Here is a 57,671-nt window from a genome sequence, read left to right as displayed (position 1 = left end):
GCATTAATACTATTAGACATTACAACCCAATTAAGCAATCGGAGGATCAAGACCCGAGCGGTGAATTTATAAAAAAATGGTGCCCAGAGCTTGAAAAGCTGCCTGTAGAATACTTGCATGAACCTTGGGAGCAAACACCCATGGAAGCATTATTTAACGACTTTAAACTAGGTGAAGACTACCCAGAGCCGATGCTTGATTTAACCAAAGCGTCTAAAGAAGCCAGAGAACGGCTTTGGCAATATCGTGAACGTATTGAGGTTAAGCGCGCTATTCCTGCGATTTTAAAAAAGCATGTAAGCATCGCCCCTAGCTCAAAAAGTACCAAGACAAACCATCACAATGGCTCATAAAAAACTAACTTTACCGCAAAAAACCTGCCCCACTTGCAAACGTGATTTTGCTTGGCGTAAAAAATGGCAGCGCGACTGGGATAACGTTATTTACTGCTCAGAGCGTTGTAAACGCAGTAAAAACGAAGAGTCAACGCGCTAGCTAAAATTTGCGGCTAAAAAAAGTGGGACTCGCTGTATCGAGTCCTTTTATCACACAATACCCCTGTGTCTTTGTAGTTGTTTAATTTTCTTATTGCTGTGTTAAGCGCATACGCCACTGTTTTACTGTTATACTCAAACGCTAATACGCAGAAGCCAATCGCGGCTATGCCATATTTACTTTCAACTTGTCATTCTATGCAAGTTAACCACCTGATTTAAAACTGCTTTATATTAAAAACACTAATTTAGTAAATAACAAAACCCTTTACTGAGCACCATTGTTTACAGTCAAGTGTTGCGCTTGCCTGTGAAACAGCCCACAGTTTGTTGGCGAAGTAGCATCATTCGTTTATGAACTCAGCATACTTTAAACAAGGCGATAGCATGAGTGAATTAACTATTGGCGTAATTGGTACGTCACGTAAGACAGATGAGCGACGTTACCCCATCCACCCAGACCACCTTAAGCGCATTCCAGAACAACTTAGAAAACAACTGATCTTTGAACAAGGCTACGGCAAAGCTTTTAATGTGAGCGATGCGCAAATAGCCGCATTAACCGGGGGTGTTGCAAGTCGCAGTGATATTTTAACCAAAATAGGCAGCGTGATCATCGCCAAACCGGTGCTTGCTGATTTACAAGAACTACGTGAAGGTGGCACCCTTTGGGGCTACGTACATTGCGTACAACAACGCGAAATAACCCAAGCTGCAGTTGATCGAAAACTCACTCTCATTGCGTTTGAAGATATGTTTGTATGGTCGCCACAAGGCAATGTTGGCCGTCATACTTTTTATAAAAATAACGAAATGGCCGGCTACTGTGCGGTGTTACACGCACTGCAGCTCAAAGGTATTGATGGACATTATGGTGATCAGCGTAAAACCATCATCTTTAGTTTTGGTGCTGTTAGTCGCGGTGCAATTTATGCACTCAAAGCCCATGGTTTTAGAGATATTACGATTTGCATCCAGCGCCCCGATCACGAAGTACGCGAAGAGATCCTCGACTGCCATTACGTTAAAGTTCGCCAAGGTATTGAAGGCGAAGCCCGCATGATGGTGGTTGAACACGATGGTACGCAACGGCCACTAACGGAGCTCATTAGCGAAGCCGATATTATCGTCAATGGCACTTTTCAAGAAACTGCAAACCCAGTTAATTTTGTTATTGGATCTGAAGCGGACTGCCTAAAAGCAAACAGTTTAATTATAGATGTAAGCTGTGACGAAGGTATGGGGTTCTTTTTTGCTAAACCCACCACATTTGCAAATCCGATGTTTCGCTATGAAACCGTTGATTATTACGCGGTTGATCATACACCTAGTTATTTATGGGAAAGCGCAACACGTTCAATCTCAGCCGCCATGATTGTATACTTACCTACAGTATTAGCAGGCAAGGCACAATGGCAACAAGATGAAACCATCCGTCGCGCGATTAATATTGAAGACGGTATAATCAAAAATACTGCGATTCTAGCGTTTCAAAAGCGCCAATTAAACCCGCCTTATAATGCACTTTAGTTATTAAACATAATTAGTTTTTCAAACATCAATAAACACGCCGAGCAGCTAATCCTGCTCGACGAGTTCAACTGTAAGAGTCATTGCTCTGATGTTGTTTGCTCAGCAACGGCTATTTCTCTAAGTTGCATCACCACTTGATCTGATATAGCTAAATCTCCTTGCTTGGCACTAAAGCTATGAACAACCCCGGCAGAAGCAGCAACCACTTCCAACACCACTTTATCAAAATCAACATCAAATAAAGTTTGGTCTCGTACTACGGTATCCCCCTCATTAACATAAATTGCCGAAATCGTAGCCTTACCCATCACTCCTTTTAGTTCAGGTACTTTGATATCCATATTGCTTCCTTGGTGATTAATTTAAATGCTATTTCGCGCCCCATGCAGCAATCAATTTTTCAAACTGAGCCTGCACATTGTTACTGTTGATACCTTGAGTTTGTTGGTTAATCGCATTAACAAGCTCAGTAAATGACGTTTGGTTATTATTACTGGTAACCGCTGCAGTGAGCGCATTCACAGCCTCGTTATTATCAAGGGCTGCAAGTTGCTCTGTTAACGCCTGCAACTGTGACTGACAGTTATTACCAGCAATAGCACGGCTTAATTGCTCTAAACTTGCCATATAAGGTGTTTGCACAAAACCATTATCAAGCGATTGCGCTATGCTGCTCATTGCTTGTTTATTATCTAAACTTTGTATATTCACACCAAGGCTTTGTAGTAACTCACTGTAATCGTGGCTTAGGTTGTTTTTACTGAGTTTACCGGCGATCTCTTCCAGTGATTGATGCAAATAACCCATTTGCTCCACCGCCATCATCACCGGACTGCCAGCGCCATCAAGTTTATTTAAACGTACAAAGTCACCTTTAATTTGACTAAAGCGCTGCTGCTGTTCGGCGCTTAAGGTGCCACGCAGTTCACCGAGTTTAAGTAGGTTCTCTTCAGAGCCTTTGCTGAGCGTTTGCGCTTCACCGCGATAATGGTCACAAATCAAGTTTTCTAGTTCTTCGTCATTCATGGCAGCGACTACTTTTTCTGCCATTTTATTCATATTACGGTAGCTGCCTTGCAGTTTAAATGGCGGCTCTGTACGGTAATTATTATCTTGCGCGGCTGAGGCAATATACTGAGCGTTCACTTTTAGTACGGTATTACGAATAGTGATTAATCGCATCAGTACCGCTTTAACTTCGTTAACTTCCGCTTGTGAATAGCCGTGTTCAAGCTCATTTAATGAAATATCTTCGCCTTGACACATCCGCACTAACTTATATAAATCTTCCATATTGCGATTAGCCAATGGCGCTAATACTGCATTAGAGGTTAGCGCATTTTCTATAAAGCTCATGGCAAACTCTTGCTCACAGCCGGCTAGTGTGTCGCCAAGATTATAAATATCGGCGCGGTTTGCCAACATATCAGGAATTTTAAAACTCTCGCCAGACTCCGTATACGGGTTACCAGCCATCACTACCGCAAACTTTTTACCGCGTAAATCATAGGTTTTACTTTTACCGTTCCACACCCCATCAATACGTCTTGAGCCATCACACAAAGAAATAAACTTTTGTAAAAACTCAGGGTTAGTATGCTGAATATCATCCAAGTAGAGCATCACGTTATTGCCCATTTCAAAGCTCTGATTGATTTTTGCAATCTCTTTTTCAGCAGTAGCATTAATGGCTTGAGCAGGATCGAGTGACACCTGATCGTGCCCTATCGACGGGCAATTTACTTTTACAAAAGTCAGCCCTAAACGGTTAGCAACGTATTCAACTAAGGTGGTTTTACCGTAACCTGGCGGCGAGATCAGTAATAACATGCCCATTAAATCAGTGCGTTTGTTTTTACCTGCTGAGCCAATTTGTTTTGCTAAGTTATCACCAATAATTGGGAAGTACACTTTATTGATCAGCTGATTACGTACAAATGAGCTAAGTGGTCTGGCTTTAAATTCATCAAGTTGCAGACGCTCTTTTTGCGCCGCTAAAATATCACTGCGCAGTGCATGATACTGCTCAAAAGCCGGTACTTGCTCAGTGATGTATTTCCGAGTTCTGGCATAAAACTCTGAATAATCAACATGTAAAGTTTGCTCTTGCACGCGTTTATGTTGCCCCATTAAACGCTCAACGTGGGTGTTTGGGATGACGTCCAACACAGTGTATTGTAATGATGTGGTGGCACTGAGATGCAAGTAGTTAGCCGCTTCGGCCTGTACCATTGCCGACACTTTCGGACTTTGCATGCAGTACGCATTAAGCCAACTTAAAAATAATAATGCCCGCTCATCAGTTTGCTTGACGTTCTCACAGGCCTGAGCAAGCTCGTTGCTATAACCTTTGGCTTTGGCGTCACTACTAAACTGTTCAGCCAAATTTTTAGCTTGCTGAGAAACGATAAATAACTGTTGCTCCGCGGTTTTTTGTTGCGCTAGTTGTTGCACTAAATAAGCCGCGGCCAAGTCAGTGGATAAATCAGCAAAACGTGCAGATAATTTGCTAATTTGCGGCAAAAAGTCGTTGATCTGTTCACTTAACTGCGCGGTTAACGTGCCGATAAAACTGCTCGCTGCAAAGTGTTTGTCCATCAAAATAGCATTGCTCGCTTGATGGAAATATTCGTTCAGTTGTGCAGATGACAATTGCGCACTAAATAACTGCGCAATAATACGACAACTAGCCGGATAAATAAGTAAGTCCAGACTATTTTTTTGCGTCAGTAAGGTGTCAATAATTGCCCATGCATCGTGGTCATGAATGCCTTTTTCATAGCCTTCTTGATAGCGTGGTTCAGCAAATTTTTGCACCAGCTGCAATAACTGTTTATCTCGTTGTGCCTGCTCTAATTGTGCAAAAGTCAGCGAATGCTCACTGTTTTCACAAGCGAGTAATATTTGTGCAGCTAAATACTCACCACGATAAACCAGCTCACTTTCCGAAACTAATGTTTGTTGCCACAAATGACGGCTTTGCTGTAATGTTTGTAAGCTTTTCTCATCTGTTATTGGCTCAAAATAATCAGTACCCGTTAAGTGCAGCATCAGCTGCTCGTCACGCGGCAATAAGGTTAAATCGAGTAATTGCTTATTAACACTAAAGGCGTGCTTACCAATACTGACTGTATTACCGCCATCAGTGAAAATATCTTGTTTATCACGTAACGAACGTATGCCCTGATCTTTACTGGCTTTTAGCTTTGCTTGGATATCATCGGCACGAATTTCATCGCCTAACTCTTTAAGCTCGCTAGTCAATGCGCGCAGTTTGCTGATCATAGGATCGGCAGCAAAATAAGTATTTAATGCATCAAGCTCAGTAAAGCTTTGTGCACGGCGGTTAACGCCTTGCAATATCCGCTCGGCGGCATTGGCTAAATTCAATGCGCGGCGCTGGCGGGTATCAATTAAGCTTTGTTTATGCGCTTCAAAGCTTTCGTATACGTCATCCCTTTTGGCAATGATCTCTGTCAGGTATTCGTCAAAATCACTAAATTGCGATTCCAGCTCTTCAAGCTGAATAAGCAAACGTGAAAGTTGCTCGTCACACGCCTCTGGGGTTTTAGCATTATTTAGTGCGTTGGTAATACTTTGCGAAAACAGTTTAAAGCGTGCGGCAAATTCAGCTTTAGCTTCAACACTGCCAAGGCTCTTTTGGCGGATTTCAATACTCGCTTTAGCACGATTAACCAACGCATAAACAGCACTGATATCTTCGAGGATTTGCGTGCGCACACGGCTGTCGTCGATGTCTAGATCCAGCATCGTGTGGTTAAGTAAGTCCAGCTCGACACTTTGCGTATCTAACTGGGCGATATAGGTTTTCAGCTCGCTAACGCTTTCGCTTTTACTGCTTAGCTGTTCAAGCTCGTTCAGTTTTTCGTGGTACGGCGCCAAGGCGCTATCTTGTTGTAAAAACGCAGCAGTTGCTTGGCTTACTTCCACTAGCCGTGCATCAATCTCAGTTTGTAAGTTATGCAGTGCCGCAATATCTATATATTTAATATCTTCAAGGCTTATTACTTGGCCTTTGAGCATTTTTAAGGCATCAATACCTTGCACAAACTGTGGTGCGACTTTAAAGCTATCAGGACGTACTTCGCGGGTTACATCAGTGTATTGCTTATTAATATCCAGCAAGGCTTGTTTGGCTTTGTTTTGGATCTCGGTGACTTTTTCAAACTCATCAAGCACTTGCTCAGCGGTTTCATTAATGCTGTGAAGATTTTGTGCGATTTCTGCAAATTCGCCTTCGTTAAGCCAATGATAGCGGTCAAAGATATTCCGGCTAAGGGCAATTAAATCTTCGTAATGAAATAAGGTCGGGCTTTGCTCGCTAATGGCTTTGCAGACACTGTATAAATCAGAAATACCGCGCACTAAATCGGGGTTGCCTATTTTACCAAAAAAGCTAGTAAGTGGCGGCGCATTGGCTGCAAACTCGGCCGATACAAATGGGCTTTGCCAGATTTGAATTGGGTGTACTCGCTCCGCTTGGTCTTTATCGGCCTTAAAGGTCAGCGTTATACCATCGTTGTAAATAGCATAGCCGTGGCAATAAATCGGGTTTTGCAGGTTTTTATCAATAATATTATAGGCAAATAGTGCGTAACGCCCTTCACTTGGCTCGTAAAACACGTATAAAACATCTTCGCCATTGGGTGACTTTATATATCGGTGAAATTCTAAATCTTCTATTTGCTCTTCAAACGAGCGTGCTTGTCCTGATTGTAAGTAGTAACCGCCAGGGAAAATAATGCCGTGATCTTCAGGCAAAGTAACACATGCACTACCGATTGCATCTTGGCGCATCACCTGCTGAGTGCGGGTGTTATAAATAAAATAACGCCATGTTTTTTCACGGTATGGGAGAATTTTTAGCAGCACTAAGTCGCCTACCAGCGCGTACTCAACCTCGCTGTCAGCAAGGGATTGATTTTTATCATCAACAGCTTCTTGATAAATCCCTTCACCGGTATCAGTGCTGTTTTCTATTTTAATAGTCAGTGAGCCGCCAATGGTTTCAACAAACACTTGATCGGCGATGTTGATATGCGCGTGGCGCCCTTCTATGTGGTTACTGCGGTCGGTTTTGAGCCATTCAAAATCATAGTCATGGGCGTGTTGAATATCACGCTCACCGCGGTTATCGATATAATTAATGGTGTTGTCTGGGTGAATTTCCCAGCGAAAAACCCGCACATCCGATAACTTGTCACCGATTTGGAATAGCGCAAACAGCTTGCCATTTTGTTGATATAAATGCTGTAGGCTGGTTTGTTTGTAGTAGGTATACAGTTCTTCAAAATCACGAATAAAACGACTATCGGTTAAAAAACGCGTTGTCTCTGGGTAAGGCTCAATTTCGTAATGGTCGTCTTGCTGCACCAGCTTTTGTACACTAAATACGTCACTGATTGCGGTTGCTTTTTTTAATCCCAAAAATACGTTGTAAGCAAAAATAACTTTATCGCCAATAATCACGATATCGCGCGGGGTACAATTTTGCTCAGTGCGAACGCGAACACGCCCTTTTACCTGTAGTTCAGTGCTGCCAAACTCGTTAATACGCTGTGTATTTACGTTATCTATTTGCGTTTTTAAACTAGCACCAAAATTATTTAAGCGGCGTTTAATTAAATCGTACGAGCCTTGCTCTAGCGCTTGTTGAGTTGCGTCCGTCATGAAACCTATCCTGAAATTTAATAGAAGTTAGCCGCAATAGTTAAACTATTGCGGCTAAGGGTATAAGCTAGTCTTTTGGATCTAGTTTAATTTTCTCATCTAACCCACCACCTAAGTTACCGCCTAACATGCTTAGTAATTGGCTTTTTTCAGCCGCAGAGGTATTACTTAACTGCTTTAATAACTTACTCATGTTGAAGTTTTTAAGTGTTTCTGCTGAGCCATTCGCCCCAGCTAACACCCCTTTTAGGTCTTCAATTAAATTACGATCACCGTTTAAATGATCTTTAAATACGGTTTGTACGGTTTTACTTTCATCAACTAAGCCATCAATTGATTTACCTAAACTGATCGCACTCATAAATTGATTAAAGAACTGGCCATCGCCGCCCATAATATTGATATCAGCATTACCTAAGGCTTTCGCCATAATGTGTGCTTGGTGCTCGGCGATGTCTTTGCTGGCTGAAATTTTTGCCAATACCAGCTCTTTTTGTTGGTTAAGCTGCAGCGTAAAGCTTTCGTAATCGCGAGCATCTTGATCCATCGCATTCAAGGCTTGTAGCTTCTCTTCTAGGCCTTTTGCTTCTGCACGCATCTTACGCTCAAGGTTAATCGCCTCAACTTCACCTTGTTTTTCATTTGCATCAGCCATCGCTGTTTGTACTTGCGCCTGAGATAACCCTATTTCACGGTTACCTTGTGCTTCGGCTTCCAGTTTTTGACGCATTACTTTAGCATCAGTTTCACCTTGAATTGCATTTGCTTCGGCTTTCGCTTTAATAACATCCGCTTCAGCAAGCCCTTTAGCAGCGGTTTCAACTTGCTGCGCATGGGCCAGAATCTTTTTCGACTCAGCTTGTTGATTAGCAATTCTAAGCTCGGCATTGGCCATTGTTTCAAGCTCACGGGCTTTATATTCTGCGGCTTGCTCTTGCGCTTTTGCAGCTTCGATGTCTTTTACTAATGACTGCTCGGCTTCGGCTTTGGCACGAATGATCATCGCACTCTTCTCGCGCTCTGCACCTGCGAGTACTTTCACATCTTTAATGCGCTCTTCTTCTTCGGCCACTGATTTTTCAACAATCACGCGATCACGCACTACATCGGCAATTTCTTTACGTTCTACTTCCAGTGCTTTTTCTTTATTGATGCGCAGGATTTCGGTTTCTCTTTCACGTTCGATCACTTCAATTTCACGTGAACGAGCAACTTTCTCTTCTTCAATACCCAAAACGCGTAAGCGGTTTTGTTCGGCAATATCAAGCTCACGTTGCTTATTTTGCTCGCTAATGCCAATCGCTTCTTCGGTTTGAATACGGGCTTGCTCTGATTTTAAGCGCTCTTCTTGGCGTACTTTTTCAGCTTCGGCGTATTCGCGGGCTTTTACAGTTTCAATTTCGCGCACTTGACGTGACATAGCGTCTTGCTTTTGACGCTCAATTTCCAGTGACTTTTCAGTGGCTTCTTGATTTTGGATCTCAATCTTAGCGCGTTCATCACACTTCAATTGATTGGTCGATACATTTTGTACTGCGGTCATTTCAGTGATCCGGCGAATACCTTCGGCATCAAGAATATTTTGCGGATCGAGCTTATCAATCGAGGTTTGTTCAAGGTAATCAATAGCCACATCTTCAAGGGTATAACCCGATAAATCTTGGCCAATCACTTCTTTGATGTTATCGCGAAATTCATTTCGGTGAGTAAATAACTCAACAAAATCCATGCGTTTACCAACAGTTTTTAGCGCTTCTGAGAACTTCGCTTCAAACAGCTCTTGCAGTGTGTCGTGCTCTGATGCACGGGCGCAACCAACTTGCTTAGCAACGCGTAAAATATCTTCTTTATTTTCGTTAACACGAATATAAAAAGTAATGGCGATATCAGCGCGAATATTATCTTTACAGATCAAACCGCCCTTATCTTTACGCTCCAGCACCATGCGTTTAGTTGAAATGTCCATCACTTCCATTTTATGGATCACTGGGTAGACAATTCCGCCCGTGGTGGTGACATCCGGCTCGCTTTTCATTTTATTAATGATCAGCGCTTGGCCTTGCTCTACCTTGCGATAAAACTTGCCAATGATCAGCAAAATAGCAAAAATAACAGCGATTGCTATACCTACAAAAGTCAATATAGGTATGAGGTTATCTAAAAATTCCATGTTATGTCCTAACGTGATTATCGATTTATTATCTGTTACGTATACCTAAATTATTTAGGCCATTACCAAGGTTTGGCGGTAATTATGTAACAGTGTTGCTCTTTGAGGTGTTCAAGCAACACTGCGGTGTCGCCTGATGTAAACTGCTCGTTATTCTCGGCTCTAACTTCAATTAACTGCTCTGTGCCTTGAAATTTAACCCGTGCTTGGCCAAATGTATTGGTTACTTTGCCAGTGGCAACAACACATTCTAAACCGAGTAAATCTGAACTTTGCGAGGTTTGTGTGCTGCTAAAAAAGCGCTGTAACGGGCGTGAAATAATGGCCGCAACGGGTATCGCGATTAATAAGCAAGCGACTAGCATTAACACGCCAAAAATATAAAACCAAATACCGTCGCCTAGCAGATAGGCAAAAAACTTGTGGGCATAGATGCTGAGCAACCAGCTACTCATCACTACGAGACTAATAGATACAGTAATTGGAATACCGCCAAAACCCATACTAAACCATGAGCTCAATCCTGAACTTTGCGACGCATCGGCTTCAATTTCAAGATCTGACTCAAACATATCAATGTCAGCAAAGCCAATAAGGGTTATTAGCCAAAACAACATCACAACTAACAACAGGGCTGAAAAAATCACAGTGGGGAAAGTAAGCGCTAAGTTTAAAAATTCCATCATTACAACTATCCATTTATTTTAAACGCAGTAGGCGGTAAAACTTTTTATCATTTAGTCGCGTAAATGTTAAGCGTTTTATGGAAAATCAAGGTTGTTAATATAAAAAATTGTAAACGAGCTACTACTTTTTGATGTTAACTTAGCTTAATTAAAGACTTAAGGGCTAAATTAATAGTGAAGTAGAACTAGCAATCAACATTAATTGGCTATAACATTCGCGCTTTATTTTTGTACCCGCAGCAACGAAACTATATTTAAATCGCCAAGAAAGGACACAAATGCGTTATTTTCTGCCTATTTCATTACTTGCATTATCTTGCTCTGCCACTGTTAATGCGCAGCAGTCTGAAACTCGTCAATGGTTTAACTCAATTCAATACACAACCTTAGAAAATACAGGTTATGACTATGACACTATGTACTTATCGAGCCATTACTATTTTGCGCCGCAGCAAAACTCTGGCGTATGGGATGATTACGGCTACTTAGACACTGATTCAAATATCAAATTAGATTATTCCAATAGTGATTTAGCCAACAGCTTTGGCGTATTTGGCGAAGGCTTTTACGGTAACTGGTTTGCAAACTTAGAATTTTCTGATTTGAGTGAAACAGATGATTACTCTGTAGGTGTTGGTTATTTATTTGCTGACGATCTAAAAGTATCTGTGCAAATGCAAGAGTTTGAAAATACCGACACAATCTATCGGTTTACAGCGCAATATAACTATCAACTTAATGATAGCGATTACCTAGGCCTTACAGCTAACACTGACGATGAATTAGAAATATGGAGCTTATCAACTCGCTATTTTGCACATCTTTATGCTGATAGTTATTTAGCTGTAGATGTTGCTTATCACTATAATAACTTTAATCCTTATATAACTAGCCTTGCAAATTATTATTTTAATCGCCATGTTGCGGTTGGTGCAGGTGTTGCTGATTCTAAATTATTACTTGAAGCTAAGTACTTCATTGATAGTCAATATTACTTCACTGCTAACTTTTTCGACAGAGCGGACGGTGAGGCATATAGCATTAAATTTGTAGCTCAGTTTTAATGAGTGAAAAATCAAAAACGCCGCTATTTAGCGGCGTTTTACTTTATGGGTATAACCGGCCTAAGTTACATATTACCCAGCTTTATCATCATTGCTGTATACATTTTAAGGTTTAACTTAAGTTGCTCTAAGGTAATAAACTCATGCTCTGAGTGGCCGGTGTAGCGCTTACCTGGCATTGATGGCCCAAACGATACTGCATTATCAAATAACTTTGCATTGGTACCGCCGCCAATTGATACAAATCCAGCCTCTTGATCACCGGTAAAGTGTTTAAAAATATCTAATAATGCTTGTGCATGAGGTGCGCTGTCGAGCAACATTGGCGTGCCAATCACCACATCAACACCAGATAACGTTACGTTATTACGCAGTTGCCAATTACTCAGTGCGGTATCAATTTGCGTACGTAATAGCGCTTCATCTTTACCCATTGGACGACGTAAATTCACGGCCAGTGTGAGTTCATTACCATCACGTTCAATAAGCGTTGGTGCTACTGTCATAGGTCCCATAAAGTCATGTTCATAAGCAATATCACCAAACTGTTTGCCATGTATATCAAGACCAATTAGCTGATTAATAAACGCAATAGTTTGACCATCACTGTTATTCTCAAGCTCAACACCTTTAAAAACTTCCGCTAAGTAAGCAATGGCGTTAACCCCTGATTCTGGCTCTGATGAATGGGCAGACAACCCTTTTACGCTGATAACAACACCATCAGCTTGCTCGCTAAAGTTAAATTCCACAGCGTTAAGCGCACTCGCTGCATGTTTAAGTTTGCTGACTAACGCAGTATCGGCGTTATGTAATACCACACTCGCATCTTCTGGTATTTGGCTTTTAAAAGCGCCGCCGCTAAGTTCACTTACATACACCCCTGTTTGTGCTGAGGTAGCATTAAACGTTGGTGCAATTAAGCTCCAACCTTTTTCCGCGACAACCACTGGGTATGACGCATCAATAGTGACCGCATATTTAGGCTGCTGATAACTTTTCATAAACTCTTCAAGCGGCCCCCAATCAGACTCTTCCGCTAAGTAAATCATCAGCTCAATACGGTTATCAAGCGTTATACCTTGGTCTTTAATCGCTTTCATCGCATAAAGTGCGGTGGCAATGGCACCTTTGTCGTCTTCTGTTCCACGGGCAATTAATTTACCAGGCTCTGAGGTACTATCTATTTCAAACGGGCTTTTTTTCCACTTACTTGCGTTGGCAGGTTGCACATCGCCATGGGTTACTATGGTTACTTTATCTGTTTGCTGACCCATACCAATTAACACTGTGTAACCTAAATCTTGGTAATCAAAACCAAGCTCTGCAGCTTTCATTTTTAAAAGCGCTTTAAAGCCAATAAAGTCGGGATTATCGGGCGTATTGATGCCGTCTTTATTAACCGTCGGGAATGATACTAAATTAGCTAAGGTATGAATTTGCGCATCTTGATATGTTTTGACTGCGTAGTCGGCAGCAGCATCGCTGTGGTTATTAATATTGGCATTAGCATTAAGTGCTAATAATGCAAAACTTGCTAAAAAAAACTGTTTCAAAGCGAGATCCTATTTAAATTGAAAGACCAAATTAAGCCCTAAGTGTAACGCTGTTGGTGATCATGATGCCAGCTTTGTCACTGCCATCGCGGCTATTTTCTAACCAGTAAATAATTCGATAGCTTATAGTACTTATTACGCTGTATACTATGCCACCATTTTTAAGCGTATAAGCCACCCCGATGAATCGCAGAAAGAAAATCGTTACAAAGTTTAATAACAAAGATAAGCGCGCAAATGCAAAATTACATAAAAGTAATAAGCCTGCTTATGTGTCTAAAGCTGAACGTGAAAGATTGGCACTACTGGCTCAAGAACAGCAAATAGACACTTTAAACCATGAAGCGTGTTGATAAATCAATAAAAACAAAAACTTGAGATTAAAGTGAAATAAAAGTTAATAAATAGTTGCAAATAAAACCTCTGAATGTAATATTTAGTATTCAGCAATAATGCTGAAACACACCAATAATCACTTAGGAGGCATAAATGAACAAACTATTTATTATCGCTCCTAGTGCTCCTCAAGAATGTTCTGTCAACTATCATTTAAGTGAATGGTTCGACGAATAAAAAAACCTGAATAATTTAAAAACAATAATGCCTCGTAGTAGGAAGGCTTCTATGTAATTAAAATTCAGGTAACAATAATGAAAAGAAAACTCTCAATTCTTAATGGATCACTAGCCGCGTGCATGTTTTTTTCGTTTCCAAGCAATGCTTGCTTAACAAACGAAGTTGAAGCAAACGACACTGAAAGCAATGCAAATACCCCACTTTGTAGTAATACCACCGTTGCAGGCTCGTTGAGTCGCAATGATACTGATTGGTTTAGCTTTGAAGTAACTCAAGTCGGGCCTATTGAGGTCAACCTTGACCACAACGCTAACGACGATTTTGACTGGGCATTATACCAAGAAACAGGAGCTGCTGTTGCCGAAGGGGCAACTAGCAATGTACCAGAAACAGGCAGTTATACTGCACAAGCAACGAGTACTTATTATGTAAAAGTAACGCGTTACTCGGGTACGGGCTGGTACGATTTAACGGTCAATTTTGGTGAAGGTAGTAACACCGGTGGAGGAAGTGGCAGCGGTGATTGTGGCTATAGCTCTCGCCCTGCAAAGCCAGGTTCATTACAAGCATATTTACAAGGTGGCAGTGCTGATTCATGCAACACATTAACAGCTGATCAAGGTGCTGTATTACTGATGGGCGGTGGTAGTGATGTTGATCAAGCATTTAGTAATCGCGTTGCCAACCATGTTGGCAGCGGTGCCGATGTTGTTGTGCTTAGAACCTCAGGTACTGACGCCTACAACGATTATTTATTGAACTTAATGAATGCCGACTCAGTAGAAACACTGATCATTGATACTCGCAACAAAGCGAATGATGACTATGTTGACTGGGCTATCCGCAGCGCCGAGTTTGTCTGGATTGCAGGCGGTGACCAATCAGATTATCTTAATCAATGGCAAGGCACAAAAGTACAAACCGCTGTGCAACATGTTTTTGATAAAGGTGGTGTCGTTGGCGGAACGTCTGCCGGCATGGCATTAATGGCAAACAGTGTGTACGACCCAGATGGCGTTGCCGGCGCAGTGTCCGATGAAGTGGTTACTGATTTTTGTCATGAAACACTTAACTTCAGCAGTCGCTTTATCGACGTTCCTGTATTAGATAACAGCTTAACCGATACGCACTTCCAAGAACGTGACAGAATGGGGCGCGCCATCGTGTCTTTAGGCCATCACAGCAATCAGTACTTTTCTATTGCAGCCAGTGAAGCCACCTCACTGTTCATCGATGCCTCTGGTGCAGGTGTTGTTGACGGCAGCAATGAAGTTTACATCTTTAAAGAAACAGCTAATACGCAAAGAGTGACATTGCAATGCGGTAGCCCCGTTAACTATCAAGATGTTAATAGAATAAAACTACTGACTGGCGATAACTACAATGTGGTTAACCACGCTCATAATAGTGTGCAACTAGACGTGAGCATTAATGGTAACAACGGCAATTTCTATTCACCCACCAATCCTTATTAATTCCCCCAGTTAAGAGCCCTTTGGGCTCTTTTTAACTGTCGCTAAAATAATAATTAACCGCAGAGGCAAAATCTAATTATTGCCTCTTCGTTCTATATTCCACCTATTATAATTTCCTTTCCTCTAGCCGCTTTAAAGCCAAGGGGCTAAAATAATGCATATAACGGATCGCGACATAGCTCACCACAGCGCTTGCTACTAGCAATTCAACGACCGCTAAATGATGTATTTGCTTGATAAACTGCACATCAACATTCATAGTTAGCATCCAATCCGCGAGTTTAAATAACGCCGTAGCACCAATAACCATGGGAAAAGTAAATGCAGCAAATCCTGGGCAAAACGTGCGTCGTAGTAATTTAAAAAATGCCGTATAAATAATTAATGTCATTAGTATGGCAATACCAAATAACCCCCCTATTATCACGGGCGACGGCTGGGTCACTACAGTGAAATACCCCGCCAATGATAAGCTTGCCGGCGCCGCTAAGATAGCCAATGTGGGCTGTGCAGCATCAGGAATGTGCTCAGCAAATATTATCCGGTAAATCATTAACGGCAACATGACTGCGTACATTAACATGCCAAAATAAAGTGCCCCTTGTGCTAAAAAAAGCAGTGCTGGGTTACCCGAGAACGCTACATCGGCAACAATAATCCCCACCGGTGGTACAAACCAACTTGGCACCATGTGCTCAATTTTAAATTCACCAACACGATGAAGGATAAAGCTCAGTAAAAATCCCAAGTGCAATAAAAATGCGCCTACCCAAAGCACATCCCCTGCTAAGGAGTTAAAATGCCCTAACGAATTAGATACCACCAAAGTTGCCATAGCAAAAGTAGGCACCACACTACCTACAACCGGGTGCGCTAAATCGGCTTTTAGTAATTGCGGGTGCAGTAAAAATTTTAAGCCAAGTATTAACAATAATACGCTCGCAATTGCCGCCCCTGTGTATTGCGCTGCGCCATTTACATTAAACATATTTTCCCAAGCCCAACCAAGGCTGGCTATGCCTAATGCTAATCCCCCCATTGGGGTGGGTGCAGTTATTACTTTGGCTTTTATACACTTAAACATTCTCTACTCCACATTCACTGTTTGTCTTATAAAGAAGTTTAATCTTGCATTTTGTTTAGTTAAATCTAATTATATAGAACACATGTTCATAAAAACTAAACGTCAAGCTCATGAATATTTCTCTTAAACAACTTAAAGTGTTTGTAGGTATTACCCAGCATGCAACGCTTAGCGCAGCCTCAGAGCGGCTTTACTTGTCTAAAGCAGCACTCAGTATGGCGCTTAGCGAGCTTGAAAAGCAATTAGGCCATCCACTGTTTGACCGGGTTAATCATCGCTTAATTTTAAATCAAGAAGGGCAAAAATTACTGCCTCTTGCCGATGAGTTACTACACAGAGCAAATGATATTAAGGTGCTTTTTTCGCCCCAAGCAAAAGCCAGCGGCACGTTAAAAATAGGTGCCAGCGATACCATTGGTAATCATGTTTTGCCCTCTATACTCAGTGGATTTCGCCAACAACAGCAGCATTATTCTCAGCAGGTTTTTATTTCAAATTCTGAGCTTATTTGTCAAAAACTGCGCGATTTTGAGCTCGATATTGCGCTAATAGAAGGCCAAGCCCAGCAGAGCGACTTAGTCTCAACCGTGTTTAGCCAAGACTCTATGTGTATTATTGCACCGCTATCCCACCCTTTAGCTGCAAAATCACAGCTTAGTTTTAATGATTTAACAAACAGCGAATGGGTATTGAGGGAAGCTGGCTCTGGTTCACGCTCATTCTTTTTACAAAACCTCGCTACGCATATCGATAATTGGAGTCAAAGTTTTGAACTCAACACAACAGAGGCACTGATCAATTGCGTTGCTGAAGGGTTAGGGCTGGGGTGTTTATCCTCATTAGCCGCTCACTACGCTTTAAAAGATGGCCGCGTTACAAAACTTAATTTAAACCACTCCATGCAAAGGCAATTTTGGTTAGTAATGCATAAAGACAAATATAAAACCCCGTTGCTGGCGCAGTTTATAAATTTTTGTCATCAGCAGTAAGGTAGCCATGGTGAGCATCATGGCTAACTTTAGGTAAATTACTTAAAACGCATAGCTGATACCGGCATTAACCGATCGCCCTTGTCCTGCTAATTGGCTGAAGCCTTGGCTCATATCAGTTTTAAAATCAGCAATACTGACTCCGCCTAACGGCTGTTGATAGTATTGATCAAGTAAGTTAGTAATTGCCAACCTAATGGTTAGCTTATCCCATGTCGCCTTGGTTGTTAGATTCACTAAGCTATAGTTGCCTGTTAGATTTTCAATACGACGCGGATCAACGCGCGTTTTGCTATCTACCCACTGCCAGCTTAATGAGTTTTGCCATTTACCGAGTTGTTGCTCAAGGGCTATTTTGCTGTGCAATGGCATTATTTGATATAACGGATCATCACTGTCATCACGCTCGCCACGGGTGCTAGTAAGCGCGGCTGTTAGATCCCATGTACCTGCATTTTTACTATCAACAACACGGATAATACCTTCAAGCTTAGTACCATAAAGTGTGGCGTCTAAATTGGTAAATTGTAAGGTATTACGTTGTGTTACTGACATATCAGTACGGTTAGTGCTGCCAACAACAGTAACATCAATATAATCATTTACTTGGGTATACCAAGCATTGGCTGTGAGTTGCCACTGACCATCTTTTGCCGATTTAGTGTAACTGGTGCTGATGGTATGCGCGGTTTCGGCTGCTAAGTCTGGGTTACCAATATAACCATTACCATCACCAAACCAACCAATCATATTGGTCGACATGGTGCTGACACCCCAGCTATAACGTTCATATAAATTAGGCGCGCGATTTTTACGTGCTAAGCCAAATTGTAGTTCATCTTCATTACTAATTTGGTAGCGTAATAATAGGCTGGCATCCACAAGCGTGTCACTGCGCGCGCGATCCATGGCATTAAATTCTTTTGCCGCATCTTGGTTTGGATCTGTCATATTCATTGCTGGCATATTACCCATACCTGACATGCCATTCATGCCATCGCCCATGGTCATGTCTGAATATGGCTGCACTTCGCCTGCATTAGTTTGCACATATTCAATACGCGTACCAGCAGAGACCCACCAGTTGTTATTTAGCTGCTTTTGCAGCTCAACAAAACCAGTGTAGCGGTCGCGTTCACCGTCATTAATATTTACATAGTCGTTAGGCCCCATCATCATTGAGCCTTCAAGGGCAGGCCACCAATCATCAATGCGGTAACCATAGTATTCTTGGCCAAGCAGTAATACTGTGTCAGCATCAAGGTTTAAACGCCAATTAAGTTGATAGCTGATATCTTGTGCGTCGGTATTCATCGGCATCATGCCGGTTTTTTCAGCGCTGAAAAAACCCATTTCGTGCTTTACATCGTTAAAGTTTATTTGCGCTTGAAACTCACCGCTGTCAAGCTGGCGTTTATACTGAGTGACTAAACCATAACTAGTATTATCCGTCATATCCATATATTGATTAGCAAAGCCCTGAAACGGTATTTTTTGATGCATTAATTTAACCACTAACTGTTGTTTTTCATCTCGTAGCGCTGCAGTTAATGCATGATTTTGCACACGATATAGAGTATCTAATACTAAATCACCGTTACCATCATCATAACTATCAGCGTCTTCAAAGGCACCTTGATAATTTAAACTAAAGCTGTCACTGGCAAGTCGTGCGCCAACACCTACCGCTTGCGCATTGCTTACACTGCGATACTGCGCCGACACATAACCAGAATGCCACGCTAACTTATCACTTTCACCATATTGCGGGGCAATGGTGTTTACTACAATGACGCCGGCAATGTTATCGCCACCAGCGCTTACTGGCGAAATACCTGCAACCACTTGATAAGACGATAGCTGATTAGCTGAAATATACGACAAAGGCGGATTCATTTGATTGCCACAGGCCGCGGTAATATCTGCACCATCGACCAGTACTTTAACTCTATCGCCCATCATGCCATTTAATATAGGTAAACTAGAGACGCCACCTGCCGCAGAAAAATCTACCCCCAACTCAGTTAAAAGCTGTTCAGCAGAACCTAAATTTGCATGACTGTTAACGTTTTGGCCTTGAACTTCAATCACTTCAATTGAATCATCAGCAAGTACATAAGGAGAGACTAAACTCGCTATGCAAAGTGCTAACGGAGAAAGTGCATAACGTGAATTGATAACTGAATTGTGGTTGCTCATTTTATTCTTTAATTACAACAGGTTTAAGATGAGCAAAGTATATAACTTGACGACAGCACTGAACACGCGACAAATTGTCGCACCCCAAGCCCTTACTCGATGTTTATTGCCCTTATCTTAAACACGCTTATAACTTTAAAAGGCTGTTAAAACACTAAAAACACAAAATAGCCACGACCACTGCAAATTTATTTTTCATCAGCATATCGCTTAATAACCAAAGTGTTCATATCAAGTCATTGAAAATTAGAACGTTCCTATTCAGCCAAAAACGCTGTAAGCTAAAATTGTATTTTCTGCCCTAAATACACTGCTTTTAGTGCAAGACGCTGACTTATTTTTATCATACAATTGCGGTTTAATTCATTCTTCAAAATTGCAGTTTCCTGCTTTTTATTAAATAAATCATTCATATTTTGTCGTCAGTCTTTTTACAAGGGTTATCTATGTCACCTGAACCTAGCGTCGTGAACAATACGCTAAGCACTACCGCTATTTTGTTAGTACTTGCACTGGGTACTTTTATTTTAGGGTTATCGGAATTTTCGATGATGCCGATGCTGCCATTATTCAGCGAAACATTTGCCTCAACACCAGCACAAAGCGGTTATACCATTAGCGCCTATGCGATTGGCGTAGTGATCGGTGCACCGTTTTTTATGATCACCACAGCAAACATGCGCAAACGTAATGCTTTGCTATTATTTGTGTCGATGATGTTTATATTTAACGGCTTAAGCGCATTTGCTAATTCATTAGAGCAGCTTATATTATTTCGCTTTTTAAGTGGCTTACCCCACGGCGCTTATTTTGCTGTTGCCATTTTATTAGCTGCAGATATAGCACCTGCCAATAAACGCGCCAGCTTTATGTCTAAAGTATTTATGGGCCTTACCATTGCAACGATTGTTGGCGTGCCTATGGTTACTTTAGTCGGTCAAAATTTTAGCTGGCGTTATTGTTTAGCGGGCACCGCAGTGCTGGCACTTGTCGCGTTAATTCTAATTGTAAAGTTCATACCAAACACCAAAAATTCAGCCCCTTCGTCGTTATTAAGCGAGTTAAGCGTACTGAAAAACAAGCTGGTTTGGTCAATTTTAGGCATCATTATTGTTGGCTTTGGCGGGGTATTTTGCATTTATACTTATATTGCCGATACAATTTTAGTGGTCACCCACACACCAGCCTACACCATATCTATTGCGATGGTTATGTTCGGTATTGGTTGTACGCTGGGCAACTATATTTTAGGTAAGGCGGCAGATCATTCGCCCCTTAAAACCACCGGTATAGCACTTGTCGGCGCAATCGTTTTTGCTGCAACTTATGTCATGGCAAGCCATAACATTTGGTTACTTTATGCGGTTATATTTTTTATCGGTTTTAGTGTCGGACTTGGCACCGTTATCCAAACTATGTTGATGGATGTCTCGCCCCATGGGCACGCAATGATTGGCGCACTTGTACAATGCGCATTCAATACTGCCAATGCAATTGGTCCTTGGGTTGGCGGCTTAGCCATTGCACAAGGCGCGCAACCAAATCAAACCGGCTATGTCGCCGCAGTATTATTTGCTGGTGGATTTATTATGTGGTTACTGAGTGCATTGCAAATGAGTAAACAAAAACCGCAACTAGTTACCCCATAAACAACACGACTCTCTGTGCACTTTAAGTGCACAGAGAGTCAAATTTATACTTGTTCATCTTGAAAAATATCTTCAATTTTTAATTTAAATAACCGAGCAGCTTTAAACGCTAAAGGCAAACTAGGATCAAACTTGCCTTTTTCGATAGCATTCACCGTTTGCCTTGATACATCAAGTAGCTCCGCTAATTTTGCCTGAGTAAGGTCATGCTCCGCGCGCAATACTTTAAGGCGGTTTTTCATTCTTCGTCCTCAGCGCCAAGTTGTTTATTCATCACTACGACACACACTAAATAAGTTATCCCCATAAACATCACTAAATGGGAAATCCCTTGTCGAAACGAAATTACCCCGCTGGTTTGTAATACCGAGTATGCTAAACCAAATACTAAACTCCCTCCTAAGGTAATCGCCATCGCATTTAAATGTAACCGTTGCTGCAATTCATCTAAGCCAGCTAAATGGCGTTTATTTGCCATAATCATCATAATACCTGCGCAAACATTGACCATAATTGCCACTATACTAAGTAGCGTATTCTGCTCGCCCCACAGCAACAATGGCCCGAATGACGCAAGCGCCAAAGTTAAAACCCATGCCAGAGTCCACTTTGCTAAATAAACTGTGTTTAGTTTGTTACGTTGTTTGAATGTTAATCCTGTTTGTTGTTTCATGCTCTCGCCTTTTTAGTCAAGTAAACTTGACTAAGTATTATTGAGGCTCACAATAAAGTCAAGCAAGCTTTACATAAAGTAACGTAAATAAGACACCGCTTGTACTGTAACTGTTTAATGAAGCTTTTTAACATTTAACTCAGAATATTGTATTAATTTATTGCTTGCAGTAGGATAAAAAAACCTGTTGAAGTAATCTCAATTTTAACAATAACAATGATGAGCCCTGCATGAGTAAACCTGTTTTCTTTGTCGGTGAATGGCAAGTAACACCTGCCACCAATAGCTTACGACGAGGCACGCAAGTCAAACAACTTGAGCCCAAAGCGATGGATGTTTTATTGTTATTATGCGAAAAACAAGGAGAGTTAGTTAGCAGTGAAGAGATCCTTAACCACTGTTGGCGCACTGTTGCAGTGGGCGATAATCCCCTACACAAAGTCATCACGCAATTACGTAAAGCATTTGACGACAAAGCCAGTGATCCGCAATACATAGAGACAATCCGCAAGCGCGGCTACCGCGTTATCGCCAACATAGCGCTCCCTCTCGATGACGAACAAAAAGCCAGCCATAGTAAGTGGCAAGGTGATTCGCCATTTGTTGGCTTAAGCGCGTTTTCCGCCAATGAAGCTGCGGTGTTTTTTGGCCGCAGCAAACAAATAAACACACTATTACAACGCGTATCTGCGCAAATTAATTATGGCCGCGCATTTTGCTTATTGCTCGGCTCCAGTGGCTCTGGTAAGTCATCACTGGTCAATGCTGGTGTATTACCTGCACTAATGAGTGAAGCAGGCTTTGATGGTTTTCGCGCTGAGTCTTACTGCTTGCTCGACTTTGCAGACGTAAGTAAAGAACGGTTAATACTCGATCTAGCCTCTACTTTGCTTGATTTAGAAATCAACGATGCGCCAGTTTTAACGAATATCAGTGCCGACTCCCTCAGTGAGTTATTACTCTCAGCGCCTGAGCAAGTTATTGAGCGTTGCCAAACCGCTTTAAAGCAAAGCCAAACAACCCATATAAAAGCGTATTTATTTTTATTTATCGACCGCCTTGAAGTATTACTGTCGTCGCCGGTATTTAGCGAGCAAGAGCGCAGCAACTTTTTAACGGTTATTGAGCAACTCGCTACCAGCGGCTGCATGATTATTTTTAGCGCCTGTCGTAATGACTTTTACCCGCAAGTGGTCAATCAACCAAGTTTAATGGCTGGTAAAGCCAATGGCGCCCATTTTGACTTACTGCCGCCAACTCGCTCTGAATTAAAGCAAATGATCCGCTTACCAGCCTTAGCCGCTGGGCTTAACTGGCAGCTTGACCCTGAGCACCAAACACCACTGGATGAAATGCTCTGTAACGACACCGCCAATAATCCCGATGCCCTGCCAATGTTGCAATACACTTTGCAGCAGCTTTACATTCAACGCAGCGAAAACGATGAACTACTGGTATCTGAATACCAAGCCTTGGGCGGTATTGAAGGCGCGATCGGTAAAAAAGCCGAACAAGTCTTTAGCCAGTTACCTGACAAACAACAAGCTCAGCTGAACTTTATTTTATCAAAACTTATTACCTTAAATGCAGACGGCGAAACTTTAACTAGCAGAGCTGCTCGCTGGAATGAACTTAACAATCCAGCGCAAACACAGCTGGTACAGGCCATGGTCGACAATCGCTTATTTGTATCACATCTTAAAAATGAACAAGCCTGTTTTAGTTTAGCCCACGAGGCGCTACTGCGTCACTGGCAACGCGCGATAGCGTGGGTAAGTGAACATCAACAAAGTTTAGCCATTAAAAGTCGCTTACAAATCGCAACCGAGCGTTGGTTAAACGAGCAAAAACATGCCGACTTTTTACTAGCCCAAGGCAAGCCGTTACAAGAAGCGCAAAGCCTAGCTAATAACGCTATGTTTAGCCTCTCATCTGCTGAGCTGAGTTTAATAAAGGCATCAAACAGCCGAGCAAAACGCAAAAAAACAGTGTTACAAGCCACCGCTGTCGCGCTTATTTTACTCAGTTTTATAGCCAGCTTTATGAGCGTGCGCAGTTACCATGCCGAGCAAATAGCCCAACAAAAACGCTTAGAAGCAGAGGGCCTACTCGGTTTTATGGTGGGTGAATTTGCCGATAAACTGCGTAGCGTTAAACGTATGGATTTGCTCGATGGTATTAGCAATAAAGCGCTGGAGTATTTTACTAATCAAGCTGATGAGGGCAACTCTCTCTTTAGCTTTACAGACCAAAAAGCCGAATTTAACAACCGCTTTCAGTACGCACAAACTCTTGAGGCTATGGGGGAAGTGGCCTATTCCCGCGGCAAAACCGACGAAGCTTTCACCGCCTTTGAAAACGCCCGCACTCGCCTTGAAACATTATTAAAAATACAGCCAGACAATCTAGAACTATTAACCCTTGCCGGTGCCAATGCCTTTTGGCTCGGCCAGCTTCATTATGATAAAAGTAATTACGCTGCTGCCGAGCCATTATTAAAAAAATATCATGCCTACAGCGAGAAAATGTATTCATTAGCACCGAATGATTTTAATACGATTATGGAGCTGTCATATTCACATAACTCATTGGGCTCATTGTATTTAGAGCAATTTAACTACACTGGCGCGAAACAACGCTTTACAGAGTCGCTCGCACTCAAAAATAAAGCCCTTGAGCTGCAACCCAATAACAAAAATTTATTAAGAGACAGAGCAGATACCATAAGCTGGTTAGCAAAAAATGAAGAGAACTTAGGTAATTTTAATGCCGCATTAACTATGTTAGAAAGTGCATCGAAAGAATTAAATAATATGCTTATTAACTACCCAAATGACGCTAGTTTATTTAATGACTTAGCCCATAATTATATGCAACAAAGCTACCTTTTGAGCTACCTACCTAGTAAACTACGCGCCTACAATAAAGCACAGAAAGCCACTACTACAATTAATAACGCTCGATTACAGGATCCAAAAAACAACAAATTTCAACTTTCTTACTATCGCTTTTTAGCGTATCAATTGATGCTTTCAGGTGATAAAAATATTAATGAACGAGTGAGTGAAATTATTAACTTTATTGAAAATCAAGGTTTTGAAGATACATTTACCATAAATACACAAGCAAGCCTCATTCACTATTTTATTGATAGAAATTCACCGCTTAAAGCTCTACAGTTATTAACGATACTTGAGAATGATGAAAATTATAAACTGCACATAGCCAATCAAGTGAAAATAAGGGATGGCTTAATACTTACACGGATAAATTTAATTAAAGCAAAATTAGCTGCAACGAATAAACTGCGAGCTAAATTTTGTTTAAAAACTATTGAAAGCATTTCTGAAAAAGTAAACACAACCCAAAGCGTAAAAATAACTTATCCGCTAGTTCAAGCTTACACCTGCTTAAACAGAGAAAACGAGATATCAGAAATCAAAACAAGCCTAATTAACTTAGGTATTACTAATTTTTCACTATAACCCTAAATACAAAGGAAATAACATGACAATTACCTTAGAAAAAGTCGACTTTCAAGTACATATTGAACTTAACGATAAAAAAGAGGCTATTTTTAGCTACAAAAAAAATGGCAAAGACGTTACTGGCGGCGGTATGGTAAGAACCGAAACCGCCGGTACTTACACGTTAGATCCATTGACAGTTAAACAAGGCTTTTTTTTCACAGGGGCGACAATCACTGACAAAGTAGGCACTTGTGCTCAAGACTTCAGTCATAAACTAAGCGATAACCACCAAGCAATCACCATCACTGACACCGCTGAAAACCCAGGCACAGCGTGTTTAATATTTAATGTTGAATGTAATGGCAAAGCCTATGAAAGCGCAGATCCTCAAATTAAGAATGAAAAAGAACTTTAATTAACAACGCTTAATTATTGATTTTTAAATTGCACAGGGCTGATTTATTCCTGTGCAATTTTTTATAAACAAAACACCTTAACGCCACTCATTACTAAATAACGTTATATAGGGAAGAACTTATTTTACCAACCTGGCAACACGTTATGACTTGCAGCTAAAACACCGCGTAGGCGATATTGTTGTTGTAACAACTGCCGCTGATAATCTTCAGCAACTAGTGCAACAATTAACGCAAGAGCCAACAGTAAAACAAGCAAGGTTTGATCTGCGTGAGTTAGGCTTAAGCGCCGACCTGCAAGTTGAGAATAACAAAAAACCTAACTAAAGCAGGCTAAGAACGCCCGAATACTTTACACAGGTTAGTTAAAACCTGTGTAAATTCAAAATAAAACAATAAAAATCAAAAACTTAAAAACAGAAGGTTACCAGAAGGTTTATTTGCACTTTTTTAAGTAAATTTATAGACACCAAAAACGTATAGCAAAGCGTAAAGGATTAAACGTGTCTAAGCAAACAACTAACAATAACCAAATACTTAGTGCAAATAAGCAATCAGTTGCTATTGGTAAAACCCTTTCAGCCTGTCTTTCTCACTTACAGTTTGGTGCCTTGATTGAACTGTTTAATGGTACCGCCGAAGGCATTTTTGTTATCGATGAGCAAGGCACGTTTGAGTTTGTTAATCCAATGGCTGCACAGTTTTTGGGGGACTCTCAACAATCATTAATTGGGCAAAGCTTACTACAGTTTTTACACCAAACTGACCGTGATAAATACATGTATACGTTACTAAACTGGTTAGATATAAAAGATACTCGCCTTAACTTTGGTCCTAATGAAGTAAAAATAAATAAAGCGGATGGCAATATAATTGAGGCCGACTTATCAATTTCTAATATGCCAGCAAGTATTGCGTCTGCGCAAAAACTGTATGTATGTATATTACATGATTTAAGTATACATAAAGCAATATATAACAAACTAAAAGTACAAGCATCTACAGATCATTTAACCGGACTTGCTAACCGCTTCACGCTAGATGAATCATTAAAACAATACTGGCAAGAAAGTATTCAAAGCCACCAACCATTGAGTAGTATATTAATTGATGTTGATCACTTTAAAAAATTTAATGATACCTACGGCCATATTAAAGGCGATAAGTGCTTACAAAAAATAGCCAAGGTTATTTTACAATGTGTACCATCAAGGGATTGTCTTGCTGCTAGATATGGCGGTGAAGAATTCGCAGTTATTCTGCCACGTTGCAATCGCGACAGTGCCACCGTTGTTGCCAGACATATTCAACAACAAATAAATGCCATGACATTTACAGATATTGGCTTACCGCCAGAAGTTAAGATTAGTGTTAGCCAAGGTATTGCCTGTGAATTTAATAATCAATATCGTACCTGTGAAGCACTTATATGCGCAGCCGATACAGCGCTATACAGAGCAAAAACTGATGGCAGAAATAAAATCAGCGTCAGCTCATAAGCATAAACAAACACTTTACTAACAAGAAACCACCAATATTAACAAATACCTTTAGTTACACATATACTATACTTTAATGTTATTTGTTTGTTCCCAATACGCTTTATACACTACGTAAAAGTATGACAACAACACGGGATCAACAATGAAACTATTTAACAAACTACCTTTGCAACTTGCCATCGCAAGTACATTGGCTACCTCAGTGACTGCAATCGCTGTGGAGCAAACAGCTGATACAACAGCACAAGATATTGAAGTTATTTCCGTTACCGGAACCAGGCGCAGTTTACGCAGTATCGCTGAAAGCACAGTTCCTGTTGATTTATTAACAAGCCGCGACTTAGCCACCACAGGCCAGCTTGAAATAAGCCAAGTGCTTGCAGCGCAATTACCTAGCTTTAACTACCCAAGTGCAACCCTTGCTGATGGCACTGATCATGCCAAGCCTGCGGTATTACGTGGCCTAGCACCCGATCACACCTTAGTACTCGTTAACGGTAAACGCCGTCACTCTGGCGCTTTATTGAATTTAGGCGGCACCGTTGGCCGTGGCTCTACGGCCGTTGATTTAAATAATATTCCAACCTCTGCGATTAAACGCGTCGAAGTATTACGCGATGGTGCAGCTGCTCAATATGGCTCAGATGCCATTGCTGGGGTGATCAATATTGTGCTCAAAGATGCCGATGAAGGCGGTAGTGTAAGCTACACCTATGGTCAATATGATTCGCAAATGGCAGGCTCTGCACAGTTAAAAGAAACAATCATCGACTCGCAAGGTAAGCTTGGTTTTGTTAAAGGTGATGACCGCCGCGTTAGCGACGGTATTTCCCGTACTGCAAGTGCCAATGCAGGCTTTTCATTTGCCGACAATGGCTTTATCAATATCTCAATTGAAACCCGTAACAACGAGCCAACAAACCGCTCAGGTATTGATGAGCGAGAACAGTATAGTCGTGATGAAAACGGTGCGCTTGATCCAAAAGAGCTGACGTTTGATCGTTATAATCATCGCTTTGGTAAAGCCGATGTTGAAGATATCGCGCTATTTTATAATCTTGGCTACGACTTTAGTGATGACTTATCACTTTACTCTTTCGCCAGTTACTCAAATCGTAAAGGTAACTCAGGCGGGTTTTATCGTCGTGCGAAAGATTCGCGTAATTTAACCGAGGTTTACCCTGATGGCTTTTTACCGCAAATAGACACCGATGTAGATGACTACTCGTTTGCTATTGGCCTCAATGGTGAAAGCAATGATTGGACATGGGATATCAGCACTAACTATGGTCTTAATGACTTTGCTTTAGGTGTTAGTAATAGCTTAAACACCTCTATGGGTTTAGATAGCCCTACTGAGTTTGATAACGGTTCACTCGTTTACGAGCAATACTTAGTCAATATGGATGCGAGTAACTCTTTTGACTTTGGTCTACCCGACGATGTATTTGTAACTATTGGCGCTGAGTATCGCCATGAAAGTTATCAAATTAAAGCCGGTGAGCAAGCATCGTACATAACGGTACTTGACGCACAAGGCGAGCCTGTTGCTGCCGGTGGCGCTCAAGTTTTAGCTGGTTTTTCACCGGATAGTGCTACCGATCAAAGCCGCCATAATATTGCCCTATTTGCTGAATTTGATACTTACTTAACCGAAGATTGGAACGCCGTACTTGCGGGTCGATTTGAAGACTATAGCGACTTTGGCAGCACTTTTACTGCAAAACTTGCTAGTCGCTATAGTATTAATGACTCTCTGTCACTACGCGGTGCTATCAGCAGTGGTTTTAGAGCACCCTCGCTTGCTCAAACCGCTTATAAATCAGTCAGCACGGTATTTGAAAACGGCGTTCCAAGTGAAGTAGGCTTATTCCCTGTTGATGAACCTGCGGCACAAGCATTAGGGGCTCGTAAACTTGATGCTGAACAGTCTGTAAACATGACTGCCGGTTTTATCTTCACAGAAGGTAACTTTAGCTTAACGTTAGATGCATACCGCATTGATATTGATGATCGCATTGTGTTATCAGAAAATCTGCAAGGGCCGGAGGTCGAAGCTATTTTAGTCCAAGCCGGTGAACTTAATACCCAAAGTGTGCGCTACTTTACCAATGCTATCGATTCTCGCACTCAAGGTGTTGATATTGTTGCTACCTATTCATTAGGTTTAGAACACTATGGTGATTTACGCTTAAGCGCCGCAGTTAACTTTAACGATACTGAAGTCACCCATGTAAAAGAAAATCCACCTGAGCTTGAAGCCCTAGGTGATGACTACGAGTATTTTGCGCGCCGTGAAATCACCCGTTTTGAAAAAGGCACTCCAGCGGATAAATGGAATTTGTCAGCAACGTGGGATTATGAAAATGTACAAACCACGCTTCGTGCAACACGCTATGGTGAAGTGGTTGATACCTCAAGTAGCGCTGAGGGTGATGAAGTTATTACTGCTAAATGGATCACAGATTTAGAAGTGGCGTATCGTCCAACTGAGCAATGGAAACTGGCTTTAGGTGCTAACAATTTGTTTGACCAATACCCGCAAGATACCGTAAGTAATATTGGCTATACTGATTTTAATCAGATATTTAGCTACAGTTCTTTTACACCATACAGCCTAGATGGCCGTTTTATTTATGCGAATGTAACGTTTAGCTTTTAATTAAACAAATAACTACGGCCCGTATAAATATGGGCCGTAGTTACCGAGGGTGCATAGTTATTACAATCGTTACAACGCTAAAACTGTCGCCAATTGTTCATAGACCTTTTTATGATAACGATTTAAATCACTCTCTTTAACCGCTTTAAACCACTTAATGGCCTGCTGATTATCTTTTGCTTGCCAGCATATTTCTGCCAGCCTTAATGTATGCGCAGCTTTAGTAATATCATCGCTGCCATCAACCATATAACTTAACGAGTCAACATAGTACTTAATAGCAAGATCATACTCTGCGAGCAGCTGATAAGTGCGTGCTAAATTGCCTTGCGCAACAATAATTTTATTTTGATGTTGGGTTGGATAAATCCAGTCGAGAGCTTGCTTTCTACTCTTTTTGGCATTTTCTAGATCACCAAAACCATGATAGGTATTTGCTTTGTTTGAATGTAATTCAAAGTTAAAAATGGGATCTTTACTTTTACCAAATTTTCGCTCTGTTTTTAGCAGCATTTGAAAAGCGGTTTCTTTATTACCAAAAACATACTGTAAATTAGCCAACTCTAGCATCCGCATTGGATCAGAAAACGATTCATACATTTGTTGTATATCGTCAAAAGCCTTGGTTGCGTATATTTTTGCACGCTCGTCATCATTATAATAACGTAACGCTTTGGCGTAATAGAAGTAAGTTTGAACTTTAAAAACTTTAGGTAAATCATCTCGATCTGCAAATGGCTCAACTATGGCTTTCAAGGCTTCAAAGTCATTTTTATCATAGTAATAATCAAATAAATAAGAGTTAGCCTTATACCAGTGTGTTGAATTTAGATCCGAAGACGCTATATGTTCATTAATATACGTTAAACATTTTTTATCTGGTTGCTGCTGGCAAAACTGCTCGTGATCACTAAAGTGTTCAGATGCATACATGCTGGCAGGAAAAATCCACACTAAAATAGTGAGTACACAAAAAGTTTTTATCATAAGGTCTAAGTAAACGCTTAATGCAGTCAAGACGAACATAGATTAAAACATATTTGCATAAAAATATTAACAAGTATTACGCAACAGCAAATTATAACGTGCTAAAAATAGAGGTAATAAACAGACTTGGCAATTACAAAAAAATTATAATTGCCTAAGCATTTGAAAGGTATATCTATATACCATCACTGATGACGCTGAATAACTGGTCACACAGCAGTATTTTAGATTAAGCTGCTTTTTTCAGCGCTTTTTTAAGCTTACCTATTTTAGCTTTTTGTTTTGCGACTTTATCTTTACGAGCACTGATTTCTTTTTTAATCGATTTTACTTCTTTACTGATTGCTTTAGCTGGTTTCTTTGACATTGAGTATTTCCTTTTTAATTATGTAACTCGCTACTACGAGAGCTGTACTTTATGATAAAAAAGAACCAGATGATATGCGCCAACCAGTTCTTCACTAAAGATTCACATAACAGAAATAAAACTGAAATCAATCAAGTGCCAGTGGAAATTGTCATACTTCGCACACTAAAGTAGTAATAAACTACCTAACCCTAAGAAAGTCACAAAGCCAACGATGTCGGTCACCGTTGTTAAAATTACTGAGCCTGATAACGCAGGATCGATTTTCATTTTATCTAAAATCGACGGGATCACCACGCCAGATAAAGACGCAGCAATCAGATTGAGCAAAATAGCCACTGTGATAGTAATACTGAGCATCACATCACTAAACCACACATAGGTAAGTACACCTATAACCATAGCCCATACACAGCCATTTACCGCACCAACCCTGAGCTCTTTTTTAAGTAACGCTTTGCGGTTTGAATCAGTTACCTGACCAAGCGCTAAACCGCGCACGATAACGGTAAGTGTTTGACTACCAGCAATGCCGCCCATTGAAGCCACCACCGGCATTAATACCGCAAGTGCAACAACTTGTTCAATCGTGGCGCCAAACAAACCAATAAACCAGGATGCTAAAAAAGCGGTTGCTAAATTAATACCTAACCAAATTCCGCGGTTTTTCGCACTTTTGCGAACGCTGGCAAATAAGTCTTCATCCTCTCGTAAACCACCCGCTTTAGCTGCAGCTTCATCGGTTACTTCTTGACGTAATTTGTAGGCTGAGGTGACTTTTAAGCGGCCAAGTAGTTTGTTATCTACATTCACTACTGGCATCGCCATTCTTTCGCTGTGGATCACCACTTCAGCCGCTTCGTATAAGTCATCATCGGCGTGCAATGAGGCGATATCGTGCTCGGCAAAACTTAATAAAGTATCTGAATCCTGAGCTTTAAATAATGCATTAACCGGCACTTCACCAATCAAGGTGCCTTTACGACTTACTAAATAAATCACTTCAGTATACTGAGGTAAACCTTTTTGCAGGATTTTACGAGCGCCCGCAACGGTTAGCTTTTCCGATACTTTAATGGCATCAAAATCAAGCCAGTGACCTAATTGCTCCGGGTTATATTGCTGTGCTAGTTGGTACTGCTTAGTTTGTACTTCATCTAACTGACGGCGAGCATATTCAACAAAACGCTCAGGAATGATCTCTTCGAGTTCTAGTAACTCTTCAACACTCACTTCATCGAGTAGTTTAAAGCCATCAGCTTCGTCCAGTGACTGTAGTAACCAACGACAACTATCCGCGCCTAAATTAATAAATATTTCGTGTTGGGTATCTTCATCTAGCAGCTGCCAAATATCTAAACGTTGCTCTTTTGGCAAGGCTTCAAACAATAATGATAAATGTTCAGTTGAGAGAATTTCTTTAGCGTCGGCTAACAGCTTGTTTTTACGTTCTGTGGTATCACATTGCAGAAGCTCATCGATAAGCTGCGGGAGTTGATCAATCGGGTATTCAATCATATTGAAGCCTTTGAATTTAACTACTTTGCGGTTAGTTTACCTCAGCGTGAAAAAATAGTTTGAGAAATTTTCGTAGTAATACCCACAGCTCAAAAGCTGTGGGTATTTATTATTTATTTAAACCAACCTTGCACTCGCTCCATCAATAAGTAATTAACGGGCACCAACAACAAGGTGATAAAAGTTGCAAAAATAATCCCAAAACCAAGGCTCACCGCCATGGGGATCAAAAATTGCGCTTGTGTTGCCTTTTCAAACAGCAGTGGCATTAAGCCAATAAAGGTGGTTAAACTGGTTAGCATCACGGGGCGAAAACGAGATGCGCCAGCCATTTTGATCGCATCCAGTAACTCGCCGCCTTCACTGCGTTTTTTATTAATAAAATCAACTAATACGAGTGAGTCATTCACCACAACACCGATCAGGGCCAACATCCCAAGCAGGCTCATAATGGTTAATTCCATTCCCATAATCCAGTGTCCTACCACGGCACCTATCATGCCAAATGGGATCACACTCATAACGATTAAGGGTTGTAAGTAAGATTTAAACGGGATCGCCAATAAGCCATAAATGATAAAAAACACAAATACCAATGCCCACGCGAGTGAACCAAATGACTCTCGTTGCTCTTTAGCTTCACCTTCGAGTGAGTGACTAACACCTGGGTATTGCTGCACAAGCTCATCGAGGTAAATTTTTAAATCGGCTTGGAGCACCGTCATATTGGTGTTTTCTTTTTCTATATCAGCGGTAACATTCAAGGTACGGTAGCGATCAATGCGATTAATCGATGAAGGACTCTGCCCTGGCACAAGCTTAGCAACATGCGATAAAGGCACAGTGCCACCGTCAGGTAAATTAATTAAAATATCTTTTAGATCAGCGACTGAGCGGCGCTCTTCAAGTGGTAAACGCACCATCACTCGCACATCATCGCGGCCACGTTGAATGCGCTGCGCTTGTGCACCAAAAAATGAATTACGTACTTGTTGAGACACGTCAACACGGTTTAACCCCAGTGCAAGGGCTTGCTCTGTCAGCTCGATTTGTAACTCTTCTTTACCGTCAGACATGCTATCGGCAATATCAAATACCGTTGGGTAAGTCGCCAAGCGAGCTTTCACATGCTCTGCCACTTCTTGCAAGGTTGTTAACGATGTTGCGTTAAGTTGCACATCAATAGGGTCTGAACTGCGGCCAATTTCGGCTCTAAAGGTTAAGCTCTCAGCGCCTGGGATAATACCAATTAAGTCTCGCCATTCGCTGGCAAGCTCCCGCGAACCAATATCAGAGTCACGCTTTTCAGCAGGCGTAATTTCAAAACGAACACTGCCAGAGTTAGACGCCCCACCGCGCCCGCCTGTGGTGGCGAGTATATTTAAAATAACACTTTCACCGCTTTCTTGGTCGCGGTACTTATCTTGTAATTGACGTGCTTTATCTGACATATCAATTACATACTTATTGGTTACTTCAAACGGTGTCCCCGTTGGCAAGGTTAAGTTAACCCGTACCGTTTCGCTTGGAATACGTGGAAAGAAAATAAACTTAGTCCAGCCGCTGGTGATCATGGTTAAAATGATCAAGAAAATACCAACAAACAAACTCACCGTGGCTAATTTATGCCGCAAAGCTAGATTCAAAATAGGCTGATAGTATTTCAAAATTGCATGCTCAAAACCATCAGCAAAACGCTGTTGAAATTTATCAAACGTTGAGGGCTCGCCTTTTTGATGACGTAATTTGATATATTTTAAATGCGCCGGTAACACGAACTTAGATTCAATTAACGAGAATAATAAAACGGGGATCACCACCACCGGAATTTGCGCAAATAACGCGCCGCGGCTGCCTTCAATAAATGCCAGCGGTAAAAATGCCGCAACCGTGGTTAAAACCCCAAACGTTACCGGCGTTGCCACTTCTTGGGTACCACGAATAGCCGCTTGTTCACCGGATTCAGCGGTTTTTAAATGAGTGTAAACATTTTCGCCAGTAACAATGGCATCATCAACAACAATCCCCAGTACTAAAATAAAACCAAATAAACTCATAATGTTCAGTGTTACACCAAACAATGGCATCGCTATAAAAGCGCCCATAAACGACACAGGAATACCAATAAACACCCAAAATGCGATGGCCGGCCGTAAAAATAACGTCAGTAATGCCAACACTAAAATACCGCCTTGCAGGGCATTAGTGGTGAGTGTGGCAATACGGCTTTTAACCAACTCTGAATCATCGTCCCAATAACTTAGCTCAAACCCCATTGGCAAATTAGCTTGTTGCTTTTCAATGAATTCTTTAACTTCATCCGCCACGGTGATAGCACTTTGTGGACCAATTCGATATACGTCAATAAACGCAGCTTGCTTACCATTAAAGCGTGTCCGCACTGGGGTTTCTTCAAAGTCATCACTGATTTTAGCGATATCACCCAGCCGAATAATGGTGCCATCGCTTTGGTGTTTTATCACAACTTGGGCAAATTCGTCTTTGCGGTAAGCTTGGCCTTTAGAGCGAATGAGTACGTCGCCGCCCTCGGTTTTTAAATTCCCCGCTGAGATGTCTGAGCTTGAGTTGGAAATGGCTCGCGAAATATCACTTAAACTTAAACTATATTGGCGTAAAGTATCTTGGCTTACTTCAATGGCTAACTCGTAATCACGTACACCACTTAACTCAACTTGCGTCACGCTCGGTAAACGTAGTAATTGATCTCGCACTTGCTCGGCGTATTCGCGGGTTTCTTTTTCACCATAATCGCTGGCAACGGTGACAGCGATTACTTCGCGTTTACGCTCTGCAAGGGCAACAACTGGCTTTTCGGCATCAACTGGAAAGGTATTGATCGCATCAACCCGACTTTTTATATCGGCTAATAACTCCCGTGGATCATAACCGCTTTCAACTTCAATGCTGACCGAGGCAGAGCCTTCTGAAGAGCGACTTGAGATCTGTTTGATCCCTTCTAAATCTTGCACTGACTCTTCAATACGAATAGTCACCCCTTGCTCCACATCTTCAGGCGTTGAGCCACGTAATGATACGCTGACGCTGATACGATCGGTTTCAAAGGAAGGAAATACTTCCAGCGGTATTTGCGTGGTTAAACTAAATAAACCCACAAATACAATGCTGATCAGCAATAAATTAGCTGCAACATGATTTTTGGTAAACCAAGCGATCATGGTTTATCTCCTTGCGCTCTTGCTGCGCGGCGTTTTTCAACTAACTGCTCAACAGTAATACCCTGTTTTTTAGCTATTTCTTCGAGCTGTTCACGGCTCGGACGTTGTTTTTTCATCGGCTCTGCTGAGGTTGCAGGCTCGCCAATAACTTTCACTCGCGTGCCCGAACTAACTTGGCCAAGCGGTGTGAGTACTAGCTGTTCACCAGCAGTTAAACCACTGGCAATAATCGCTTGGGTAGCATTTTGCCATGCTACGCTGATCTCTTTACGTTTTAATACGCCTTGCTCAACAATATACACATAACTACCTTGATAAATGGTGCTGTTAGGAATAACTAATACAGCGTCTACCTGTTTACCACTGATCTGCGCTTTAATATATTGCCCTATTTTGATCGGGTATTGGTTTTGCGAGGTTGCTTTGTATGGATCATTAATTTGTGCCACCACATAAAGTTGTTGGGCGCTTTCATCAATCGCCCCTTCAGTGCGGGAAATTTGTCCAAGCCAGCTTTGCTTACCAACTAAATCTGAGGTGAAATGCACCTTTGAACTGAATGCATTTTTTTGCCCATCACGGTATTGCTCCGGTAAGCTAATAAATGGCAAGTCTTTATTTTTTATCGGTAGACGAATTTCAACACTATCAATGGCATAAATCGTCGCAAGCTGGGTATTGTTAGACACCACTTGCCCTAAATCAACGCTGCGACTAAGTACACGCCCGGCATAAGGGGCAATAATTTTCGTGCGTTCTAAATCAAGCTCGGCTTTTTCAAGTTGCGCTTGAGCAGCAAGCACCTGGGCTTGCGCTGCGGCTAATTGTGGTTCGCGCAGCACTAAATTACTCGCTTGAGCGCCATTACCTAAACGCTGCCAATCAACTAAAGCTTGGCGACCACGCGCTTGCTCTTCTTGCAGGCCCTGTTGCACGGTTAATAAATTTGCTTGTGCGGCTTTGACTTCAGCGCGGTGATCCCTATCATCAAGTTGAAGTAACACATCACCTTTTTCAAAAAAGCCCCCTTCGCGGAACTGCTCACTGACAGTGATAATTTGCCCCGATGCTTGGGCAACTAAGCCACTTTGTGTACGCGGTTTTACGGTGCCGAAACTATCGATCATCACTTGATACGATTGCGGTGTTAGTAGCTGCACTGCCACACTAATTTGTGCTTTAGGTGGCGCTGCAAAGCGGTTAGCTTGTGGCGGATTACCTTTAATAAACATAACGATAGCAGCGGTTGCTGCAATCACCACAACAGGGATAAGTATTTTTCTGGTTTTTAAGTTCATTGTTATTGCTCGGCTGATCCGTTAGTTGGCTGTGAAAAATCGCCACCAAGGGCAATATGAAGATTGATACGGTTGATAATTAGCTGGTTTTTAATTTCAATAACTGAGCTTTGCGCATCAAATGAGCGATCTTGTGCATCTAATACTGTGGTATAAGTAACTAAACCACTTTGATACTGCTCAAACGATAATTGCTCAGCTGCAATGGCATTTTCTTGTGCTTTAAGCGTTGCTTGGTAGCGCTGTAGTAATGATTGTTCTTGCGAAATAGCCTGTTCAACATCATTAAATGCATCGTACAAGCTCGCTAAATAATTTTGCTCTTGGCTGAGCACCGCTAATCGCGCAGCTTCCTCGTTTGCCTTTAGTCTACCGGCATCAAACAGTGGCATAGAAATACTTCCAACCAGCGACCATGCAAGGCTCGACGGAGAAAACAAATCGCTTACTCGGTCAGTGCTATCACCTAACGTTGCGGATAAGTCTAAGCTCGGAAAACGTTGTTTATGGGCATACGCTAAATTAGCATCGCTACTTAACAGTTGATACCAACTGGCGATTAAACTTGGTTTGCGGGTAATCAGTTCTGACGGTAAACCTAATGGAATGGGTTTATCTAATAATGGCAGCTCAGCATCGACAGTTAAGGCCCCTTTTGGATAATCTCCAGTTAGCCGTTCAAGCGTACGAATAGCTTGGTTTAATGTCGCTTTTTGCCCTGCAATCCGCGAACGTTCAGTATTTAATTCATTACGTGTTAAATACACATCTAACGCATCATTTAAACCTTGGCGATAACCCGATTCAATAATTGCCAAATTTTGCTCAGCGTTTTTTTCACGCTGTTGATACAGTGCCAATAGCTTTTGCGCACTGATCACATTAAACCAACCACTGACGACATCGCCAACTAAACGCTGCTTACTTTGCTCAAAATTGGCTTGCTCCGCTAAGAACTCAAGGTTAGCTTGACGCTCTGCATCAGATAACTTGCCCCATAGATCAATTTCATAGCTGAGAGTTAAATTTGTCGAGCTGGCATTATTGTAGCTAACTGGGCGATTATCTTTGCTGCGATTAGTACGTGCAGATAAATCTAAACTCGGCCACAACGCCGCGCCAGTGGCAACTAATTGCTGCTGTTTAATTGCAACATCATACCCAGACTGTAAAATTTGCTGGTTATTTGCTAATGCCTGTTCAACAAGAAAAAAGACTTGTGGGTTTTCTAATTGCTGCAGCCAGTTATCTTCAACCTTTAATGCAGACGTAGCAGCTTGTTGCCACAACTGTGGAGTATTTGCGATATCTTGCGCTCGTTCAGTTCGGTTGAGCTGATTGCTGCATGCACTGAGCAGCAACACACTCATCACCACTAAACTCGGCTTAAATTGCCAAATCATATAAAAACCTGAATTACTTCTATTTATGAGTGTAATTCAAGCACCAGCACAGCAATAGCTCAACTGACTTTACATAACATTACACATGCTTACGTGAAACAGCGATGAAGCGCAGGTTTTATGGGATTAAAGTGTAAGGTGTAAGGTGTAAGGTGTAAGGTGTAAGGTGTAAGGTGTAAGGTGTAAGGTGTAAGGATTAGAAAATACAACCAAGTACATGGCAAGCTTTACTTGTGCTAATTTTCTCTAAAAACAAAAAAGCCCAGCTAATACTGGGCTTTGATATAAATGGTGCCTCGACGCGGAATCGAACCACGGACACGAGGATTTTCAATCCTCTGCTCTACCGACTGAGCTATCGAGGCACTTAAACAGTGCTAATTAAATGTTTTAAAACATTTAATTTAAATAAATGGTGCCGACTAACCGAGTCGAACGGATAACTTAAATGAATTACTGATTACAAGTCAGTTGCTCTTTCAAATTATCTAAAATAAATGATGCCGACTAACCAAGTCGAACGGATAACTTAAATGAATTACTGATTACAAGTCAGTTGCTCTATTCAAATTATCTAAATAAATGGTGCCGACTAACCGAGTCGAACGGTTGACCTACTGATTACAAGTCAGTTGCTCTACCAGCTGAGCTAAGTCGGCACACTAAACTGTGTGCTAAGGCACGCGTAATAATGTTTTAATCATGTGATTTAAACACCATTACTTAAATAATGGTGCCCAGACGCGGAATCGAACCACGGACACGAGGATTTTCAATCCTCTGCTCTACCGACTGAGCTATCTGGGCGTGCGGCGTATTAAACTGGTTTTGCCCTTTCAAGTCAACTTTTTTTTTATTCTTTATAACTGTTTGCACAGTTTTTCAACAAAGCGATTAATAAATGTAAAGCACGCTGTTTTTTACAACAATAACGCTTTAATTTATCTATCGGATAGGTATTTTAACTGCTTTGTGTACAACTGTACTAAAAACGTAGTGAATTATTTCTGGTAAATGATAGGATTGATTTCCAGTACACAAGCGACTGTTTAGATTGCGGTTGATAATAGACAAGTTGGATAATAAATGCAGAGTAAATTTTCTTCTCCTGTAAAAGGCTTATTGCCTCTTTTTATAATTATAAACCTAACCGTAACAGCACTCGCTGTAGTTGCTTATTCTTTTTACCCTACGCAAAATACTAAAGTAGCGCAAAACTCACTAAGCTTAACGCAATTAGCTGAGCAACTAGATACACCTTTAGTAAACGCATTGACGCGCCCAGGGCAAGATAATGCCAACAAATTACTCGATTTAAGTGTCGCACTGAATACACAGTTTGATTACTACTTATATAGGTATACAGCAACTGCACAAACACAATTAGTCTTTGCTAGTAATAAGCCTGTAATTGAAGCTAATAAACTTGACCAGCATTTAACCGAGCAAGGTGTTATCCATCATCAGTTAAAGTTAAATGATCAGCCCGTTGGTGAATTGATCATTAAACAAAAATCCAATTCCGCAGCCTTGTTACCACAACATTCAACAGTACTTGCAATAGCCATTGCTGGATTTGCTGCCGTATGCTTATTTTTGCTTGCCTTGTTTTTTAACGTCTACCTTAATACACGGATCCGTAAAAGCAGTGACATTCTTGCTCATGAATTAGAAAGCATCACTAAATCTAACAGTTACAATACACAAGTTAACGAACAGCTCGATATTGGCCTTGCCGTGGTCGCAAAAAATATCAACCAACTATTGCTGCAAGTACAAAATGCAATCAGCAATAATGATATCGCCCAACAAGATTTACAGAACCTGCAAAGTAGCCTTGAAACAGAAGTACAAAACCGTACTTTAGCGCTTGAAAAAGCAAGCCAAAGAGCTGAACAAGCAAGCGAAGCAAAAACAACTTTTTTAGCGACTATGAGTCATGAAATACGCACGCCAATGAATGGCGTTATTGGCACGATAGATTTATTGAGACAAACCGAGCTCAATGGTGCTCAGCATCGCTTAAGTACTATAATTCGTGAATCAGCCTTTTCATTATTGGGGATTTTGGATGATATTTTGGATTTCTCAAAAATTGAAGCCGGTAAACTCAATATAGATACAATTCCTTTTTCAGTGTCAGATACCATAGAGGAAGTTGCCAGAGTATTGTCATCGGTAGCTAAAAAACGCCAATTAGAGTTAGAACTTGCCATAGCTCCTGATATCCCGATTAACTTAATAGGTGATACGGTACGTGTTCGCCAAGTACTTTATAATTTATGCAGTAATGCAATTAAATTTACCAGCAGCAATGACGACCGTATAGGCTATGTGCGTATTTCAGTAGAAGTCGCACAAAATACCGCGGATCACTTCACCTTGCGTTTTACGGTAAGTGATAACGGTAAAGGCATGAACCAAGCCCAGCTTCGAGAAATATTTAATCCATTTATTCAAGCCGAAGGCTCTATTACCCGAGAATACGGTGGCACAGGTCTAGGTTTATCAATTTGTAAAAGTTTAACTGAGCTAATGCTGGGCTCAATAAATGTGACTAGTAACGTTGGGATTGGTAGTGATTTTGTAGTGGAGCTGCCATTTAGTACTGAAAACAATATTAAATACGCCCATAAAAATGCATTAAAAGATCATCGCGTTGTGTTGGTTACTGAGCACCAAACCAGAAAGCAAACCATAAATCGTTACTTATCATTTATGGGCGCTAAAACAATTACAGTACAAACGGTAGCAGAAGTGGAACAACATCAAGACATTCGCGGTATTATTTGGGTGCTTGATGGTGTTGATACAATGGATAATATTAATTACTTATTACGTCGTTTACTGTATACCCTTGAAGATAATAACCAGCAGGTCGTGGTACTTAGTAAGTTAGATGAAACCGCGATCAATCATCAAAACATTTTTTATCTCAACGCAGCGCCGTTATGTAAGTCAAACTTTATGATGTCGTTGTTAGTTGCAGCTGGGCTTCACACACCAAGACAAGTTAAGCCGGTTAAAACCCTTAATAATTATTTAAATATTGAACAAGCTCGTGATGAGAACAAACTCGTGTTACTCGTTGAAGACAATGTTTTAAATCAGCAAGTACTCACCGATCAATTGCATTTACTAGGGTTTGGTGTCGAGGTTGCTGAGAACGGTGAAGAAGGCTTAAAAATGTGGCAAAGCGGTCATTACCCATTAATTTTAACCGACTTACACATGCCTAAAATGTCTGGTTATGACATGGTTGAAAAAATCCGCGATGAAGCCGCACAACTTGAAGACATCAACGCCCAACCTTACATCATCGCCGTAACCGCGAATGCTCTAAAAGGTGAAAAAGAGCGCTGTTTAAACGCTGGAATTAATGATTTTATTACCAAACCAGTTGAATTAAACACCCTAGAGGCAACGCTCAATAGTTGGAGTAATATAAGTAAGCAAGGACCTATCGCAGCTACACAAAATAAACCGACTACACCTATTAACCTTGAGATGCTTGCCAAATACATCAACCATGACGAAGCAAAGCAATTACGTTTCTTTAAAATGTATTTAGAGCAAAGCCATACTTTAACTAAAGAAATTAATACCGGTGTAATGACCGCCGATAATGAAAAAATTATCTCCGCGTGTCACCAATTAAAATCAATATCGAAAACCATTGGCGCCGAAAAAGTCGCGGAACTTGCCACTGATTTTGAAAGTCATTGTAAAGAGCAAGACCTAACCAGTGATCAATTAATTGAACTACGCGATAATTTAGAAATTGAATATTCTCGTGTTGCGCAATATTTAAAAGAGCAAGTACGTAATGCTCAAGAGCAAGATGATACGATTTAATTTAAGCAATAAAAAAGGGCTTTAAAAGCCCTTTCTTGCTATAGAAAATCATTTTTCTGGCGGGCGATAGCCTTCGATTTCGACCTCTTTACCTTCAAATAAAAAGCCAATCATCTGTTGCTCTAAAAAAGTGCGATGTTCAGGATCCATCATATTCAAATGCTTTTCATTGATCAGCATAGTTTGCTTGTGCTGCCACTGTGCAAATGCTTCTTTAGAAATATTATTAAAAATCTTTTCACCCAATTCACCAGGGTAAAGCTGATAGCCTAAGCCTTCGGCTTCTTTTTGTAACTTCTGACAAAACACTGTACGTGCCATAATTGATCTCTACTTAATATTCGTTTAAGACTTAGCCCTAGTGTAAACCATTGTGGCAATTTGTTTAACTAGCTTTTTAGTTGGTGCGGCTAAACCGACCTCTATTGACTGATCAAGTGGGTACCATACCAGCTGCCGCTCATTTATTACATCTGGTATGTTACTCAGTTTTAATACATGAGGATTAATTGTTAATTCAAAATGCGAAAATACATGGCTAAAAGGTTCCATAGCATCGGTTGTAACAGCAAGGCCTTGCTGAGCTAAAAATGCGTCTAACTGGGCTTTTTGCTCAAACTCAAAAAAGCTAAATAATCCGCCCCATATTCCTGAGTTAGGCCTTTTTTCCATCAAAACTTGCTCATCACATTGCACAATTAGTTGATGACACACTTTTTTAGGCACTGTTTTTTTAGGTTTTGAGTGAGGAAACTGTTTTACTGCATCGTTGTTAAATGCCCCGCAACGCGAGTTTAACGGACATGCTTGGCAATCAAACTGACTGCGCGAACAAAGGCTTGCGCCTAAATCCATCATCGCTTGATTAAACTCCGTAACGTTTTCTTTTGGGGTGAGTTGCTCAGTTAATTGCCACAGTTGGTTTTCAACTTTTTTAACCCCATACCAACCTTCAACCATAAAATAACGCGCCAGTACCCGCTTTACATTACCATCTAATATTGGGTGATGTTGCCCAAGCGACAGTGATAGCACCGCCCCAGCTGTTGAACGCCCAATGCCAGGCAGCGCGACTACTTCATCTAATGTGGTTGGAAATTCACCATGGTATTGATCGCGGACTATTTTCGCGGTTTTATGCAGGTTACGAGCACGCGCGTAATAACCCAGCCCAGTCCAATGATGCAGCACCTGATCTTCATCAGCATTTGCTAAAGCAATAATATCTGGAAAACTTGCCATAAACTTTTCAAAATATGGAATAACAGTCACAACTTGAGTTTGTTGCAACATTACTTCCGATACCCAGACTTTGTATGGTGTTTTATTTAGCTGCCAAGGTAAAGTTTTACGTCCATGTAGGCGATACCAATCGACAACTTGCTGAGAAAACCAGTTTGCTTCACTGTTGTTTAACTTCAAAATTACTACTTTTTATACTCGACCCTTGATGGCGCTCAGTCTATTGCAGTTAATAAAAAGGTCAAGTACTTGTGATCAAGCCCTTGGTCAGGGATAATACGCCACCATTTTAAGACATGTTGTTTTCATCAGGCCAAAATATATGAGTGATTCAAGTAACGATAACCTTGAGCAAGCAAAGCAAGAAGGTAAATATATTCGTACAATTCGCAGCTTTGTTAAACGCGAAGGTCGTTTAACCAAAGGACAAGCTGCTGCAATTGAAAAATGCTGGCCAACCATGGGCCTTGAGCACCAAAATGGCATGCTTGATTTAGCGCAAGTATTTGGCAATGACAACGACGTTGTTTTAGAAATTGGTTTTGGTATGGGTAAATCATTAGTCGAAATGGCTAAGAATGCTCCACATCTTAACTTTATCGGTATTGAAGTTCACCGCCCAGGTGTTGGTGCCTGTTTAATGGATGCCGACGAAGCGGGTATTAGCAACTTACGTATTTTTGAACATGATGCGGTTGAAGTATTTGCTGATTGTATTGCCGAGGGTAGCATTACCACAGTGCAATTATTCTTCCCTGATCCATGGCATAAAAAACGTCACCATAAGCGTCGTATTGTACAAGCTGCGTTTGTTGAAAGCCTACGTAGTAAATTAAAAATTGGTGGTGTATTCCATATGGCCACTGATTGGGAAAACTACGCAGAGCACATGCTTGAAGTGATGCAAACTGCACAACACTTTACAAACCAATCACAAACAAATGACTATGTACCACGTCCAGCTTTACGTCCATTGACGAAGTTTGAGCAACGTGGCCACCGTTTAGGTCATGGTGTTTGGGATTTAATGTTTGAACGCATTAGCTAATTAAATTAATTAATCAAAGGCAAAGCCATTTATGAGCGCATTAACCAACCCTAGTTCACTGTTACTTCGTAATAGCGAAAACCTCAAGGCAGACTCTATTTTGGTGGTTAATTTTGTCCAAGATGGCTTTTTGTCACAGTTGCAACAGCTAAATCCAAACAGCAAAATTAGCGCTTTTAGCTACAACCATGCTAATGGTGAATTTGCAAAAAACATCAAAGGTATTGATGTTTGCGTAAGCCACGAAATAACTGCAAAACATTTTGATTTAGTTATCTATTATTATCCTAAAGCCAAGCCTGAAGCGCTAATGACGCTAGATAATATCCGTGCAGTTATTAATCCAGATGCAGAATTATTGGTGGTCGGTGAAAATAAAAGCGGCGTAAAATCAATTGAAAAGCAATTTAGTAGTCACTGCGAATACAGTAATAAAATTGACAGTGCCCGCCATTGTGCTTTGTATTTATTTACAGAAATAGCTAGCTTAGCTGAGTTTGTGATCACTCGTTACCACAAACAATTTAATGTAGATGTGGCAGGCATAAGTTTTAACGCGATTAGCATACCAGGGGTATTTAACCATGGTGAACTTGATGGCGGTACTAAAATACTACTTGAAAATGCACCAACAATTAAATCGGGGAAGGTACTCGATTTTGGCTGTGGCGCAGGCTTAATTGCAACCTTCTTAGGCTTGAAAAATCCAGTACTGAGCTTTACCTGTACAGATGTAAGTGCCCTTGCCGCTTATGCAACCGAACAAACATTAGCGCTTAACGGTGTAAACGGTAGCGCTTTACTAAGTGATGGATTAGCAAATGTAACTGGCAAGTTTGAACTCATTATTTCAAATCCACCGTTTCATACTGGTATTGCTACTGATTATACTGTGGCAGAACAATTTTTAAGTGGCGCTAAACAGCACTTAACCAAACAAGGTAAATTAACGATTGTTGCAAACTGTTTCTTAAAATACCCACCTATTTTAGAGGCCCAGTTTGGCACTTACCAAACAGTTCATAAAACCAATAAGTTTTCGGTATATAGCAGCTAACTGCGACCCCACTTCGATACTGTAACACTTCAATAAAGCTGCCAAAAAATAAAATAGGCAGCTTTTCAACAAACTTAGGATATTTTTTAGTTACTTTGATAGGTCTTTGCTAGACTTACGGTAATTCTATCAAAATTATATAATTCGGCCTTCATCACAATAATGCCTAAATCAACATCGCAAACAAGTATTCGTAAAGCTCTGATCAGCGCAGTTATGCTTGTTACAGCCTTGTGTTTATCATTATCTATTTCTATATCTACTTATCTTGATGTCAAAGAACAAAAACTATTGATCGTCAACAAGCTCAATATCTTGGCTGAAATTATCGCCTTTAATGCACAAGTAAGTGTACTGTTTGATGATAGAAAAACCGAAGAGCAACGCCTTAAATCTTTTGAAAAAATTCCACTTATTAAAAATATACATATCTACACAATCGATGAAATATCAAATAAAGCGGTATTTTTTACTAGTTTCAATGCACGAAAAACGCCACCAGTACCACTTCGAGTTGATAGCATTGAACAACTAAAGCAGCCTAAGATCACAGAAGACTCTATAGAATTAATCAAGCCAATCATGTACGAAGGCAATATTAAAGGGTATGTGTATATTCGTGGTGGCTTAGAGCGCCTTAACGACTATATAAACAAAAAAATTCTCATCGATATTCTTTTAACGTTATTCGTTTTAGTACTGGTTTACTTTGTGGCAAGGCGCATTCAAAAACGCATTGCCGATCCAATCGACCAATTAAGTAGATTACTGCAAGATGTCTCGAAAAATCATAATTACAACGCCCGAGCCGCAAAAACAAATATCACCGAAATAAATATGCTTTCGAATAGCTTAAACATCATGCTAACTCGTACTCAAAACCAAATCGAACGACATAAAAATGATAAGCAAGAAATTAAACAGCTAAACCAAAGCTTAGAAGAAAAAGTAAATCAACGTACCATCGCGCTCAGGGAGGCCAATCAAGAGTTACTAACGACTCTGGAACGAATGCATCAATACCAAAACCAAATTGTTGAAAGTGAAAAAATGGCCTCTTTAGGGCAAATGGTTGCCGGTGTTGCCCATGAGGTAAATACCCCAATTGGTTTGGGGATCACTGGCTCTACCCTACTGCGAGATAAACTGGCAGAAATAAGCCAAGGGTTCGAGCAAAAAACCTTAACCTCAAGTCAATTGAAACGCTTTATCGATAATGGCATAGAAAATTTAGACCTTATCTATCGAAATTTAAATCGCGCAGCTGAGCTGGTTTCCAGCTTTAAAAAAGTAGCCGTTAACCAAGATGGTGAGCTCAATTCGCTGGTTAATATGCATGATCTGATCAGCAATGTAATGCTTTCTATGCGCACTGATTTACTAGAAAAAGCTCCCAAAGTCGTTATTCACTGTTCATCGCAATTGATGTTCGAAACTAAAGTAGGTCCGCTACAACAAGTCCTACAGCAATTATTGAGTAATTCTGTAATTCATGGCTTTCGAGATAATCAAAATAATGAAATCGAAATCACTGTTGAACGTAACGAGAGTAGTCTGCTCATTAACTACTATGATAATGGTATTGGCGTTGATAAAAGTATTAAGAAACGTATTTTTGATCCCTTTGTTACCACTAAACGTGGCGAAGGAGGCAGTGGCTTAGGTATGCATTTAGTTTACAATTTAGTCACACAAGCCTTAGGCGGCAGTGTTTATTTTGATGATCAAAGCTCAAAAGGAACCCGTTTTATTATTACCTTGCCGTTGACTGAGGCAAATGAAATATGAAACTAAGCGGTTTGTTTTTAACTCTGATGATCGTTTTTCCCGCATTTTTACAGGCTAAATCACCAGAGCAAGTTAAGTCAGCATTTTTATTTCAGATTGCAAAGTTCATCGAGTTCCCTCAAGTTAACAATAATCAGGCCGTGAATTTTTGTTTTTATAACATTGAACATGGCGTTGGTGAGTTACTAAAGAATAATTCGAGCCTTGAAATTAACAATATACCGATTGAAACTGTATTAATTGGTAAAAATCAGCAAATTTCTGAACTTTCTCGCTTTTGTGATATCACATACATTGATGAAACAATGGAAGATGATATAATTCCACTTTGGATCGATACCATTTCATTAAATACCTTAACAGTTGGTGAGAGTATTAATTTTTTAGAAAAAGGTGGCATTGTTTCTTTGGTCCAAGAAGGGAATAAAATCCGACTGTATATCAATAGACAGCAGTTGTTGCGCAGTAATTTTAAAGTGCAATCTCGGTTATTAGCTGTTTCTAAATTTCATCCGAATTGATTTTACTTGTTAACAATTGGATATACTCCTATAATCACTAGTATTCGGTTTTATAATACAATACCGAATTAATTGTAAATAAAATATTCCGAAAAAGGTTAATTAATAATGCAAACGCCAGTCATTCTGATTGTAGAGGATGAAGACGTAACTCGACTAAACCTCGTTAGTTTATTTGAAGCTGAAGGTTACAAAGTTATTGAAGCCATTGATGGCGATGACATGCATGACAAGCTTACAAATAATGATGATGTGAACCTTGTAGTTATGGACATCAACCTGCCAGGCAAAAACGGGCTAATTTTAGCGCGTGAATTACGTCAAAAGCGTAACGTTGGACTTATTTTCCTAACCGGTCGTGATAATGATGTAGACCGTATTTTAGGCCTTGAAATTGGTGCGGACGATTATATTACTAAACCGTTCAATCCTCGTGAATTAACTATTCGTGCTCGTAACTTGCTTTCTCGTACTGCTCTTGGCGGTGAAGAATCAAGCCTTGAAACAAATGGTGTGATCACATTCAATGGCTGGGAACTTGACGAAAATAGCCGCTGTTTAACATCACCAAATGGTGACGCTAAACGCTTACCTAAAGGTGAATACAGAGCGCTACGTTTAATGCTTGACTCTCCGGGCCGTATTTTTAGCCGTGAGCAATTAATCAAGCATATGACTGGTCGTGAACTTCGTGCAAATGACCGTACAGTTGACGTAACGATCCGTCGTATCAGAAAGCATTTTGAAAGTGATAACAGCACATCTGAGCTGATCAGCACCATCCATGGTGAAGGTTATCGTTTCATTGGTAAAATTGATAGTTAATATATTTTTTATCAAATACCCGCAGCATTAACGTTCTAACTGTTGTAAGAATAAATGAAGGGCCTGTTGCCCTTCATTTATTTTATCTGCCAATATTGTTAGCCAGCTTTGTAATTCTTCGTCACTTTCATCTATCGCCCCGTGTTCCATCTTTTTAGCATGTAATTGCACATCATTTAAGCCAACAGATCCTGCTGCGCCTTTAAGCTTATGTGCAACAGACTTATACTCTTCACGGTCACCAACTGCTAATGACGTTGCTAACTCTTGTTGATACTGCGGATTGAGCTTTGCAAATAAACTGCTACTGCGTTTAAATATGACTATGCCCATAGAATTAACAAAGTCTTCTATGGTTTCAACATCCAATAAATCAATATTGATATTAGCACTGGCTTCTTTACTGACCGTCAAACGTGCCTCATCACATTGTTGTTGCTGTTTAATATCAAATAGTTCTGCCAACATTTTATCAAGCTTAGTGGTATTAATTGGCTTAGCTAAAGCGCCTTGGATTGAGATCCCTTGCAGCTCTTCTTCAGCGCTGCGCACATTGGCCGTCAGTGCGACAATAGGTAACTTGTCGAAATGACTATCGGCGCGGATCTGACGAGCGACTTCGTCACCATTTATATCGGGTAGTTGCATATCAAGTAACACAAGATCAAGATCATCTTCAGTTTCAACAAACGACAGCGCATCTTCACCTGTTTCAGCCCAGATAACTTCATGGCCACGTTGTTCAAGTAAGTTAGTGGCGATTTCAGCATTCAGCGGCACATCTTCAACCAGTAAAATATTTAAACTACGGCCAACGTAACTGTGCTCAGCAGGTGCAATACAAAGCGACAATGGTATTTCCACCACAAAACAACTGCCTTCCCCTTCGGTACTGCTGACATGTAATTGTCCTTGCATGGCAGTGACCAGCGCTTTAGTCACCGCTAAACCAATGCCTGATCCAATCGCGTTAGTGCCGTTTAAATCTGGAGCTTTATAATACATATCAAAAATACGATGCAACTGCTGTTGCGGAATGCCCTGTCCGGTGTCGGTGACTTTCATAACCAACCATGTACCATCCGCTCGATTTTCTCGAGCACACGCTAATTGCACTTTACCTTGCTGGGTAAATTTCACGGCATTATTAATTAAATTCCATACCACTTGGCGTAATCGTGTTGGATCTAATTGTGCGTAAATATCCAACATACCTTTGCGTTTAATTTCAAACTCTAAGCCTTTTTGTTCAGCAATCAATCCGGCAAAGTTAACTACATCATTTATAAAGTCAGATACATTGATAGAATCAGTGACGATATCAAGTTGTTCACGGTCAATTTTATCTAGGTCGATAATATCGTTAAATATATTGCCTAATGTTTCGGCACTTGAAAATACCGTGTTACACCAGCTGCGTTGCTGCTTATCAAGATCGGTGTCAAGCAGCATTCGGGTTAAACCAACAATGCCATTAAGTGGCGTGCGTAATTCATGGCTTAGGGTGGCAATAAATTTCCCTTTATCTTTATAAGCCGTTTCAAGTGCTTGGGCTGCTTCTTTACGACTCGTAATATCACGACCAAACGCTAATAAACCAATGTAGTCGCCGTCATCATTAATAAACGGCAGTTTACGCATTTCAAACCAACGGTTTTCATTACCCACAGGGTATTCAACATCAAGCGTTAATGCTGCGTGAGTTTTTTCGACTTTGTTATCAGTTAATAAAACTTCTGGTAAGTATTGCGTTGGGTAAATTTCCTCTGCAGTTTTGCCGATTAACTCACTACTTGGCTTACCGATAACTTCTTCAAACATTTTATTACAACCGGCAAACACCCCATTATTATCGCGGTAATAGAATAAATCAGGTGATGAATCGACAATTGAACGCAGTAACATGCCTTGTTGCGCAAGTTCTTGTTGGGTTTTCTTACGCTCGACAATTTCTCGCCTGAGTTCTTCAATTGCTCGATGTTTGGCATGAAAGGCCATTTTACGTTCATCGATTTCAACATTAAGGCGATTAATATTATCTTTTAATGTTTGGTTTAATAACTTTTCTTGCTTGGTGGCACTGTCCAAATACGCGTAGGAAGCATCTAGCTGACGTATTGAATTGATCAACACACTGATAATTATAGGCGAGACTACGGCTGTAAAAAACATCACGGCAAGTACATCAACGAGTGTTACCTCGCCTACTGCTACATAATAAAACATACATGATAATATTAATGCCAGCACTAATAGTAATGCATAACAAATAGTTGCGGTTTTGAATTCACCGAATCGAGTAATTAAACTAGAAAGTATTCGAGCCCACGGACTCAAAGAGGAATCGATCATATATAAATCTGTCTCTTAACTATACATTTAAGTATATAAAAAATCAGCTGACTACACAGCTACAAAAAAACCACTAGTGCTATAATTTTAGCATTTTTGCATTAACTATTTTCATGTTCCGCGACGAAAACAGAAAATTTTCATCTACCACGTATTTTTGAATTATTTCGTGTAAAATACCGCGCTTTACAATTGTCAATTACGAGATTTTTCATGCAAAGCAACATGCCCGATATAGCAGATACGGCTCCCGCCTTACAAACAGGTAAATTAGACTGGGTTGGTATGGCTGATATTGAACTGCCTTTTATATTCGAATCTCGTGATCTTGCGCCTATTCATGTCAACGCTAAAGCCCGTGCTTTTGTAAACCTACATAAAGAAGACGCCAAAGGCATTCATATGTCACGGTTGTTTTTAGCCCTTGATACTTTATCAACCGAGCAACATGTTAACCCACAAACGATTGCCCAAGCGCTAGACAGCTTTATTTCCAGCCATGAAGGGCTATCTGATCAAGCTAAAATAGAGTTTAAATTTGAGTTGCCGCTGCGCAGAAAGTCGCTTTTAAGTGGTAAGGCGGGCTGGAAAAGTTACCCTTTAACCATAGAGGCAAAAATTGACCGCGGCGTACTGAGTTTTGAATTAAGCCTTGATGTAACTTATTCATCGACTTGCCCTTGCTCTGCTGCATTAGCACGTCAGCTTATTCAACAAGCGTTTGCTGAACAGTTTAATGGCCAAGCACTAAACCATGAACAAGTACTCAACTGGCTTGGTAGTACTGACGGCATTGTTGCGACTCCCCACTCACAACGCTCTATCGCCAATGTAAAAGTTAAGCTTGATAGTAATATCAGCGAATTTGATATTTTAAGTTTGATCAACACACTAGAAAATGAGCTGAAAACCCCAGTTCAAGCCGCGGTTAAGCGCGAAGATGAGCAAGAATTTGCGCGTTTAAATGGCCAGAACTTAATGTTCTGCGAAGACGCGGCGCGTAAAATCAAAGCCATCTTAGAAGAAGCTCAATACGCTGATTACTGGTTGCAAATAAACCATTATGAATCACTGCATGCCCATGATGCCGTGGCGATTGCCGTTAAAGGAATTGACGACGGATACCAGCCTTAAATAAAGTGTAACTCCACAAAAATTGGGCACGTAAATTGCTATTAAAATTACAGTGTCAATTTGTTGTTGTGGAGTTACCGTATGGAATTCGCTTTATTATCAATTTTAGTATTAGTAGTTGGGGCATCTGTTGTTGCGTCAAAGTTTACCGACGATGGCGGAAATCCTTACCCATTCACGCGTAAAAGCAGTGTTTTTACGCAAGTTGAAAGTTCTTTCCTTAATCTTTTAGAGCGTGCTGTAGGCGACCAGTATAAAATTGTTAGCCGCGTGAAGTTAATCGATGTCATTGATTGTAAAAAAGGTTTATCTCCCAAAGCGAAGCGCGCAGCAATCGCAAAAGCCAAAAACAAACAGCTTGATTATGTATTAATCGACAAAGAAAAAATGACCATTGTGGCAGCCGTTGATTTAGTTAATAACGCCAACAAAGATGGCCATAAAGCACAACGTGATTGGTTTGTTAATGGTGCATTAGAAGCTGCTGGCATCCCACATATCCGTATGAAAGTGAAGTCAGGTTATCGTCCATCAGAAGTGCGTGATGCGATTATGTTTAAACTTGGTAAACCTGCGACGGCAAGTATTCGCCCTACCCGCAACCGAGTTACAAAACCGGCAGTACTGTCACCTTCGCAGGCAAAAGCCCATTCCACAGCTTTAGCTGAAATATAAGTTTTCTTAAGCGATAAAATGCGAGCTTTATAGGCTCGCATTTTTTGTTTTTTATCGCTAACTTCACGTATAATCTAAACATCTAATTCGAGGAATTTAAAATTATGAATGTTGGTATTATTGGCGCTATGGAGCCAGAAGTTAAAATTTTGCGTGAAACAATGCAAAATCCACAAGTTCTAACTAAAGCTGGTTTCACTTTTTATACCGGTGAGTTAGCTGGTAACACAGTGACTTTAGTGCAATCAGGTATCGGTAAAGTAGCCTCGAGTATTGCCACCACCTTATTGATTGATAATTTTCAGCCAGATTGCGTGATCAACACAGGCTCTGCCGGTGGTTTTGATCCATCACTGAGCGTAGGCGACGTGGTAATTTCATCAGAAGTACGTCATCACGATGTTGATGTAACCGCATTTGGTTATGAGATTGGTCAGGTGCCACAAATGCCAGCTGGTTTTGCCGCGCACCCTAAATTAATTGACGCCGCAGAACAAAGTATTGCCCAAATCGGCGATGTTAAAACCTTAGTCGGTTTAATTTGTACCGGTGATTCATTTATGTGTGACCCAGTGCGTATTGATAAAGCCCGTGCTGACTTTCCCACTATGTTAGCTGTAGAAATGGAAGGCGCAGCTATTGCACAAGCTTGCTTTACTTTAGAGACACCGTTTGTAGTGATCCGCTCAATGTCTGATATTGCAGGTAAAGAATCACCACAGTCGTTTGAAGAATACCTAGAAACCGCCTCAGTTAATTCATCAAAAATGGTGGTCGCATTACTAGAAAAGCTGACAACGGTAACGCTATAAGGTGTTACCCAATTTAGTTCAGCAACATGTGGACTTTATTGTATTTATATTAGCGCTCCTTGCTGAGCGCTTTTTGCCTTTGGTAAGCTGGTATCACCCAAATACATTTTTAACTGCGGTATTTAGAGCACTTGGCAAACGCGTTTTTCGCAAGAGTGAACCTGCCAGTTACCAGTATTTATCCTCTTCGCTGTGTTTCAGTTTAGTCATTTTAGTGATCATGACCTTAGTGATTTTACTGCTTGAATTTGCCTATTACCCAGAACTGTTAGCCGGATTAATCCTTTATTTAAGCCTTGAATGGCGAAGTGTAGAAAGCAAAGCACTGCGCATTGCACGACTCGTTAAACAAAATCAAAAGTCTACAGCCCGAGAGTTATTAAAACCGCTACTTGCTCGCCAAGTTGATAAATTATCCAGCCCTGGGATTTGCAAAGCCATTATGGAAACGCTGATCTTAAGAGTTGCCCGTCATTACTTTAGCGTTATTTTCTTTTATCTACTCTTTGGCCCTATGGCTGCACTAGCTTATCGCTTACTGACTTTGATCCACCAAGCTTGGCGCAAAGATATGTTGCCTAATAGCCCATTTTTAAAATCACTTAGTTGGCTATTATATATTCTTGAATGGTTCCCTACGCGGATATTGGCGCTGACTGTTGCAGCAAGTAAAGCCAGTAAATTGAGCATTCATTATATCAAGCATTATGGACGGCACTTTTATCAAACAAATAGTGGCTGGTTATTAAGTTGTTATTCCGCCTCTGTTGGTGTGCAATTAGGTGGCCCTGCGATATACCAAGGTACTCGATTTGATAAAATGCGTATTGGTACTGAGCGTTTACCACAGGCTGATGATATTGCTGTATTAATAAATCGGCTCAATCAAGCGCGTGGCTTTTGGTTGCTGGTTATATTTGGCATAGAAATAATTAAAATAATGTTGTAGACCACAGATAGTAAAAAACCAGCCGAAGCTGGTTTTTGTTACTTAAATATCTAACTGAATTTTCATTCTTTACCTATTAAGCACAGGTAATATTTGCAAACTTACGCTTACCGACTTGATAAATAGCCGTCGTGCCCTTTGCAATTTCAAGCTTAGTATCAGTGACCTTTTCTTCGCCATTGATTTTAACTGCGCCTTGTTTGATCATTCGCATCGCTTCTGAAGTACTTGCCACTAACCCTGCTTCTTTAAGCAAGTTAGTAATAAATACGGTATCTTCATCAATCGTTACTGTCATATCTGGGATATCATCAGGTAAGGCATTTTTTTGAAAACGTTTAATAAAGTCCTCATGCGCATCAGTCGCCGCTGCATCGCTGTGAAAACGAGCAATCATTTCTTTTGCTAAATCGATTTTAATATCACGCGGGTTAGTACCTTGTGCTACTTTATCTTTCAGCGCAGCAATTTCGTCAATTGATAAGCTACTTAGCAAATCATAATAACGCCACATCAGCTCATCACTAATAGACATGATTTTGCCAAACATATCGTTCGGTGCATCAGTAATACCAATGTAGTTACCTAATGACTTAGACATTTTTTGCACACCGTCTGTACCTTCTAATAAAGGCATCATTAATACGGTTTGTGGTTTTTGTCCTTCGTCTTTTTGCAGCTCACGGCCCATTAATAGGTTAAAACGTTGATCAGTACCACCGAGCTCAACATCAGCTTCAAGCGCCACTGAGTCCCAGCCTTGCACTAATGGATACAAAAACTCATGAATCGCAATTGATTGCCCGCCAGCATAACGCTTTTTAAAATCATCACGTTCTAGCATACGAGCAACAGTTTGTCGTGCTGCTAACTTGATCATACCTGCAGCGCCTAAATTCTCCATCCACGTGGAATTAAAGGCAACGGTGGTCTTAGCCGGATCAAGAATTTTAAATACTTGTTCTTTATATGTTTCAGCGTTAGCTAATACATCATCACGGGTAAGTGGTTTACGGGTTACATTTTTGCCCGTTGGGTCACCTATCATACCGGTGAAATCACCAATTAAGAAAATCACTTCATGACCTAAGTCTTGGAAGGTTTTCATTTTATTAATTAACACTGTATGGCCTAAGTGCAAATCTGGCGCAGTTGGATCAAAACCCGCCTTGATCTTTAGCTTTTTACCAGACTTTAGCTTCTCAACTAGCTCGTCTTCAATTAGTATTTCTTCGGCACCGCGTTTTATCTCTGCTAGAGCGGTTTGTAAATCCACTGTGTATTACTCCAAAAAATTCAGTCAATCTGGTGATTCTAGCGTAAATCAGCGCCAGTTTAAATCTACAAAACACTGGTATTAACGCTTTATTAAGTATATCCTGCAATATTAGTGATTAATTATCTTGACAGCAGGAAAAGGCACGTTATGGTTCGCGTTGTGCATAAACTCCCAAAAAAACACAAATTGCTTATTCTAGGCTTAGTTTCTGCGATTGCTGCTTTAACACTCATCCCTTCAGAAAAAGCAACGGCCTCTAGAGACAATAGTGCAGATGCGCTAGAAATTGGCAAACGTTACGAATTACAAATTAAAGTTGATGACGTTGAGAAATTAACTGAATTAAATTCGCAACAAGACGCAGCAAAATTACCAGAATATGATCTAGTCGATTTTGAAGTAAAGAACGGTGACAATTTAGCACTTATCTTCAAGCGCGCTGGTTTTGACGCGCAAACCGTTCATAAATTACTTAACACCAATGCAGAAACCCGAAAACTAACTAAAATTCACCCTGGTGAAATACTTAGTTTTGCCACCGCTAAAGATGGCTCTTTAGCGCAGTTACGTTATGTGATCTCAAAAACAGATACCTTGTTTGTAACCTTAAATGACGAAGGTAACTACGATACATCAATCGATAGCAAAGAAATCGAAACCCTCACTAAATCCACAGGTGGTGAAATAACCAATAGCTTTTGGACCTCAGGTATTGCTGCAGGCTTAACCGAACGGCAAATAATGAACTTTGCTGATATTTTTGGTTGGGATGTGGATTTTGCTAACGATATTCGTAAAGGCGATCAGTTTGGCTTAATTTACGAATCACATTATGTTGATGGTGAATTTATTGGCACGGGTAAAATTATTGCCGCCGAGTTTATAAATCAGGGTCAACGTTATGCGGCAATACGCCACAGCGATGATACCTTTTATACACCTGAAGGGCGCAGCATGAAAAAAGCATTTTTACGTGCTCCGGTTAACTTTAAGTATATTAGCTCAAGCTTTAACCCACGTCGCTTGCACCCAGTAACTAAAACCGTAAAACCACATAACGGTATTGATTACGCGGCGCGCACAGGAACGCCCGTTGTTGCATCGGGTAATGGTAAAGTAATTAAATCAGGTTACAGTAAGTATAACGGTAACTATGTATTTATTAGCCACGGCACTCAGTACGTCACTAAGTACTTACACTTAAATAAACGTGCAGTTAAAGCAGGCCAAAAAGTTAAACAGGGCCAAAAAATTGGTACGGTAGGCGCCACCGGCCGAGTAACCGGTGCACACTTACACTATGAGTTTTTGGTTAACGGCGTGCATCGTAATCCTAAAACAGTTCAGTTACCAAAGTCAGAGCCGTTACCACGTGACGAACTTGCTAAGTTTAAACCAATTGCAGATACTTTCTTAGCACAGCTAGAGCGCAACAGAGACTGTCTCTTATACACATCTGACGCTGCCGACGATCT

General features: G+C 40.7%; 43 protein-coding genes and 3 tRNA genes (1 of these 46 running past the window's edge). 24 read left to right on the top strand and 22 right to left on the bottom strand.

Features of this window, described 5'->3' with window-relative positions; all coding sequences use genetic code 11:
- From ENH88_RS17985 to ENH88_RS17975, 3 genes are all read left to right on the top strand, one after another.
- Positions 1-353: the end of a cryptochrome/deoxyribodipyrimidine photo-lyase family protein gene (locus tag ENH88_RS17985; protein WP_304184355.1), read on the top strand. Its footprint begins 1,162 nt before the window's first position; 353 of the gene's 1,515 nt are visible here — the last part of the coding sequence; the start codon falls outside the window, past its left edge; its stop codon occupies positions 351-353.
- A complete protein-coding gene (locus ENH88_RS17980; RefSeq protein WP_084448133.1) occupies positions 343-495 on the top strand; it encodes a DUF2256 domain-containing protein in 153 nt (50 codons plus the stop codon). The genes ENH88_RS17985 and ENH88_RS17980 overlap by 11 nt, the downstream gene beginning before the upstream one ends.
- Positions 496-881: 386 nt before the next feature.
- Positions 882-2,024 (top strand): N(5)-(carboxyethyl)ornithine synthase, encoded by a 1,143-nt coding sequence (locus tag ENH88_RS17975; protein ID WP_304184351.1) that lies wholly within the window; start codon positions 882-884, stop codon positions 2,022-2,024.
- Between the two features lie 80 nt (positions 2,025-2,104).
- Here the strand turns inward: ENH88_RS17975 and ENH88_RS17970 are convergent, their stop codons facing one another.
- From ENH88_RS17970 to ENH88_RS17955, 4 genes are all read right to left on the bottom strand, one after another.
- Positions 2,105-2,368 (bottom strand): biotin/lipoyl-containing protein, encoded by a 264-nt coding sequence (locus tag ENH88_RS17970; RefSeq protein ID WP_304184349.1) that lies wholly within the window; start codon positions 2,366-2,368, stop codon positions 2,105-2,107.
- A 28-nt stretch (positions 2,369-2,396) separates the two neighbouring features.
- Positions 2,397-7,718 (bottom strand): DNA repair ATPase, encoded by a 5,322-nt coding sequence (locus ENH88_RS17965; protein WP_304184347.1) that lies wholly within the window; start codon positions 7,716-7,718, stop codon positions 2,397-2,399.
- Between the two features lie 67 nt (positions 7,719-7,785).
- The gene (locus tag ENH88_RS17960) at positions 7,786-9,888 is read right to left on the bottom strand and encodes a flotillin family protein (protein ID WP_304184345.1); all 2,103 of its coding nucleotides are present in this window, start codon (positions 9,886-9,888) and stop codon (positions 7,786-7,788) included.
- Between the two features lie 62 nt (positions 9,889-9,950).
- On the bottom strand, positions 9,951-10,574 hold the full coding sequence (locus ENH88_RS17955) for an OB-fold-containig protein (RefSeq protein ID WP_304184344.1): 624 nt from the start codon (positions 10,572-10,574) through the stop codon (positions 9,951-9,953).
- 278 nt (positions 10,575-10,852) lie between these two features.
- Here ENH88_RS17955 and ENH88_RS17950 point away from each other — a divergent pair, with 278 nt between their 5' ends.
- Positions 10,853-11,638: a putative porin gene (locus ENH88_RS17950; protein ID WP_304184343.1), complete on the top strand. Its 786-nt coding sequence runs from the start codon at positions 10,853-10,855 to the stop codon at positions 11,636-11,638.
- 65 nt (positions 11,639-11,703) lie between these two features.
- Here ENH88_RS17950 and ENH88_RS17945 read toward each other — a convergent pair whose 3' ends face one another.
- Positions 11,704-13,194 (bottom strand): dipeptidase, encoded by a 1,491-nt coding sequence (locus ENH88_RS17945; RefSeq protein WP_304184341.1) that lies wholly within the window; start codon positions 13,192-13,194, stop codon positions 11,704-11,706.
- Between the two features lie 182 nt (positions 13,195-13,376).
- Between ENH88_RS17945 and ENH88_RS17940 the strand changes: the two genes are divergently transcribed.
- Both ENH88_RS17940 and ENH88_RS17935 read left to right on the top strand, forming a co-directional pair.
- Positions 13,377-13,547: a DUF2986 domain-containing protein gene (locus tag ENH88_RS17940; RefSeq protein ID WP_304184340.1), complete on the top strand. Its 171-nt coding sequence runs from the start codon at positions 13,377-13,379 to the stop codon at positions 13,545-13,547.
- A gap of 297 nt (positions 13,548-13,844) precedes the next feature.
- On the top strand, positions 13,845-15,245 hold the full coding sequence (locus ENH88_RS17935; RefSeq protein ID WP_304184338.1) for a Type 1 glutamine amidotransferase-like domain-containing protein: 1,401 nt from the start codon (positions 13,845-13,847) through the stop codon (positions 15,243-15,245).
- Positions 15,246-15,351: 106 nt separating this feature from the next.
- On the opposite strand, the gene ENH88_RS17930 is transcribed toward ENH88_RS17935, so the two are convergent.
- On the bottom strand, positions 15,352-16,329 hold the full coding sequence (locus ENH88_RS17930; RefSeq protein WP_304184336.1) for a TDT family transporter: 978 nt from the start codon (positions 16,327-16,329) through the stop codon (positions 15,352-15,354).
- Positions 16,330-16,439: 110 nt separating this feature from the next.
- Between ENH88_RS17930 and ENH88_RS17925 the strand changes: the two genes are divergently transcribed.
- Positions 16,440-17,318 (top strand): LysR family transcriptional regulator, encoded by an 879-nt coding sequence (locus tag ENH88_RS17925; protein WP_304184334.1) that lies wholly within the window; start codon positions 16,440-16,442, stop codon positions 17,316-17,318.
- A gap of 42 nt (positions 17,319-17,360) precedes the next feature.
- On the opposite strand, the gene ENH88_RS17920 is transcribed toward ENH88_RS17925, so the two are convergent.
- Positions 17,361-19,517 carry a TonB-dependent receptor gene (locus tag ENH88_RS17920; protein WP_304184332.1) on the bottom strand — a complete coding sequence of 719 codons (2,157 nt, stop codon included), beginning with the start codon at positions 19,515-19,517 and terminating at the stop codon, positions 17,361-17,363.
- A gap of 446 nt (positions 19,518-19,963) precedes the next feature.
- Between ENH88_RS17920 and ENH88_RS17915 the strand changes: the two genes are divergently transcribed.
- Complete coding sequence (locus tag ENH88_RS17915) at positions 19,964-21,166, top strand: MFS transporter (RefSeq protein ID WP_304184330.1); 1,203 nt, start codon at positions 19,964-19,966, stop codon at positions 21,164-21,166.
- Positions 21,167-21,210: 44 nt separating this feature from the next.
- Here the strand turns inward: ENH88_RS17915 and ENH88_RS17910 are convergent, their stop codons facing one another.
- Together ENH88_RS17910 and ENH88_RS17905 are read right to left on the bottom strand one after the other, a co-directional pair.
- Positions 21,211-21,408: a helix-turn-helix transcriptional regulator gene (locus tag ENH88_RS17910; RefSeq protein WP_304184328.1), complete on the bottom strand. Its 198-nt coding sequence runs from the start codon at positions 21,406-21,408 to the stop codon at positions 21,211-21,213.
- The gene (locus tag ENH88_RS17905) at positions 21,405-21,839 is read right to left on the bottom strand and encodes a hypothetical protein (protein ID WP_304184326.1); all 435 of its coding nucleotides are present in this window, start codon (positions 21,837-21,839) and stop codon (positions 21,405-21,407) included. The genes ENH88_RS17910 and ENH88_RS17905 overlap by 4 nt, the downstream gene beginning before the upstream one ends.
- Before the next feature lie 230 nt (positions 21,840-22,069).
- Between ENH88_RS17905 and ENH88_RS17900 the strand changes: the two genes are divergently transcribed.
- The 5 genes from ENH88_RS17900 to ENH88_RS17880 all read left to right on the top strand — a co-directional run bounded on the left by ENH88_RS17900 (position 22,070) and on the right by ENH88_RS17880 (position 29,889).
- Complete coding sequence (locus tag ENH88_RS17900) at positions 22,070-25,324, top strand: winged helix-turn-helix domain-containing protein (protein WP_304184323.1); 3,255 nt, start codon at positions 22,070-22,072, stop codon at positions 25,322-25,324.
- A gap of 22 nt (positions 25,325-25,346) precedes the next feature.
- Entirely contained in the window at positions 25,347-25,724 is a 378-nt protein-coding gene (locus tag ENH88_RS17895) for a DP-EP family protein (RefSeq protein WP_304184321.1), read from the top strand.
- A 151-nt stretch (positions 25,725-25,875) separates the two neighbouring features.
- Positions 25,876-26,052, top strand: a complete 177-nt coding sequence (locus ENH88_RS17890; RefSeq protein ID WP_414704860.1) for a hypothetical protein — start codon at positions 25,876-25,878, stop codon at positions 26,050-26,052.
- Between the two features lie 236 nt (positions 26,053-26,288).
- Positions 26,289-27,224 carry a GGDEF domain-containing protein gene (locus ENH88_RS17885; protein WP_414704861.1) on the top strand — a complete coding sequence of 312 codons (936 nt, stop codon included), beginning with the start codon at positions 26,289-26,291 and terminating at the stop codon, positions 27,222-27,224.
- 145 nt (positions 27,225-27,369) lie between these two features.
- Positions 27,370-29,889 carry a TonB-dependent receptor plug domain-containing protein gene (locus tag ENH88_RS17880; protein WP_304184317.1) on the top strand — a complete coding sequence of 840 codons (2,520 nt, stop codon included), beginning with the start codon at positions 27,370-27,372 and terminating at the stop codon, positions 29,887-29,889.
- 69 nt (positions 29,890-29,958) lie between these two features.
- Here the strand turns inward: ENH88_RS17880 and ENH88_RS17875 are convergent, their stop codons facing one another.
- From ENH88_RS17875 to ENH88_RS17835, 9 genes are all read right to left on the bottom strand, one after another.
- The gene (locus ENH88_RS17875; RefSeq protein WP_304184315.1) at positions 29,959-30,876 is read right to left on the bottom strand and encodes a tetratricopeptide repeat protein; all 918 of its coding nucleotides are present in this window, start codon (positions 30,874-30,876) and stop codon (positions 29,959-29,961) included.
- Positions 30,877-31,105: 229 nt separating this feature from the next.
- Positions 31,106-31,243: a hypothetical protein gene (locus ENH88_RS17870; RefSeq protein ID WP_169020715.1), complete on the bottom strand. Its 138-nt coding sequence runs from the start codon at positions 31,241-31,243 to the stop codon at positions 31,106-31,108.
- Positions 31,244-31,408: 165 nt separating this feature from the next.
- Complete coding sequence (locus tag ENH88_RS17865) at positions 31,409-32,761, bottom strand: magnesium transporter (protein WP_304184311.1); 1,353 nt, start codon at positions 32,759-32,761, stop codon at positions 31,409-31,411.
- 113 nt (positions 32,762-32,874) lie between these two features.
- Positions 32,875-35,958 (bottom strand): efflux RND transporter permease subunit, encoded by a 3,084-nt coding sequence (locus ENH88_RS17860; RefSeq protein WP_304184308.1) that lies wholly within the window; start codon positions 35,956-35,958, stop codon positions 32,875-32,877.
- Positions 35,955-37,256 carry an efflux RND transporter periplasmic adaptor subunit gene (locus tag ENH88_RS17855; protein WP_304184306.1) on the bottom strand — a complete coding sequence of 434 codons (1,302 nt, stop codon included), beginning with the start codon at positions 37,254-37,256 and terminating at the stop codon, positions 35,955-35,957. Before ENH88_RS17855 ends, ENH88_RS17860 begins: the two co-directional genes overlap by 4 nt.
- A gap of 2 nt (positions 37,257-37,258) precedes the next feature.
- On the bottom strand, positions 37,259-38,659 hold the full coding sequence (locus tag ENH88_RS17850; RefSeq protein ID WP_304184303.1) for a TolC family protein: 1,401 nt from the start codon (positions 38,657-38,659) through the stop codon (positions 37,259-37,261).
- 289 nt (positions 38,660-38,948) lie between these two features.
- A tRNA-Phe gene (locus tag ENH88_RS17845) sits at positions 38,949-39,024 on the bottom strand.
- A gap of 218 nt (positions 39,025-39,242) precedes the next feature.
- Positions 39,243-39,318 (bottom strand) — tRNA-Thr (locus tag ENH88_RS17840).
- A 72-nt stretch (positions 39,319-39,390) separates the two neighbouring features.
- Positions 39,391-39,466 (bottom strand) — tRNA-Phe (locus tag ENH88_RS17835).
- A gap of 279 nt (positions 39,467-39,745) precedes the next feature.
- On the opposite strand from ENH88_RS17835, the gene ENH88_RS17830 reads away from it, so the two are divergent.
- Positions 39,746-42,514 carry a hybrid sensor histidine kinase/response regulator gene (locus ENH88_RS17830; RefSeq protein ID WP_304184301.1) on the top strand — a complete coding sequence of 923 codons (2,769 nt, stop codon included), beginning with the start codon at positions 39,746-39,748 and terminating at the stop codon, positions 42,512-42,514.
- Between the two features lie 48 nt (positions 42,515-42,562).
- On the opposite strand, the gene ENH88_RS17825 is transcribed toward ENH88_RS17830, so the two are convergent.
- Together ENH88_RS17825 and mutY are read right to left on the bottom strand one after the other, a co-directional pair.
- On the bottom strand, positions 42,563-42,835 hold the full coding sequence (locus tag ENH88_RS17825) for an oxidative damage protection protein (protein ID WP_283710265.1): 273 nt from the start codon (positions 42,833-42,835) through the stop codon (positions 42,563-42,565).
- 24 nt (positions 42,836-42,859) lie between these two features.
- Positions 42,860-43,936, bottom strand: coding sequence for an A/G-specific adenine glycosylase (gene mutY / locus ENH88_RS17820; RefSeq protein WP_414704859.1), 1,077 nt, complete (start codon positions 43,934-43,936; stop codon positions 42,860-42,862).
- 142 nt (positions 43,937-44,078) lie between these two features.
- Between mutY and trmB the strand changes: the two genes are divergently transcribed.
- The 5 genes from trmB (at position 44,079) to arcA (ending at position 48,995) form a co-directional block, all read left to right on the top strand.
- Positions 44,079-44,804 carry a tRNA (guanosine(46)-N7)-methyltransferase TrmB gene (trmB, locus tag ENH88_RS17815; RefSeq protein ID WP_304184296.1) on the top strand — a complete coding sequence of 242 codons (726 nt, stop codon included), beginning with the start codon at positions 44,079-44,081 and terminating at the stop codon, positions 44,802-44,804.
- Between the two features lie 31 nt (positions 44,805-44,835).
- Positions 44,836-45,861: a 16S rRNA (guanine(1207)-N(2))-methyltransferase RsmC gene (gene rsmC / locus ENH88_RS17810; protein WP_304184293.1), complete on the top strand. Its 1,026-nt coding sequence runs from the start codon at positions 44,836-44,838 to the stop codon at positions 45,859-45,861.
- A 162-nt stretch (positions 45,862-46,023) separates the two neighbouring features.
- Complete coding sequence (locus tag ENH88_RS17805; protein ID WP_304184292.1) at positions 46,024-47,649, top strand: sensor histidine kinase; 1,626 nt, start codon at positions 46,024-46,026, stop codon at positions 47,647-47,649.
- Positions 47,646-48,170 carry a YfiR family protein gene (locus ENH88_RS17800; protein ID WP_304184289.1) on the top strand — a complete coding sequence of 175 codons (525 nt, stop codon included), beginning with the start codon at positions 47,646-47,648 and terminating at the stop codon, positions 48,168-48,170. The genes ENH88_RS17805 and ENH88_RS17800 overlap by 4 nt, the downstream gene beginning before the upstream one ends.
- Before the next feature lie 108 nt (positions 48,171-48,278).
- Positions 48,279-48,995 carry a two-component system response regulator ArcA gene (gene arcA, locus ENH88_RS17795; RefSeq protein ID WP_016709833.1) on the top strand — a complete coding sequence of 239 codons (717 nt, stop codon included), beginning with the start codon at positions 48,279-48,281 and terminating at the stop codon, positions 48,993-48,995.
- A 27-nt stretch (positions 48,996-49,022) separates the two neighbouring features.
- Here the strand turns inward: arcA and arcB are convergent, their stop codons facing one another.
- Positions 49,023-51,347: an aerobic respiration two-component sensor histidine kinase ArcB gene (gene arcB / locus ENH88_RS17790; RefSeq protein WP_304184286.1), complete on the bottom strand. Its 2,325-nt coding sequence runs from the start codon at positions 51,345-51,347 to the stop codon at positions 49,023-49,025.
- Positions 51,348-51,560: 213 nt separating this feature from the next.
- On the opposite strand from arcB, the gene folE2 reads away from it, so the two are divergent.
- The 4 genes from folE2 to ENH88_RS17770 all read left to right on the top strand — a co-directional run bounded on the left by folE2 (position 51,561) and on the right by ENH88_RS17770 (position 54,917).
- Positions 51,561-52,481: a GTP cyclohydrolase FolE2 gene (gene folE2, locus ENH88_RS17785; protein ID WP_304184284.1), complete on the top strand. Its 921-nt coding sequence runs from the start codon at positions 51,561-51,563 to the stop codon at positions 52,479-52,481.
- A gap of 81 nt (positions 52,482-52,562) precedes the next feature.
- Positions 52,563-53,156, top strand: coding sequence for a DUF2726 domain-containing protein (locus tag ENH88_RS17780; protein WP_304184283.1), 594 nt, complete (start codon positions 52,563-52,565; stop codon positions 53,154-53,156).
- Positions 53,157-53,260: 104 nt separating this feature from the next.
- A complete protein-coding gene (gene mtnN / locus ENH88_RS17775) occupies positions 53,261-53,968 on the top strand; it encodes a 5'-methylthioadenosine/S-adenosylhomocysteine nucleosidase (RefSeq protein WP_304184282.1) in 708 nt (235 codons plus the stop codon).
- Position 53,969: 1 nt separating this feature from the next.
- Positions 53,970-54,917, top strand: coding sequence for a cobalamin biosynthesis protein CobD/CbiB (locus ENH88_RS17770; RefSeq protein WP_304184281.1), 948 nt, complete (start codon positions 53,970-53,972; stop codon positions 54,915-54,917).
- A gap of 76 nt (positions 54,918-54,993) precedes the next feature.
- On the opposite strand, the gene tyrS is transcribed toward ENH88_RS17770, so the two are convergent.
- Positions 54,994-56,193: a tyrosine--tRNA ligase gene (tyrS, locus tag ENH88_RS17765; protein ID WP_304184279.1), complete on the bottom strand. Its 1,200-nt coding sequence runs from the start codon at positions 56,191-56,193 to the stop codon at positions 54,994-54,996.
- A gap of 150 nt (positions 56,194-56,343) precedes the next feature.
- Here tyrS and ENH88_RS17760 point away from each other — a divergent pair.
- The coding region (locus tag ENH88_RS17760) for a peptidoglycan DD-metalloendopeptidase family protein (RefSeq protein WP_304184277.1) at positions 56,344-57,671 on the top strand (1,328 nt) is incomplete at its 3' end.

Origin of the sequence: Pseudoalteromonas prydzensis (assembly GCF_011050055.1) — a bacterium.
Lineage (GTDB): Bacteria > Pseudomonadota > Gammaproteobacteria > Enterobacterales > Alteromonadaceae > Pseudoalteromonas > Pseudoalteromonas prydzensis_A.
The sequence above is the reverse complement of the archived record's forward strand: the minus strand, read 5'-3'. Positions and strand labels throughout refer to the sequence as shown.

Coding starts and splice junctions, on each gene's coding strand:
- ENH88_RS17980 (WP_084448133.1), top strand. CDS start 343: ATGGCTCATAAAAAACTAACTTTACCGCAAAAAACCTGCCCCACTTGC.
- ENH88_RS17975 (WP_304184351.1), top strand. CDS start 882: ATGAGTGAATTAACTATTGGCGTAATTGGTACGTCACGTAAGACAGAT.
- ENH88_RS17970 (WP_304184349.1), bottom strand. CDS start 2,368: ATGGATATCAAAGTACCTGAACTAAAAGGAGTGATGGGTAAGGCTACG.
- ENH88_RS17965 (WP_304184347.1), bottom strand. CDS start 7,718: ATGACGGACGCAACTCAACAAGCGCTAGAGCAAGGCTCGTACGATTTA.
- ENH88_RS17960 (WP_304184345.1), bottom strand. CDS start 9,888: ATGGAATTTTTAGATAACCTCATACCTATATTGACTTTTGTAGGTATA.
- ENH88_RS17955 (WP_304184344.1), bottom strand. CDS start 10,574: ATGATGGAATTTTTAAACTTAGCGCTTACTTTCCCCACTGTGATTTTT.
- ENH88_RS17950 (WP_304184343.1), top strand. CDS start 10,853: ATGCGTTATTTTCTGCCTATTTCATTACTTGCATTATCTTGCTCTGCC.
- ENH88_RS17940 (WP_304184340.1), top strand. CDS start 13,377: ATGAATCGCAGAAAGAAAATCGTTACAAAGTTTAATAACAAAGATAAG.
- ENH88_RS17935 (WP_304184338.1), top strand. CDS start 13,845: ATGAAAAGAAAACTCTCAATTCTTAATGGATCACTAGCCGCGTGCATG.
- ENH88_RS17930 (WP_304184336.1), bottom strand. CDS start 16,329: ATGTTTAAGTGTATAAAAGCCAAAGTAATAACTGCACCCACCCCAATG.
- ENH88_RS17925 (WP_304184334.1), top strand. CDS start 16,440: ATGAATATTTCTCTTAAACAACTTAAAGTGTTTGTAGGTATTACCCAG.
- ENH88_RS17920 (WP_304184332.1), bottom strand. CDS start 19,517: ATGAGCAACCACAATTCAGTTATCAATTCACGTTATGCACTTTCTCCG.
- ENH88_RS17915 (WP_304184330.1), top strand. CDS start 19,964: ATGTCACCTGAACCTAGCGTCGTGAACAATACGCTAAGCACTACCGCT.
- ENH88_RS17910 (WP_304184328.1), bottom strand. CDS start 21,408: ATGAAAAACCGCCTTAAAGTATTGCGCGCGGAGCATGACCTTACTCAG.
- ENH88_RS17905 (WP_304184326.1), bottom strand. CDS start 21,839: ATGAAACAACAAACAGGATTAACATTCAAACAACGTAACAAACTAAAC.
- ENH88_RS17900 (WP_304184323.1), top strand. CDS start 22,070: ATGAGTAAACCTGTTTTCTTTGTCGGTGAATGGCAAGTAACACCTGCC.
- ENH88_RS17895 (WP_304184321.1), top strand. CDS start 25,347: ATGACAATTACCTTAGAAAAAGTCGACTTTCAAGTACATATTGAACTT.
- ENH88_RS17880 (WP_304184317.1), top strand. CDS start 27,370: ATGAAACTATTTAACAAACTACCTTTGCAACTTGCCATCGCAAGTACA.
- ENH88_RS17875 (WP_304184315.1), bottom strand. CDS start 30,876: ATGATAAAAACTTTTTGTGTACTCACTATTTTAGTGTGGATTTTTCCT.
- ENH88_RS17870 (WP_169020715.1), bottom strand. CDS start 31,243: ATGTCAAAGAAACCAGCTAAAGCAATCAGTAAAGAAGTAAAATCGATT.
- ENH88_RS17865 (WP_304184311.1), bottom strand. CDS start 32,761: ATGATTGAATACCCGATTGATCAACTCCCGCAGCTTATCGATGAGCTT.
- ENH88_RS17860 (WP_304184308.1), bottom strand. CDS start 35,958: ATGATCGCTTGGTTTACCAAAAATCATGTTGCAGCTAATTTATTGCTG.
- ENH88_RS17855 (WP_304184306.1), bottom strand. CDS start 37,256: ATGAACTTAAAAACCAGAAAAATACTTATCCCTGTTGTGGTGATTGCA.
- ENH88_RS17850 (WP_304184303.1), bottom strand. CDS start 38,659: ATGATTTGGCAATTTAAGCCGAGTTTAGTGGTGATGAGTGTGTTGCTG.
- ENH88_RS17830 (WP_304184301.1), top strand. CDS start 39,746: ATGCAGAGTAAATTTTCTTCTCCTGTAAAAGGCTTATTGCCTCTTTTT.
- ENH88_RS17825 (WP_283710265.1), bottom strand. CDS start 42,835: ATGGCACGTACAGTGTTTTGTCAGAAGTTACAAAAAGAAGCCGAAGGC.
- trmB (WP_304184296.1), top strand. CDS start 44,079: ATGAGTGATTCAAGTAACGATAACCTTGAGCAAGCAAAGCAAGAAGGT.
- rsmC (WP_304184293.1), top strand. CDS start 44,836: ATGAGCGCATTAACCAACCCTAGTTCACTGTTACTTCGTAATAGCGAA.
- ENH88_RS17805 (WP_304184292.1), top strand. CDS start 46,024: ATGCCTAAATCAACATCGCAAACAAGTATTCGTAAAGCTCTGATCAGC.
- ENH88_RS17800 (WP_304184289.1), top strand. CDS start 47,646: ATGAAACTAAGCGGTTTGTTTTTAACTCTGATGATCGTTTTTCCCGCA.
- arcA (WP_016709833.1), top strand. CDS start 48,279: ATGCAAACGCCAGTCATTCTGATTGTAGAGGATGAAGACGTAACTCGA.
- arcB (WP_304184286.1), bottom strand. CDS start 51,347: ATGATCGATTCCTCTTTGAGTCCGTGGGCTCGAATACTTTCTAGTTTA.
- folE2 (WP_304184284.1), top strand. CDS start 51,561: ATGCAAAGCAACATGCCCGATATAGCAGATACGGCTCCCGCCTTACAA.
- ENH88_RS17780 (WP_304184283.1), top strand. CDS start 52,563: ATGGAATTCGCTTTATTATCAATTTTAGTATTAGTAGTTGGGGCATCT.
- mtnN (WP_304184282.1), top strand. CDS start 53,261: ATGAATGTTGGTATTATTGGCGCTATGGAGCCAGAAGTTAAAATTTTG.